General features: G+C 65.6%; 48 protein-coding genes (2 of these 48 cut by a window edge). 27 read left to right on the top strand and 21 right to left on the bottom strand.

The window, feature by feature from the left end; genetic code table 11:
* From AC5P5R_RS05585 to msrB, 4 genes are all read right to left on the bottom strand, one after another.
* Window positions 1-174 carry the 5' portion of an aminotransferase-like domain-containing protein gene (locus AC5P5R_RS05585; protein WP_032966406.1) on the bottom strand. It extends 1,275 nt beyond the left edge of the window, so 174 of the gene's 1,449 nt are visible here — the first part of the coding sequence; its start codon is at window positions 172-174; its stop codon lies beyond the left edge, outside the window.
* Between the two features lie 255 nt (window positions 175-429).
* Window positions 430-1,167 carry a peptide-methionine (S)-S-oxide reductase MsrA gene (msrA, locus tag AC5P5R_RS05580; RefSeq protein ID WP_100438830.1) on the bottom strand — a complete coding sequence of 246 codons (738 nt, stop codon included), beginning with the start codon at window positions 1,165-1,167 and terminating at the stop codon, window positions 430-432.
* A 14-nt stretch (window positions 1,168-1,181) separates the two neighbouring features.
* A complete protein-coding gene (locus tag AC5P5R_RS05575) occupies window positions 1,182-2,948 on the bottom strand; it encodes a cytochrome c biogenesis protein DipZ (protein ID WP_100438831.1) in 1,767 nt (588 codons plus the stop codon).
* A 2-nt stretch (window positions 2,949-2,950) separates the two neighbouring features.
* On the bottom strand, window positions 2,951-3,526 hold the full coding sequence (msrB, locus tag AC5P5R_RS05570) for a peptide-methionine (R)-S-oxide reductase MsrB (protein ID WP_164281763.1): 576 nt from the start codon (window positions 3,524-3,526) through the stop codon (window positions 2,951-2,953).
* A gap of 144 nt (window positions 3,527-3,670) precedes the next feature.
* Between msrB and AC5P5R_RS05565 the strand changes: the two genes are divergently transcribed.
* Both AC5P5R_RS05565 and AC5P5R_RS05560 read left to right on the top strand, forming a co-directional pair.
* Window positions 3,671-4,390, top strand: a complete 720-nt coding sequence (locus tag AC5P5R_RS05565) for a response regulator transcription factor (protein ID WP_005407947.1) — start codon at window positions 3,671-3,673, stop codon at window positions 4,388-4,390.
* Window positions 4,387-5,856 carry a sensor histidine kinase gene (locus AC5P5R_RS05560; RefSeq protein ID WP_100438832.1) on the top strand — a complete coding sequence of 490 codons (1,470 nt, stop codon included), beginning with the start codon at window positions 4,387-4,389 and terminating at the stop codon, window positions 5,854-5,856. Before AC5P5R_RS05565 ends, AC5P5R_RS05560 begins: the two co-directional genes overlap by 4 nt.
* Here the strand turns inward: AC5P5R_RS05560 and AC5P5R_RS05555 are convergent.
* Window positions 5,853-7,199 carry an ATP-binding protein gene (locus AC5P5R_RS05555; protein WP_100438833.1) on the bottom strand — a complete coding sequence of 449 codons (1,347 nt, stop codon included), beginning with the start codon at window positions 7,197-7,199 and terminating at the stop codon, window positions 5,853-5,855. The genes AC5P5R_RS05560 and AC5P5R_RS05555 overlap by 4 nt on opposite strands.
* A complete protein-coding gene (locus AC5P5R_RS05550; protein WP_005407950.1) occupies window positions 7,196-7,885 on the bottom strand; it encodes a winged helix-turn-helix domain-containing protein in 690 nt (229 codons plus the stop codon). Before AC5P5R_RS05550 ends, AC5P5R_RS05555 begins: the two co-directional genes overlap by 4 nt.
* Window positions 7,886-8,235: 350 nt before the next feature.
* Between AC5P5R_RS05550 and asnB the strand changes: the two genes are divergently transcribed.
* On the top strand, window positions 8,236-10,137 hold the full coding sequence (asnB, locus tag AC5P5R_RS05545; protein WP_099529611.1) for an asparagine synthase (glutamine-hydrolyzing): 1,902 nt from the start codon (window positions 8,236-8,238) through the stop codon (window positions 10,135-10,137).
* A 774-nt stretch (window positions 10,138-10,911) separates the two neighbouring features.
* Here asnB and AC5P5R_RS05540 read toward each other — a convergent pair.
* Window positions 10,912-11,259: a phasin family protein gene (locus AC5P5R_RS05540; RefSeq protein ID WP_005407952.1), complete on the bottom strand. Its 348-nt coding sequence runs from the start codon at window positions 11,257-11,259 to the stop codon at window positions 10,912-10,914.
* Window positions 11,260-11,376: 117 nt separating this feature from the next.
* Window positions 11,377-11,739, bottom strand: a complete 363-nt coding sequence (queD, locus tag AC5P5R_RS05535; RefSeq protein WP_005407953.1) for a 6-carboxytetrahydropterin synthase QueD — start codon at window positions 11,737-11,739, stop codon at window positions 11,377-11,379.
* A gap of 192 nt (window positions 11,740-11,931) precedes the next feature.
* On the opposite strand from queD, the gene AC5P5R_RS05530 reads away from it, so the two are divergent.
* Window positions 11,932-14,571 carry a TonB-dependent receptor plug domain-containing protein gene (locus tag AC5P5R_RS05530; RefSeq protein ID WP_049419014.1) on the top strand — a complete coding sequence of 880 codons (2,640 nt, stop codon included), beginning with the start codon at window positions 11,932-11,934 and terminating at the stop codon, window positions 14,569-14,571.
* 74 nt (window positions 14,572-14,645) lie between these two features.
* Window positions 14,646-17,240: a M14 family zinc carboxypeptidase gene (locus tag AC5P5R_RS05525; RefSeq protein WP_164281762.1), complete on the top strand. Its 2,595-nt coding sequence runs from the start codon at window positions 14,646-14,648 to the stop codon at window positions 17,238-17,240.
* A gap of 524 nt (window positions 17,241-17,764) precedes the next feature.
* Here AC5P5R_RS05525 and AC5P5R_RS05520 read toward each other — a convergent pair.
* Complete coding sequence (locus AC5P5R_RS05520) at window positions 17,765-19,177, bottom strand: DEAD/DEAH box helicase (RefSeq protein WP_005407956.1); 1,413 nt, start codon at window positions 19,175-19,177, stop codon at window positions 17,765-17,767.
* Window positions 19,178-20,114: 937 nt separating this feature from the next.
* On the opposite strand from AC5P5R_RS05520, the gene AC5P5R_RS05515 reads away from it, so the two are divergent.
* Window positions 20,115-21,104 carry a fumarylacetoacetate hydrolase family protein gene (locus AC5P5R_RS05515; protein ID WP_062608102.1) on the top strand — a complete coding sequence of 330 codons (990 nt, stop codon included), beginning with the start codon at window positions 20,115-20,117 and terminating at the stop codon, window positions 21,102-21,104.
* A gap of 14 nt (window positions 21,105-21,118) precedes the next feature.
* Window positions 21,119-21,787 carry a maleylacetoacetate isomerase gene (gene maiA, locus AC5P5R_RS05510; protein WP_005412156.1) on the top strand — a complete coding sequence of 223 codons (669 nt, stop codon included), beginning with the start codon at window positions 21,119-21,121 and terminating at the stop codon, window positions 21,785-21,787.
* Window positions 21,788-21,829: 42 nt separating this feature from the next.
* Here maiA and AC5P5R_RS05505 read toward each other — a convergent pair whose 3' ends face one another.
* From AC5P5R_RS05505 to AC5P5R_RS05495, 3 genes are all read right to left on the bottom strand, one after another.
* Entirely contained in the window at window positions 21,830-23,290 is a 1,461-nt protein-coding gene (locus tag AC5P5R_RS05505) for a UdgX family uracil-DNA binding protein (protein ID WP_100438835.1), read from the bottom strand.
* Entirely contained in the window at window positions 23,271-24,554 is a 1,284-nt protein-coding gene (locus AC5P5R_RS05500) for a putative DNA modification/repair radical SAM protein (RefSeq protein ID WP_164281683.1), read from the bottom strand. Before AC5P5R_RS05500 ends, AC5P5R_RS05505 begins: the two co-directional genes overlap by 20 nt.
* Before the next feature lie 130 nt (window positions 24,555-24,684).
* On the bottom strand, window positions 24,685-25,812 hold the full coding sequence (locus AC5P5R_RS05495; protein WP_004141526.1) for a PilT/PilU family type 4a pilus ATPase: 1,128 nt from the start codon (window positions 25,810-25,812) through the stop codon (window positions 24,685-24,687).
* 121 nt (window positions 25,813-25,933) lie between these two features.
* On the opposite strand from AC5P5R_RS05495, the gene AC5P5R_RS05490 reads away from it, so the two are divergent.
* The 11 genes from AC5P5R_RS05490 to AC5P5R_RS05440 all read left to right on the top strand — a co-directional run bounded on the left by AC5P5R_RS05490 (window position 25,934) and on the right by AC5P5R_RS05440 (window position 38,601).
* Entirely contained in the window at window positions 25,934-26,299 is a 366-nt protein-coding gene (locus AC5P5R_RS05490; protein ID WP_005407961.1) for a DUF4398 domain-containing protein, read from the top strand.
* Complete coding sequence (locus tag AC5P5R_RS05485) at window positions 26,296-27,180, top strand: OmpA family protein (RefSeq protein ID WP_005407962.1); 885 nt, start codon at window positions 26,296-26,298, stop codon at window positions 27,178-27,180. The genes AC5P5R_RS05490 and AC5P5R_RS05485 overlap by 4 nt, the downstream gene beginning before the upstream one ends.
* Window positions 27,181-27,504: 324 nt before the next feature.
* Window positions 27,505-27,741, top strand: coding sequence for an HP1242/YdcH family protein (locus AC5P5R_RS05480; RefSeq protein WP_005407964.1), 237 nt, complete (start codon window positions 27,505-27,507; stop codon window positions 27,739-27,741).
* Window positions 27,742-28,041: 300 nt separating this feature from the next.
* Window positions 28,042-29,412, top strand: a complete 1,371-nt coding sequence (locus tag AC5P5R_RS05475; RefSeq protein WP_049397548.1) for a pyridoxal-phosphate dependent enzyme — start codon at window positions 28,042-28,044, stop codon at window positions 29,410-29,412.
* A gap of 123 nt (window positions 29,413-29,535) precedes the next feature.
* The gene (locus tag AC5P5R_RS05470) at window positions 29,536-30,708 is read left to right on the top strand and encodes a cystathionine gamma-synthase (protein WP_100438837.1); all 1,173 of its coding nucleotides are present in this window, start codon (window positions 29,536-29,538) and stop codon (window positions 30,706-30,708) included.
* A gap of 40 nt (window positions 30,709-30,748) precedes the next feature.
* On the top strand, window positions 30,749-31,579 hold the full coding sequence (locus tag AC5P5R_RS05465; RefSeq protein WP_100438838.1) for an ABC transporter permease: 831 nt from the start codon (window positions 30,749-30,751) through the stop codon (window positions 31,577-31,579).
* Window positions 31,569-32,930 (top strand): ABC transporter ATP-binding protein, encoded by a 1,362-nt coding sequence (locus AC5P5R_RS05460; protein WP_157803282.1) that lies wholly within the window; start codon window positions 31,569-31,571, stop codon window positions 32,928-32,930. Before AC5P5R_RS05465 ends, AC5P5R_RS05460 begins: the two co-directional genes overlap by 11 nt.
* 27 nt (window positions 32,931-32,957) lie before the next feature.
* Entirely contained in the window at window positions 32,958-34,091 is a 1,134-nt protein-coding gene (locus AC5P5R_RS05455; RefSeq protein WP_100438839.1) for a class I SAM-dependent methyltransferase, read from the top strand.
* A gap of 35 nt (window positions 34,092-34,126) precedes the next feature.
* A complete protein-coding gene (locus tag AC5P5R_RS05450) occupies window positions 34,127-35,230 on the top strand; it encodes a glycosyltransferase family protein (protein WP_138927653.1) in 1,104 nt (367 codons plus the stop codon).
* Entirely contained in the window at window positions 35,227-37,185 is a 1,959-nt protein-coding gene (locus AC5P5R_RS05445; protein ID WP_100438841.1) for a glycosyltransferase family 4 protein, read from the top strand. Before AC5P5R_RS05450 ends, AC5P5R_RS05445 begins: the two co-directional genes overlap by 4 nt.
* Window positions 37,186-37,269: 84 nt before the next feature.
* Window positions 37,270-38,601 (top strand): glycosyltransferase, encoded by a 1,332-nt coding sequence (locus AC5P5R_RS05440; protein WP_162292029.1) that lies wholly within the window; start codon window positions 37,270-37,272, stop codon window positions 38,599-38,601.
* Between the two features lie 23 nt (window positions 38,602-38,624).
* Here the strand turns inward: AC5P5R_RS05440 and wecB are convergent, their stop codons facing one another.
* The 7 genes from wecB to AC5P5R_RS05405 form a co-directional block, all read right to left on the bottom strand.
* A complete protein-coding gene (gene wecB, locus AC5P5R_RS05435) occupies window positions 38,625-39,767 on the bottom strand; it encodes a non-hydrolyzing UDP-N-acetylglucosamine 2-epimerase (protein WP_315973819.1) in 1,143 nt (380 codons plus the stop codon).
* A 60-nt stretch (window positions 39,768-39,827) separates the two neighbouring features.
* Window positions 39,828-40,766 (bottom strand): electron transfer flavoprotein subunit alpha/FixB family protein, encoded by a 939-nt coding sequence (locus tag AC5P5R_RS05430; protein WP_100438844.1) that lies wholly within the window; start codon window positions 40,764-40,766, stop codon window positions 39,828-39,830.
* Complete coding sequence (locus tag AC5P5R_RS05425; protein WP_100438845.1) at window positions 40,766-41,512, bottom strand: electron transfer flavoprotein subunit beta/FixA family protein; 747 nt, start codon at window positions 41,510-41,512, stop codon at window positions 40,766-40,768. Before AC5P5R_RS05425 ends, AC5P5R_RS05430 begins: the two co-directional genes overlap by 1 nt.
* A 194-nt stretch (window positions 41,513-41,706) precedes the next feature.
* Entirely contained in the window at window positions 41,707-43,395 is a 1,689-nt protein-coding gene (locus AC5P5R_RS05420; protein WP_138927654.1) for a hypothetical protein, read from the bottom strand.
* Window positions 43,396-43,490: 95 nt separating this feature from the next.
* Complete coding sequence (locus tag AC5P5R_RS05415) at window positions 43,491-44,462, bottom strand: NAD-dependent epimerase/dehydratase family protein (protein ID WP_111189303.1); 972 nt, start codon at window positions 44,460-44,462, stop codon at window positions 43,491-43,493.
* Between the two features lie 3 nt (window positions 44,463-44,465).
* The gene (locus AC5P5R_RS05410; RefSeq protein ID WP_100438848.1) at window positions 44,466-44,843 is read right to left on the bottom strand and encodes an SMR family transporter; all 378 of its coding nucleotides are present in this window, start codon (window positions 44,841-44,843) and stop codon (window positions 44,466-44,468) included.
* A gap of 40 nt (window positions 44,844-44,883) precedes the next feature.
* On the bottom strand, window positions 44,884-46,311 hold the full coding sequence (locus AC5P5R_RS05405; RefSeq protein ID WP_100438849.1) for a UbiA family prenyltransferase: 1,428 nt from the start codon (window positions 46,309-46,311) through the stop codon (window positions 44,884-44,886).
* Window positions 46,312-46,476: 165 nt separating this feature from the next.
* On the opposite strand from AC5P5R_RS05405, the gene AC5P5R_RS05400 reads away from it, so the two are divergent.
* From AC5P5R_RS05400 to rfbD, 5 genes are read left to right on the top strand one after another with little or no spacing between them, the layout of a single operon-like run.
* Window positions 46,477-47,808 (top strand): glycosyltransferase family protein, encoded by a 1,332-nt coding sequence (locus AC5P5R_RS05400; RefSeq protein ID WP_164281684.1) that lies wholly within the window; start codon window positions 46,477-46,479, stop codon window positions 47,806-47,808.
* A gap of 50 nt (window positions 47,809-47,858) precedes the next feature.
* The gene (gene rfbB, locus AC5P5R_RS05395; protein ID WP_100438886.1) at window positions 47,859-48,914 is read left to right on the top strand and encodes a dTDP-glucose 4,6-dehydratase; all 1,056 of its coding nucleotides are present in this window, start codon (window positions 47,859-47,861) and stop codon (window positions 48,912-48,914) included.
* Window positions 48,915-48,928: 14 nt separating this feature from the next.
* Entirely contained in the window at window positions 48,929-49,816 is an 888-nt protein-coding gene (gene rfbA / locus AC5P5R_RS05390; protein ID WP_100438851.1) for a glucose-1-phosphate thymidylyltransferase RfbA, read from the top strand.
* Window positions 49,813-50,370 (top strand): dTDP-4-dehydrorhamnose 3,5-epimerase, encoded by a 558-nt coding sequence (rfbC, locus tag AC5P5R_RS05385; RefSeq protein WP_111722868.1) that lies wholly within the window; start codon window positions 49,813-49,815, stop codon window positions 50,368-50,370. The genes rfbA and rfbC overlap by 4 nt, the downstream gene beginning before the upstream one ends.
* Window positions 50,367-51,263, top strand: a complete 897-nt coding sequence (gene rfbD / locus AC5P5R_RS05380) for a dTDP-4-dehydrorhamnose reductase (RefSeq protein WP_164281685.1) — start codon at window positions 50,367-50,369, stop codon at window positions 51,261-51,263. Before rfbC ends, rfbD begins: the two co-directional genes overlap by 4 nt.
* Before the next feature lie 93 nt (window positions 51,264-51,356).
* Here rfbD and AC5P5R_RS05375 read toward each other — a convergent pair whose 3' ends face one another.
* A complete protein-coding gene (locus tag AC5P5R_RS05375; protein ID WP_100438854.1) occupies window positions 51,357-52,760 on the bottom strand; it encodes a mannose-1-phosphate guanylyltransferase/mannose-6-phosphate isomerase in 1,404 nt (467 codons plus the stop codon).
* Between the two features lie 11 nt (window positions 52,761-52,771).
* Window positions 52,772-54,118 carry a phosphohexomutase domain-containing protein gene (locus tag AC5P5R_RS05370; protein ID WP_012479089.1) on the bottom strand — a complete coding sequence of 449 codons (1,347 nt, stop codon included), beginning with the start codon at window positions 54,116-54,118 and terminating at the stop codon, window positions 52,772-52,774.
* Window positions 54,119-54,351: 233 nt separating this feature from the next.
* Here AC5P5R_RS05370 and AC5P5R_RS05365 point away from each other — a divergent pair, with 233 nt between their 5' ends.
* The 4 genes in view from AC5P5R_RS05365 to AC5P5R_RS05350 are tightly spaced (at most 10 nt apart) and all read left to right on the top strand, a layout consistent with a single transcriptional unit that may run on beyond the window.
* A complete protein-coding gene (locus tag AC5P5R_RS05365; RefSeq protein WP_100438855.1) occupies window positions 54,352-55,308 on the top strand; it encodes a UDP-glucuronic acid decarboxylase family protein in 957 nt (318 codons plus the stop codon).
* Window positions 55,309-55,318: 10 nt separating this feature from the next.
* Window positions 55,319-56,263, top strand: a complete 945-nt coding sequence (locus AC5P5R_RS05360) for a glycosyltransferase (protein WP_005412175.1) — start codon at window positions 55,319-55,321, stop codon at window positions 56,261-56,263.
* Window positions 56,241-56,645: a GtrA family protein gene (locus tag AC5P5R_RS05355; RefSeq protein ID WP_100438856.1), complete on the top strand. Its 405-nt coding sequence runs from the start codon at window positions 56,241-56,243 to the stop codon at window positions 56,643-56,645. The genes AC5P5R_RS05360 and AC5P5R_RS05355 overlap by 23 nt, the downstream gene beginning before the upstream one ends.
* A protein-coding gene (locus AC5P5R_RS05350; protein ID WP_005407993.1) for a hypothetical protein crosses the window boundary here: on the top strand, window positions 56,642-57,113 show its 5' portion. It continues 128 nt past the right edge of the window; 472 of the gene's 600 nt are visible here — the first part of the coding sequence; it begins with the start codon at window positions 56,642-56,644; the stop codon falls past the right edge of the window. Before AC5P5R_RS05355 ends, AC5P5R_RS05350 begins: the two co-directional genes overlap by 4 nt.

The raw sequence follows: 57,113 nt of genomic DNA, 5'->3' as shown, positions 1-57,113 counted from the left end.
GCGGTAGGCGGCGATCACCGTGTTCAGGCTGAGCCGGCGCTGCGACGCCATCTGCCGCAGCGAGGGCAGGCGGCTGCCTACCGGAAGCCGGCCGCCATGGATGGCCTCGGCCAGTTCGTCGGACAGCCGTTGGTAGCGGGGGGGGATCATTGCGCTCTGATCATCTGTATCCATCGAGTTTCCCGCCATCTGGTGCTGTACCCATGATGACGGCGAGCCTAGCATGTCGTTGTCGGCCGGGCCTGATCGGGGCACGGCCGGTACTTTCCAAGCGCACGGCTGGATGGCCGTGCGTCTTTTTTTGGTAGTGCCGGCCGCTGGCCGGCATTCCCTGGAACCGCAGGAGCCGGCCAGCGGCCGGCACTACCCGGGTCGTTACCGCATTGGCAGGAGCGTCACCGAGCGCCAGCCGGCCCCACGGAAATGCCGTCAGCGCATCGGCACCAGCACCGCATCGCGCCGGTACAGCCCCGGGAACTGCTTGCCCAAGGCGGCCAGCTTCGGAGCGTCGTAGTAGCGGATGTAGGCGGCCTGCGGGTAGTTGGTCATGTAGTTCTGGTGGTAGCTCTCGGCCGGGTAGAAGCGCTGGCCGCTGACCAGCTGGGTGACGATCGGCGCGCGGAAGCTGCCGGCCTGGCCGAGCTGGGCGATGTAGGCGCGGCTGGCCGCCTGCTGGCGGGCGTCGTCAGTGAAAATCGCCGACCGGTACTGGCTGCCGTGGTCGGGCCCCTGACGGTTGAGCTGGGTCGGGTCGTGCACCACCGAGAAGAACACCTGCATCAACTGCCCATAGCTGACCTGGCGTGGGTCGTAGTCGACCTTCACCGCTTCGGCATGACCGGTCTGACCGCTGCTGACCCGCTCATAGCGGGCATTGGCAGCGCTGCCACCGATGTAGCCGGACACCGCATTACTCACGCCTTTGACATGCTGGAACACGCCCTGCACGCCCCAGAAGCAACCGCCGGCGAACACCACGCTGGCGTGGGTGGCGTCATCGCGGAACGCGGCATCGCCGCTGGGTGCTGGCAGCGCGCCGGTCTGCGCGCTGGCTTCGACCGGTGCCGCGATGGCGCCATGGTCAACGAGCAGCACGCCGGCGATGAGTGCCGTGGCCACCAGTCCGGCAACGCCAGCGGCAATGCCCTGTTCAAAGGAGAATTTCATCGTGTCCTCCCGGTTCAACCGAAGGTGAAGGCATAGGCCTGCACGCCCGCATCGAGGAATTCGATCTCGAAGCGGTGCGGGCTGACCGTGCCGCGTTGGCGCACCAGCTGGTAGAGGCGGTGCTCGTCGACCACGCCGCTGCCATCGGCGCCGACATCAGTGCCGGCATCGGTGGCGGGCAATGGCTTGCCATCCAGCAGGACGCGGAAGCGCACCGGCTTTCCTTCCTGGCCCGGTGCCAGCACCAGGTGCAGGTCGCGCGCATGGAACTGGAAGGCGATGCGGCCACCGGCCTGCTGCAGCTGCGCAGCCTCGTCGGTAACGGTCCAGCGTCCGGACAGGCCCCACTGGTTCAACGCCAGGCTGGCCGGCAACGTGTAGTCGAACGCGGTGTCGCTGCGCTGCCCACCGGGCGAGGCGAACTGCTCGGCACGGGCGTGGCCCAGATAGGTTTCCGGCGAGCGCAGATTGCCCATGTCGGCCTGCGCAGCCACGCCCTTCAGATCGGCGGCGGCCGGATCGGCCGGCGGCGGCAGGTTCGTCTGGCCGGCCTCGGTCAGCAAGCGACGGATCACCTGTTCCGAGCGCGCATAGTTGCCCTCGCCGAACTGGTGGCCGCGGATGTTGCCCTGCGCATCGACGAAGTACTGCGCCGGCCAGTAGCGGTTGTTGAACGCGCGCCAGATCGTGTACTGGTTGTCCAGCGCCACCGGGTACTCAACCTTCAGCTGCTGCACCGCCTTCATGACGTTGCGCGGGTCACGCTCGAAGGCGAACTCCGGCGTGTGCACGCCGACCACTACCAGGCCGTGGTAGCGGTAGCGGCGTTCCCATTCGTGCACGAACGGCATCGCGCGCAGGCAGTTGATGCAGGAGTACGTCCAGAAATCGACCAGTACCACCTTGCCGCGCAACTGCTGGGCCGTCAGCGGTGGGCTGTTGAGCCAGCCGGTGGCACCATCCAGCGCGGGCAGGGTGCCTTCCACTGGCAGCGGTGCATTGGCATTCGCATCGGGGCCCGCCATCATCATCGACGGTGCTGCCGGCTGCGCACCGGGAACGGCATCCAGCAGGCCCTGCTCGATGCGCGCGGTGCTGACCGTAGACAGGCGGGTCAGCAGGCCGGTATCCCAGCCCAGCCCGATCGCCACCACCGCCAGCAGTGCGGCCACGCCCAGTACCTTGCGCAGCACATCGCCGAGGCCGAGCCGCGCCTGCAGCGCGCGGAACACGCGGCCACCTACCCATACCGCCAGCGCCAGTGCGGTAATTGCGCCCAGCGCGTAGGCCAGCAGCAGCGTGCTGGTGCCGGCGCTGGCCCCGTGCAGCGCGGCACCGGTCAGCACCAGGCCGAGGATCGGCCCGGCGCAGGGTGCCCACAGCAGGCCGGTGGCGATGCCGATCAGCAGCGAGGTCCACGCACCGCCACGCCCCGCTGCGTCGGCCGCATCGGCACGCGCGCTCAAGCGGGCACCCACGCGCTGGAACGGCGCCAGCAGATGGTCGGCCAGTCGTGGCCAGAGCAATGCCAGTGCGAACAGCGCCATCAGCAGCAGGGCGATCCAGCGTCCGACCTGGTTGGCCTGTGCCACCCATTGGCTGCCCACCGCAGCCAGGCTGGCGACCACGGTGAAGGTGAGTGCCATGCCCAGCAGCAGCGGCAGCGTGCTGCGCAGGAAGGGGCGGTCGGCACGGGCGAACACGAACGGCAGCACCGGCAGGATGCAGGGACTGAGCAGGGTCAGCGCGCCCCCCAGGTAGGCAAGCAGCAACAGCAGCATCGTCAGGCTCCGGAAGCAGGGGAAGAACCGACCGGCACCCGCCAGCCATCGGCGGTACCGCCCTCAGCGGCACCGGGAACGAACACCATCGCCGCGCCGTTCATGCAGTAGCGAAGTCCGGTTGGGCGAGGCCCGTCGTTGAACACATGACCGAGGTGGCCACCGCAGCGGCGGCAGTGCACCTCCACCCGCAGCATGCCGAAGGTGACGTCGCGGTCTTCGCCGATGGCGTTGTGCAGCGGCGCCCAGAAGCTGGGCCAGCCGGTGCCGCTCTCGAACTTGGTGGAGGAGGAGAACAGCGGCAGCGCACAGCCGGCGCAGGCAAACGTGCCCTGCCGGTGTTCCTTGTTGAGCGGGCTGCTGTACGGGCGCTCGGTCGCCTGCTGGCGCAGCACTGCGTACTGCGCCGGGGTCAGGCGCTGGCGCCAGTCGGCATCGCTGCGCATGACCTCGAACTGTCGCGACGGGCGCGCTTCAGCGGCGGCCGGGGCGGCACGGCTGCAGGCCCCCAGGCCGAGCAGGCCGGCGGCGGTGGCAACACCGCCCAGGCCCAGCAGATCGCGTCGGGTAAGGGACATGGCGGACTCCGGGAAGGGGCGACGGGGCCATGCTGCGCCCGCCCGGGTCAACGAATCCTCACGCAGGATTCAATTTTTCGTGAGGTATCGGCGTCCATCCCGCGCCACAATGCAGCCAGCCTCCCCACTGGCCCCGAGCTGCCGATGTCCACCAAACGCGTGCTGATCGTTGAAGACGATGCCCACATCGCCGACCTGCTGCGCATGCATCTGGGCGATGAGGGCTACGACGTCGCCCATGCCGCCAGCGGCGATGCCGGCCTGCGCCTGCTCGAGCAGGAAGGGCCATGGGATGCGCTGGTGCTGGACGTGATGCTGCCCGGCGTGGACGGCCTGCAGGTGTGCCAGCGTGCACGCGCGATGGCGCGCTATGTGCCGATCATCATCATCAGTGCGCGTGGCAGCGAAACGCAGCGCATCGTCGGCCTGGAACTGGGTGCGGATGATTACCTGGCCAAGCCCTTCTCGATGCCGGAACTGGTGGCCCGCGTGCGTGCGCTGCTGCGCCGGGCCGAGGCGATGGCGCAGAGCGCGCGCATCGATGCCGGCGCGATCGAGCTGGGTGGTCTGCAGCTGGACCCGGTCGCGCGCACCGCGTCGGTGGATGGCAACGCACTGGAGTTGACCCCGCGCGAGTTCGACCTGCTGCTGTTCTTCGCCCGTCATCCGGACCAGGTGTTCGCGCGCATGGAGCTGCTCAACCAGGTCTGGGGCTACCAGCACGATGGCTACGAGCACACGGTCAACACCCACATCAATCGCCTGCGCAGCAAGATCGAGCCGGACCCGGCCAATCCACGGCGGCTGCTGACGGTGTGGGGCCGTGGCTACAAGCTGGTCGATCCTGCCGGGGCGGCGGCATGATCAAGCCGAACCTGTGGCAGAAGCTGGCGGCGGTGATCGCTGCGCTGATGCTGATGTGCTGCATGGCGCTGCTGGCGCTGCAGATGCGCGCCAACACCCGCCACGAGCAGGAAGTGGTGCAGCGGTTGTCGCTGGGCCTGGCCGAGCACATTGCCCAGCGCAGCGAACTGATGGACACCAGCGGCATGCGTGATGCCGCGGTGCGCGCGCTGTTCGGCCAGCTGATGGCGGTCAACCCCAGCGTCGAGGTCTACCTGCTGGACGACCAGGGCCGCATCCTCGGCCACGATGCGCCGACAGGCCATCTGGTGCGCAACCGGGTGGACGTGGCACCGCTGCGCCGGCTGCTGGCCGGTGCGCCGTTGCCGATCCTGGGCGATGACCCGCGCAGCACGGACGGCCGCAAGGTGTTCAGTGCCGCGCCGCTGATCGTGCAGGGTCGCCAGGCCGGTTATGTGTACGTGGTGCTGGTCGGCGAACACCGTCAGATGCTGTCCGACGACCTTGCCGCCGGCAGCCAGTGGAACACCACGCTGTGGTCGGTGATGCTGGTCGGCAGCCTGGGCCTGCTGGCCGGGCTGGTGGCCTTCTACTGGGTGACGCGCCCGCTGCGGCGGCTGACCCGGCGCATCCAGGCCTTCGACATCGACGCACCCACGCCGTTGCCGCCGCCGGAGCCGTTGCGCGCCGGTGAGCGCGACGAGCTGGTGATCCTCGAACACGCACACGCGCAGATGGCGCAGCGGCTGGGCGAGCAGTGGCAGCAGCTGCGCCAGCAGGACCTGCAGCGCCGCGAGCTGGTCGCCAACATCTCGCACGACCTGCGCACGCCGTTGTCATCGCTGCACGGCTATCTGGAAACGCTGGCGCTGAAGGACGCCACGCTGTCGCCGGACGAGCGCCGCCGCTACCTCGGTATCGCGCTGGCGCAGAGCGCCAAGGTTGGCCGGCTGGCGCGTGCGCTGTTCGAGCTGGCGCGGCTGGAACATGGCGAAGTGCGCCTGGAGTGGGAGGTGTTCGCATTGCCGGAGCTGCTGCAGGACGTGCTGCAGAAATTCGAGCTGGCGGCGCAGGCTCGCAACCAGTACCTGCACGCGGACTTCCCGCCCGGCCTGCCGCTGGTGCGCGCCGATCTGGGCCTGGTCGAGCGGGTGCTGACCAACCTGCTCGACAACGCGCTGCGGCATGCGCCCGACGGTGGGCGGATCGAGGTGTGTCTGCGCGCGACGCCGGACAGCGTGGAGGTGAGCGTGGCCGATGATGGACCTGGTGTTGCCCCTGCACTGCGCACGCAGCTGTTCCAGGCACCGGCCGCGCTGGGCGCGCGACGTGGCGAGAACGGCGGGTTGGGCCTGCTGATCGTGCAGCGCATCGTGCAGTTGCACGGCCGTCGCATCGAACTGCGTGACAGCGAGCACGGCGCGTTGTTCGCGTTTGCGTTGCCGCGTGCGGAACCAGCGGCCTAGCAGGCCGCATCGCACTCCACGGCAGCGCCGCTTTCCAACGGCAGGTGCAGTCGGATGCAGGCACCACCCAGCTCCGAATCGGTTACTTCGACCTGGCCGCCATGCTTGTCGGCCACCACCTGCACCAGCGCCAGTCCGAGGCCGAAACCGGGGCTACCCGGATCCAGCCGCACATACGGTTGCAGCACCTGGCCGCGCAGTTCGGCTGCGATGCCGGGGCCATCGTCCTCCACCTGCAGGCACAGCCAGCCGTCGTTGACCGTGCTGGCGATACGGATCTGCCGCCGCGCATAGCGCAGGGCATTGCCGAGCAGGTTGCGCAATGCCAGTTCCAGCATGTGCCGGTTGACGTTGACCAGGCCCGCCGGCGACAGCACCTGCTGTACCGGCATCGGCAGCGGTGCGAACTGGGCCACCACGCCACGTACCAGTGCCGCCAGCTGCAGGCGCTGGCGGGTCAGCTGATGGCAGCGGCCGAGCGCGGCGTACTCGACGCCGGCATCGGTGAGGTGCTGCAGCCGATCGACATCAGTGCGCAGGCCGCCCAAGGCATCACGCTGGATCTCGTCCAGCGCGGTGTCCTCCAGGTCGGCCAGGCCGAAACGCATCCGCGCCAGCGGCGTGCGGACTTCGTGCGCCACCGCCTGCGCCAGCACGCGCTGGCTTTCCAGCAGCTGCTGCAGCTGCTCGGCCATGTGATTGAAGGCATTGGCCAGCGGCCGCACCAGCGCAGTGCCGGCGCGCGGCGCGCGGGTATCCAGCTGGCCGTCGCGCATCTGCCGGGCGGCCTGGGCCAGCTGCGAGACGTCGCGCCACAGGCGGTAGACCATCACGTACATCGGCAGCGCCACGGCCACCATCAGGATCAGCAGCAGGATCGCCACGCCTGACACTTCGCTGTCCTGCCAGCCCTCGTCAGGCAGCGCTTCGTCCAACGGCCCCAGCATCACCGCGTAGTCGCTGTCGCCGATCCGCTGCAGGCTGCGCATGTGCTCCAGGTCGATCTGCACCCGGCCGTTGCTGAAGGGGGGGCGCTGGCTGGCCGGCAGCGCCTTCATCGCCTCTGCCAACGGCACCATGCGCAGGGCATAGGCGAAGTCGGCGTCCAGTTCGCGCGCCAGCGTCGGCCACTGCTCGCGCGGGGTTTCGGCGAAGCGGTGCTGCAGCAGGGCATGGGTGCCGCGCATCTCGGCCAGCAGTCCGGCTTCGGTGCGGTCTTCCAGCAGCGCATCCCAGGCCCACAGGCCCAGCACGATCAGTAGCAGGTGGGCGACCAGGAAGCCGATGCCGTAGCGCAGGAAGTGGAAGGCGTGGCCGCGCATCGCCGAGGGCGTGCGCTTCATCCCCATGCCGAGCGGCTGAACAGGTAGCCGCGGCCACGCACGGTCTTGATCCGCTCCGGTTGTTCAGGGTTGTCGCCCAGCTTGCGGCGCAGGCGCGAGATGCGTGCATCGATCGAACGGTCCAGGCCGTCGAAGGCGATCCCGCGCAGGCCGCGCAGCAGCGCATCGCGGTCCAGGATCTGGCCGGCATTGCTGGCCAGCAGGAACAGCAGGTCGAACTCGGCAGTGGTGAGCTCCAGCAGCGCGCCCTGCAGGTGCACGTTGCGGGTGGACGGGTCGATGCTCAGCTCGCCGAAGCGGAGGCTGCCGTCGCGTGGTTCGACCCGGCGGTGGCGGCGCAGGTGGGCGCGCAGGCGGGCCAGCAGCACCCGTGGTTCGATCGGCTTGCCGATGTAATCATCGGCGCCCAGTTCCAGTCCCAGCACCTGGTCGATGTTGTCGGTGCGGGCGGTCAGCACGCAGATGATGCCGTCATAGTGGGGGCGGATCTGCCGACACACTTCGAAACCATCCTGGTCGGGCAGGCCGACATCGAGCAGGACCAGGGCGGGCTTGTCGGCCAGGATCCGGGCCACCGCACGCTCACCGCTGCGCTCGTGGGCCACCTGGTAGCCATGCCGCTGCAGATAGTCGCTGACCATCGTACCCAGGCGGGCATCGTCTTCGACCAGTACGATATCCAGCATTTTCAAGGCCTCCGTGGACGCACACGTACCGCCACGGCACGAGCGCGGCGATGCTATCCCAGCCTTCGGGCCGCCCGGGTCCCGGGGGCGGGCGCCATTCAGCCGGGGTTGCTGGCGCACGGGCCGGGCCTCAGGCCTGGCAACAACTTGGCGTCCAGCATAGCCTGATGCTGTTACAAAACGTTACCTTCGTGATACGCACGGTGACCATCGCTGACAGCAATGCGACTGACGCAGGGCCGGGGGCGGGCCGAGCATGGAGTCTCCTCCGCTCCGCGTGTCGCTCCCATGTCGCCCGCCGCCGCCTGCCTGCTGAACCCGTCCCGCCGCTGCCGCTGCGGAGGTGCCCGATGAGCGGCGTGGTCGGGGCCTGGCTGCCGCCCGCCGAGGACGAACACCTGCTGCAGCAGCTGGCGCCAATGCTGCGCGCCCTGCAGCAGCGCGGCCGGGGGCGCATCGGCTACTGGACCGACGCCGAGGCCGGCCTGGCGCTGGGCCACTGCCGGGCGCCAACCGATACGCCGTTGCAGCCCCTGAGTTCGGACTGTGGCCGTTACGTGCTGTGCCTGGATGGCCGGTTGTACAACCGGGCCGACCTGCAGTCGCAGCTGCGCGATCTGCCACGCAGCTGCAGCGATGCGCGGCTGCTGCTGCAGGCGATCATCGAATGGGGCGTGGAACGGGCGCTTTCCCGCATCGAGGGCGCGTTCGGTTTCAGCGTATGGGACCGCGAGTCGCGCGAACTGTGGCTGGCCCGCGACCCGGTTGGCGAGCGGCCGCTGTACTACGGCTGGTACCAGGGCCGGTTCCTGTTCGCCTCGGAAATGAAGGCACTCCAGGCCTTTGCCGGTTTCGCCCCGAGCATCGACCAGGATGCGCTGAGCCTGCTGCTGCGCCATGACTACGTGCCGGCACCGCACACCATCTACCGCGGCATCCACAAGCTGGTGGCAGGCACGATGCTGCGCATCGATCTGAATGACCATGCGGCTGGCGGCTCCAGCCAGGCCGCACAGGGTGGTTCACGCTACTGGTGCGCACGCGATGCGATGCAGAGCGCACTGCAGGAACCGCTGCAGCCGGCGCCGAGCCTCGAGCAGGCGACCGACCAGCTGGAAGCTGTGCTGCAGAAGGCCATCGCCGCACGCATGCATTCGCCGCTGGCCTGCGGCGCGTTCCTGTCCGGCGGCACCGATTCCTCGCTGGTGACGGCGATGATGCAGGCACAGTCGACGCTTCCGATCGAAGCGTGGACGGTTGGCTTCGACGATCCCGGCCATGACGAGAGCGATTGGGCCTCGCAGGTCGCGCGGCATCTGGGCGTGCAACACCACCTGCACCGGATGGACGCGCGACAAGGCCTGGATCTGCTGCAGCGGCTGCCGCAGGTCTGGTGCGAACCGTTCGCCGATGCCTCGCAGCTGCCGACCCTGCTGGCCAGTGAACTGCTGGGCGCGCGCAAGCCGGTGGCCCTCACCGGCGACGGTGGCGATGAACTGTTCTTCGGCCACCCCAGCTATGGCCGCGCGCTGCGCAATGCGCGCCTGTGCGGTGGCCTGCCGGACTGGGTGCGTGATCTGGCGCGGCGCAGCGGCAACCGCATGAATGTCGAGCGCGGCCGCCTGGGCGGCTGGCGCGCACTGGTGGCGGAAGTCGCCGCCAACGACGTGGAAGGTCACTACCTGCAGCGCGTGACGCGCTGGCGGCAGCCGGCGCAGGTGGTGCTGGGTGCACGCGAGCCGATGACGATCTTCCAGCAGCAGGACACGGCGCTGCCGGCCGAGGCCCGCATCCAGCTGCTGGATTTCCGCATGGATCTGGCCGAGGGCATCCTCGCCAAGGTTGATCGTGCGGGCATGGCGGCGGGCGTGGAGACGCGCGCGCCGCTGCTGGACATGGAGGTGGTGCGGTTGGCCTGGCGCCTGCCGCAGCACCTGAAGTACCACGATGGGGAGCACAAGCGGATCCTCAAGCATCTGCTGGCACGCTATCTGCCGGAGCCGCTGGTGTATCGCCCCAAGCGCGGCTTCGGACCGCCGATGGCGCGCTGGTTGGCGGGCCCGCTGCGCGACTGGGCGGAGGCACTGCTGGACCCGCAGCTGCTGCGCAACCAGGGCTGCTTCGATGCGGCACGCGTGCGCGGCATCTGGGAAGCGTTCCTGCGGGGTGAGCGCAAGTGGCACACGCACCTGTGGAACGTGTTGATGTTCCAGGCGTGGCACCAGCACTGGCACGGTGGTCGCGGGCGCTGAGCCGTTCCTGCATCGCGTGCGGCGGGTTCAATCTGCGCGGCGCAGGGCGGATGCCCTTGCGTACGAATGTCCTCCGGCGCCGGCCGTTGGCCGTCACCTCCCCCTTTACTTCGTACGCAAGGGCATCCGCATGGCGTTCGGAGTTTGTCGGCGCTTCCATGAAAGGCGGCCGCGTGCTGCGCTTTCCTCACCGCACGCCGAGCCTCGTCGGGGCGGGCAGGGGTTTGGGCAAAGTAAAGGAGGAGGTGACGGCCAACGGCCGGCGCCGGGGGACATTTGCCCAGGCCCCTGCCTGCCCCGACGGGGCCCGTCAGTTCGCGGGGAATCGGGACGAAGACACGCGTGTGGCGGATTCATTCTGCGTGGCGCCGGGCGGATGCCCTTGCGTACGAATGTCCTCCGGCGCCGGCCGTTGGCCGTCACCTCCCCCTTTACTTCGTACGCAAGGGCATCCGCCCGGCGTTCGGAGTTTGTCGGCGCTTCCTTGAAAGGCGGCCGCGCGTGCTGCGCTTTCCTCACCGCACGCCGAGCCTCGTCGGGGCGGGCAGGGGTTTGGGCAAAGTAAAGGAGGAGGTGACGGCCAACGGCCGGCGCCGGGGGACATTTGCCCAGGCCCCTGCCTGTCCCGGCGGGGCCCTTCAGTTCGCGGCGAATCCAGACGAGGAAGCGCTCTTCAATGCAGACGCCAGGCAAAAAAAGACCCGGCAGAGGGAGGGATCTGCCGGGTCCGGATTGCGTGGGGGGAGGGACCCACGCAATGAGCGTTGCGTCGCGTCAGTGGTTGTTCGCGTCCGCCGTTGATTCGTTGTAGCCCTGCACCAGTTCGGACCAGGCCTTGCCGGCCTGCAGGCCGAGACCGACCACGTCCTGCTGGGCCTGGCCCAGCCGCTGCAGGTTGTCCTGCCACAGCTGTGCGCCCTTGTTGAGCATCCCGGCCGTGTCGTCACTACGGGCCAGTTCCCCCAACCAGCCGCCGGTCGCGGTCAGGTTGCGCTCCATCGCCTTCAGCTGCACGCCGAACATGCTTTCCGCGTTCTCCAACGCCAACCGGTTCGCGCGGGTTGCTGCGGCTGCGAGCTGGCGGGTGGCATCACTGAAGCGATCGCTGAAGGCGGCGGCCATGGGGGCATCAGGGAGTGGCTTGATGCATTGCAGCATACGCCGTTGATGCGGCAATGCAACAAAAATAACAAAGGCGCCCCAGGCGCCTTTGAAACACCTTTTAGATCAATGGGTTGATCAGGCCGTCGGGCCGCGGTAGCGGCAGCCGGAGGTGCAGGTTTCGTGCACGGTGATCTCGCTCAGCGCCGGCAGGCTGGGCTTGAGTTCGTTCCAGATCCACACCGCCAGGTTCTCGCTGGTTGGGTTCTCCAGGCCGGGGATGTCATTGAGGTAGTGATGGTCCAGGCGGTCGTAGATCGGCTGGAAGGCCGCCTTCACGTCGCCGAAGTCCATGATCCAGCCGGTCTGCGCCCCCGGCTCGCCCTCGACCTTCAGTTCCACCCGGAACGAGTGGCCATGCAGACGCGCGCACTTGTGCCCCGGCGGCACGTTGGGGAGGCGGTGCGCCGCCTCGAGCATGAAGACTTTGAAGATTTCCATGGCGCGATTGTACGCCGCAGGTGGCCGGCCATCCTGAGCGGATGTTGGGCTTTCGTGAAGTAACTCTTTCCATCCGGATGAAGAGATGATAACTTCTCTTATATCCGTATGAAGAGATGTTATTGACCGGACCCCGGCCAGGCATGGACTACTGCGGAACTACGTCGCCCTTTCCACCTCCCCCACATCGTCATGCCCAAGCACACCCTGCTCGTGGCGGCCCTGGCCGTCGCTCTGGCCGCGCCTTTGTCCGCCGCCGCCGAAACCTCCGCCGATGCCAGTGGCGAAGCCAGTACCCTGGCCGCCGTGCGCGTCACCGGTTCCAACATCAAGCGCACCGATACCGAGGCTTCCAACCCGGTGCAGGTGATCGGCCGCCAGCAGCTGGAACAGACCGGCAAGGCCACCGTGGCCGATGTGCTGCGTTCGATCTCGGCCAACACCGGCAACGCCAGCAACGAAACCACCAACAATGGTTGGGCGTCCGGCTCGGCCGGCATCGGCCTGCGTGGCCTGTCGCAGAAAAACACGCTGGTGCTGCTCAACGGCCGTCGCCTGGCCAACTACGGCTTCCCGGCCGGTGGCCTGTCCGACACCTTCGTCGATCTCAATGCGCTGCCGCTGGTCGCGGTCGAGCGCATTGAGGTGCTCAAGGACGGCGCCTCGGCGGTGTACGGCTCCGACGCCGTGGCCGGCGTGGTCAACATCATCACCCGGCAGAACTTCGAAGGCGCCGAGATCGGCGGCAGCTTCGGCGGTGCCGACCAGGGCGGCCTGCACGAGCAGAACCTGAAGTTCGTCGGCGGCCTGGGTGATCTCGACACCGATGGCTACAACATCCTCTTCAGCCTGCAGGGGTACAACCGCGAGCGCCTGGACCAGGACGAACGCAACCTGACCAGGAGTGGCATCTACACCGACAAGCCGGGTGGCCGCTGGAACGGCTGGTCGGCCAAGGGCGCGCGCTACCTGGTCAACGGCGTCTCGGTGCCGATGCTCGATGCCAACGGTAACTGCCCGACCGGCACCACCCGCGTGGCCAGCGCACCGATCGACGGCCTGGCCGGCGACACCTGCGGCTTCAACCAGGCACCGTTCACCACGCTGATCCCCTCGACCAAGCGCTACCAGGCCTACGCCAACGGTACGTTCCGCCTGAACGACAACGTCGAAGCGTTCGGCGAAGTGCTGTACAGCCAGATCAAGAGTGCCGCGTGGTTCGGCAGCAGCCCGTTCTTCACCCTGGAGAGCGGCCGCTTCGCACTGAACGCGAACAGCGGCCTGGCAGAGCCGGTGTCGTCGCTGCTGCCGGCCAACAATCCGTACAACCCGTACGGCCGCGCGATCCCGATCGAGTACACCTTCTTCGACCTGGGCGGCACGATCAAGACCAACCGTTCCACTGCCTACCGCGGCGTGTTCGGCCTGCGTGGCACCACCGCGTCGTGGGACTGGGAAGTGGCCGCGTTCGGTGCACGCAGCAGCGAGCGCGAGAGCGTGTCCGGTGGCTTCGCCAACCGCTGGGCGCTGGCCGACGCGCTGGCCACGGGCAGCTACAACCTGCTCAACCCGGCGGCCACGCCGCAGTCGGTGCGTGATTCGATCAACATCGCCACGCTGCGCCCGGCCGAATCCAAGCTGCAGGGCATCGATGCGAAGATTTCCGGCCGCCTGGGCCACACCTGGGCCGGCGAGATCGGCTTCGCCGCCGGCGCCGAGTGGCGCCGCGAAAAGCTCGACTCCAACAATCCGTGGCAGATCGATGCCGGCCTGCAGGTGCGCCCGGCCATTGCCGAAGTACACGGCAAGCGCCAGGTCAGTGCCGCCTACGCCGAAGTGAACGTGCCGCTGGCCTCGACGCTGGAGCTGTCCGCCGCCGCGCGCGCTGATCACTACGATGATTTCGGCGATGCGTTCTCGCCGAAGATCGGCCTGCGCTGGCAGCCGCTGGATGTCCTGCTGGTGCGTGCGTCGGCGTCGAAGGGCTTCCGTGCACCGTCGCTGTCGGAAAACTCCAACAGCACCAGCATCGCCTACGGCAGCGTGGTCGACCCGCGTGATCCGGACGTGCCGGGCTCGCGCCAGAACCCCACCTTCTTCACCGTCGGCAACAACGAACTGAAGCCGGAGCGCACCAGGAGCGTCAACTTCGGTGTGGTGCTGTCGCCGTGGGCCAACACCAACCTGAGCGTGGACTACTACCGCATCCAGCTGGACAACCTGGTCGGCACCAACAACACCCAGACCCTGGTCAACGACAACGTGGCCGGCGCCGTGCAGCGCGATGAGCGTGGCAAGCTGCAGGCGGTCTACAACCGCTACCAGAACCTGAGCGAGCTGAAGACCTCGGGCATCGATGTCGAGCTGCGCCAGCGCATCCCGACCGCGGCACTGGGTGACTTCACCGTGTCCTCGGCCTACACCCACGTGCGCGACTACCGTCGCCCGACCGTGGTCGGTGGGCCGCTGGTCGACTACGCCGGCAGCAACCTGGGCGCGACCCTGCCCAAGGACAAGGCCACCACCACGCTGGACTGGAAGTACGGTGATTTCAACGCAGCCGTGACCTGGTACTACACCAGCAGCTACCGCCAGGAGGCCAGCACCGCCGCCAAAGCCGTGCAGCAGCGCGTCGGCAGCTACAGCCAGTACGACCTGTACCTGGCCTACACCGGCATCGACAAGCTGACCGTGTATGCCAAGGTGCAGAACCTGGCCGACAAGACGCCGCCGTACGACGCCTCGTTCCCGGGCATCCGCGCGCCGTACGACTTCAGCCAGTACGACCTGCGTGGCCGCTACTTCACGCTGGGCTTCGATTACCGCTTCTGATCCATCCGCCGCGGCCGGTCACCTGAGGGGACCGGCCGCGCGATCGTCTGCCGTTGTGTTCCAGGGGAGTCACCGTGTCCTTGCATCGCCGTGCCGTTCTTCCGTTGCTGCTTGCCGCCGCCACCGCCCTGTCCTCGCCGCAGCCGGCGCGGGCACAGAGCGCGTACTTCTTTCCGCAGGTCACCGACGCAGCGGCGTTCGATGCAGCGGTGCCGACGCCGGAGCAGTTCCTCGGCTACCCGATCGGCAGCCGTTACACCCGGCACGACCAGCTGGTGGCGTACTTCCAGGAACTGGCGAAACGCTCGGACAAGATCAGCGTGCGCGAGATCGGCCGCAGCTATGAAGGCCGCCCGCTGTTGATCGCCACCGTCACCGCTGCAGGCAATCATGCGCGGCTGGAACAGATCCGCCAGCAGCACGCCACCCTGGCCGATCCGGCGCAGCCGCGCAGCGCCGCCGGTGACAGCCCGGTGGTGGTGTGGCTGGGCTACAGCGTCCACGGCAACGAGACCTCCAGTGCCGAGGCAGCGATGCTGACGGCGTACTACCTGGTGGCCAACCGCAGCGCAGAAACCCAGCAATGGCTGCAGCAGGCAGTGGTGCTGTTCGATCCGGCGCAGAATCCGGATGGTCGTGACCGTGCTGCCAACTGGCACAACGCCTGGGCGTCCGACCCAGCTTCTGCCGACCCCGCCGACAAGGAACACGTCGAGCCGTTCCCGCAGGGTCGTACCAACCACTACTTCACCGATCTCAACCGCGACTGGCTGGCCCTGACCCAGCAGGACTCACGGCCGAAGGTGGAGGTGTTCCACCAGTGGTACCCGAACGTGCAGATCGACTTCCACGAAATGGGCAAGGACAGCACCTACTACTTCGAGCCCTCGCCGAAGAGCATGCACAGCCCGCTGATTCCGGCGGCGTCGTATGAATTCAACAAGACCCTCGCCAAGTACCACGCGCAGGCGCTGGATGCGCTGGGGTCGCTGTACTACACCGGCGAGAATTTCGACAACTTCTCGCCGGTGTACGGTTCCACCTATCCGGACTTCCATGGCGCTGTCGGCGTTACCGTCGAGCAGGCCAGCTCGCGCGGCCGCGTGCAGGAATCGGTGAATGGCCTGCTGACCTTCCCCTTCACCATCCGCAACCAGGTCGCCACCGGGCTGGGCACGGTGCGTGGCGCGGTGACCGAGCGCAGCGGCCTGTTCGACCTGCAGAAGCAGTTCTTCCAGAGCGCGCTGAAGCAGGCTGCGCAGCAGCCTGTGAAAAGCTTCGTGTTCGGCGATGCGCATGACCCGGCCCTGACCCGTCGCCTGCTGGAACTGCTGCTGCTGCACCGGATCGAGGTGCGCGCACTGGACCGTGCCGTCACTGTCGATGGGCAGCGCTTCGATGCCGGCAGCGCCTACGTGGTGCCGGTGCAGCAGGCGCAGTTCCGCCTGGTGCATTCGATCTTTGCCGAGACGCCGCCGATCAAGGGTGATGTGTTCTACGGCAGCACCAGCTATGCGATCGCACCGGCCTACGGTGTGGCCTTCGCGGGCAGCCGCAGCCGCATCGAAGGCGGTGCGCGCGTAACCGCGCTGCCGGCGGAGCAGGGCGCGGTGCTGGGCGGCGAGGCCGGATTCGCCTACGCCATCGACTGGCGCGACTACAACGCCGGGCGCGCGCTGGCCGCGCTGCAGGGCAAGGGCGTGAATGCACGCGCGGCATTCCAGCCGTTCACCACCGCGACCGCGCAGGGTGACGTCAGCTTCGCCGCCGGCAGCCTGGTCATTCCGGTTGCCGGGCAGTCGCTGCAGGGCGCGGCGCTGCTCGAGACAGTGACATCGGCCGCGCGCGAGGCGGGCGTACAGGTCCACGCGCTGTCCAGCGGCCGGAGCCGCGAAGGCATCGACCTCGGCAGTGACGGCGTCAAGGCGCTGCGCAAGCCTGCGGTGGCACTGGTGATGGGCGAGGGCGTGGCCGCCACCGAAATCGGATCGGCGTGGTTCCTGCTCGACCAGCAGCTGCAGTTGCCGGCCAGCAAGCTGGATCCGCAGCAGCTGGGCAAGGTACCGCTGGACCGCTACACCACGATCGTGCTGTCCGGTGGCACCTACACGGGCGTCGATGCCACGGCGGTGGCTGCACTGAAGCGCTGGGTGCAGGCCGGAGGTTCACTGGTGACCTACGGCAGTGCCTCGAAGTGGGCGATCGAGCAGAAGCTGGCCGACGGCGAAAAGCTCGGCAAGGAAGAAGACGCTGCTGACGAAAGCCGCCGTGCGTTCGGCGATCAGCGCGACATTGCCGCGATCGAGCGGATCAGCGGCAACATCCTCAGTGCCGATGTGGATACCAGCCATCCGTTGGCGTTCGGCGTGCCGCGCCGGCAGCTGGCGATCAACAAGGAGAACACGGTGACGCTGCAGCCGAGCGCGAACCCGTTTTCCACGGTGGTGCGCATCGACACGCCGCCGCGGGTGAATGGCTATCTGTCCGAGCGCAATCGCGCGCGGGTGGCAGGCAGTGCGTGGCTGCTGGTGTCGGCGCAGGGGCAGGGCAATGTGGTGCTGTTCGCCGATGACCCGGCGCACCGCAAGTACTGGCACGGAACGGACCGACTGCTGATCAACGCGATCTTCTTCGGGAATCTGGTGAATCCGAGTAAAGCGCGGGGTTGAGGGTTTGCGCGCCTTTGTTGACGCGTGTGGGGGAGGCCGGGCGGGCTGCGCAGGACACGCTGTAAATACGTCCATGTAAGCTCGATCGGCGCATCCATGCGCCTCACGGTCCTGCGCAGCCCGCCCGCCCTCCCCTCGACAGTTTCCTGCGGGCGCGGACGCATCGAACCCCAAGGCGGGAGCAAGGGCAGACGCAAAGCCAGGAATTGCGGCTTCGGCTTTTGATTTTGAATTTGAATTTGATCTTTCTTCTCCCGGCTACCCGGCGGGACAAGAAGGCGCAGGTAATGCTTGAAGCGGATGGGCATGGGGGCAGCGCAGAACCGTTGGCGCCATGGATGGCGCCATCGAGCTTACATGGACGTATTTACAGCGTGTTCTGCGCTGCCCCCATGCCCATTCGCCCTCGGTACTGCCACCGCGTGCTTTATCACCCGGTAGCCCGCAACAAAAAAGGACGGCGCGTCAGCGCCGTCCCTCGATAGCCCCCGCGCAGCGGGAAGCACGCTCCATGTCGGCTGGGATCAGCCGGCGCGACCACCGCCGCCACCCTGGCCACGACCACGGCCGCCACCATTGCCACCACCGCCACGGCGCTGGCCCTGGCCGGCGCCTGCACGCTGCTGGCCATTGCCACCGCCTTCGCGGCGGCCACCGCCGGCCTTCTTCGGGCCTGCGTGCGCGTGGCGCGGCGCATCACCGTGCGGACGGCGCGCATGGCTCTTGCGCGGTGCGCGCTCGCCGGTATCGTGCTCGGCCTTGCCCGGCGCACTGTTGCCCCAGCGGATCGGCGTCTGCAGCTCGAAGCCCGGCACATCGCGGATGTCCATGTCGCGGCCCAGCAGGCGCACGATCGCACGCAGCAGCTTCACTTCATCCTGTGCCACCAGCGAAATCGCCTGGCCGGTCGCGCCGTTGCGGCCGGTACGGCCGATGCGGTGCACGTAGTCCTCGGCCACCATCGGCAGGTCGAAGTTGATCACCTTCGGCAGCTCGTTGATGTCGATGCCGCGCGCAGCGATATCGGTCGCCACCAGCACGGTCACGCGGCCGGCCTTGAAGTCACCCAGTGCACGCAGGCGCTGTCCCTGGCTCTTGTTGCCGTGGATCGCCGCGGTCTTGATGCCCGACTTTTCCAGGAACGAGGCCAGCTTGTCGCTGCCGTGCTTGGTGCGGGCGAACACCAGGGTCTGCTCGCGGCTGTCCTGCGCCAGCAGGTGCAGCAGCAGGTCGCGCTTGCGACCGGCATCGACCGGGTGCACGCGGTGGGTGATGGTTTCGGCCACGGTGTTCTTCGGCGTCACCTGGATCTGTTCCGGGTTGCGCATGAACTCCAGCGCCAGCTGGCGGATGTTGTCCTCGAAGGTGGCCGAGAACAGCAGGGTCTGCCGGTTCTGCTTCGGCAGCTTGGCCAGGATGCGCTTGATCGACGGCAGGAAGCCCATGTCGAGCATGCGGTCGGCTTCGTCCAGCACCAGCAGTTCAATGCCGGACAGGTCGATGCTGCGACGCTCCAGGTGGTCGATCAGGCGGCCCGGGCATGCCACCAGCAGGTCCACGCCACGGCGCAGGATGTCCAGCTGGTTGCCCATGCCGACACCGCCGTAGATGCAGGCGCTGGGAATGCGCAGGTACTTGCTGTAGCCGCGCAGGCTGTCGTGCACCTGGGTGGCCAGTTCGCGGGTCGGTGCCAGGATCAGCGCGCGCGGCTTGCGCGGGCCGCTGCGCACTTCCTGCGAGGCGGTGCCCAGGTGCTGCAGCAGCGGCAGGCCGAAGGCGGCGGTCTTGCCGGTGCCGGTCTGTGCGCCGGCCAGCAGGTCACGACCGGCCAGTGCCAGCGGGATCGCCTGCTGCTGGATCGGGGTCGGGTTTTCGTAGCCCTGCTCGGCAAGCGCACGCAGCAGGAAGGGCGCCAGGCCCAGCGATTCAAAAGACATTGAGTTTGCTCCAAGTACAAGAAACGCCTGTCCGAACGGACAGACGGGGGCAGATCAAACTGATCGGCTGACTCGGAGCGTTCCCGTGAACCGCGCTGCGAGAATTGGGTGCAGCCGGCACGAAGCGCAGGCTGGAATGCGTGACGAACGGCGTCGGAGTGGGGGCGGGCGAAGAGGGCGGACCCTGGTCGCCGGCGATCCCGGAGGGAAACGGACGGCCGCTGCAGACCGTGCAAGTCTAAACGATGTTTGAGACTTCACGCAAAAAGACCTGTTCAGGTAGGGGTTCTCTCTGCAGGGCTGCGCCCTGCACCCGCAGAGGCTGAAGCAACGTCAAAGGCCGGGTTCCTGTGGGAGGCGGGGTGGGTCCGGTGGCAGGGGGCGCTGCAAGTACGTCCATGTAAGCTCGGTCGCCGCTTGCTCGTGTGCGCAGTCCTGCGCACACGGCAAGACCGGGGTTGGGCGTCCTGCCCAACCCGCCCGAGGCATGCCTCGGGCCCATGCGGCTCACGCCCCTGCCACCGGACCCACCCCGCCTTCGACAGTTTCCTGCGATCTGTCAGATCTCATTCGATTTATCTCGATATCTGATGGATTTCGACGATGAATGACGTGGATGTTCGATCCGTCATCGGGAACCTGTCGGGGGTGGGGAGGTGTGGGTGGGCAGGACCGTTGGCGCCATGGATGGCGCCATCGAGCCCCCAGGGATGGGTTTACGGCGTGTCCTGCCCACCCACACCGCCCCGCCCAACCAGCAGAAAGCCAGAGCCGCTTTTGACGTTGCCGTTGCTGTTGCATTGAGCATGTGCAGGGCTGCAAGCCCTGCCGAACCCCCCACTACGGTAGGGTGGGCCGATGCCGCGCTGCAGCTTGGCGTCGCCGCAGATTTGATTACACTTGAAACTTGTTTGCCCACGACTCCGGACACCCACCCATGAAGCTTGGTTCTTTGAAGGAAGGCGGCCGCGACGGCATCCTGATCGTCGTCTCGCGTGACCTGCGCCACGGCGTGCGCGCCACCGGCATTGCCGCCACCCTGCAGCAGGCTCTGGAAGATTGGAGCCACATCGCGCCGCGCCTGAACGCCCTGTACGAATCGCTCAATGCCGGCGACGCCGACGGCGTGTTCGACCTCGACCCGCAGGCCCTGGCCGCGCCGATGCCGCGCGCCTATGAATTCGTCGACGGCAGTGCCTACCTGCCGCACGTCGAGCGCGTGCGCCGCGCCCGTGGCGCCGAGGTGCCGGAGAGCTTCTACACCGATCCGCTGATGTACCAGGCCACCAGTGCCGGCTTCTACGGCCCGCGCGATGCGGTCAAGGTGGTCAGCGAGGAGTACGGTATCGACCTGGAAGCGGAGATCGTGGTGATCACCGACGACGTGCCGATGGCGGCCACCCCGGAACAGGCTGCGGGCCACATCCAGCTGGTCGGCCTGGTCAACGATGTGTCGCTACGCAACCTGATTCCGGGCGAGCTGGCCAAGGGCTTCGGCTTCCTGCAGTCCAAGCCGCGCTCGGCGCTGTCGCCGGTGTTCGTCACCCCCGACGAACTGGGCGCTGCGTGGCAGGACAGCAAGGTGCACCTGCCGCTGCTGACCCACATCAACGGCAAGTGGTTCGGTGCACCGGAAGCGGGCGTGGACATGCAGTTCAATTTCGCCCAGTTGGTCGCGCATGCGGCCAAGACCCGTCCGTTGGGCGCCGGGACCATCGTCGGCTCGGGCACCATCGCCAATGAAGACACCAGCAAGGGTGCCTCGTGCTTCGCCGAGCAGCGCGTGGTCGAAACCCTGCGCGACGGCAAGCCGAGCACGCCCTTCATGTCGTTCGGCGACGTGGTCCGCATCGAGATGCTCGATGCCGCCGGTAACAGCATCTTCGGTGCGATCGAGCAGCGCATCGAACAGGCCGCCAAGCCCTGAGCATGGAGGCGGCCATGGAGATTCCGGTCGACGACGGCATCGTGCTGTACACCTACTGGCGATCCAGCGCCGCCTACCGCGTGCGCATCGGTCTGGAGCTGAAGGGCTTGGCCTGGGAGGCGCGGCCGGTGCATCTGGTGCGCGACGGCGGCGAACAACACCTGGACGCCTATCGCAGGCTCAATCCGCAGCAGCTGGTGCCGACGCTGCTGCACGAAGGGCATGCGCTGACGCAGTCGCTGGCGATCGTCGAGTACCTGGACGAGCGCTTCCCGCAGGTGCCGCTGCTGCCGGCCGATGCCGCCGGCCGTGCGCGGGTGCGGGCACTGGCCCAGCTGGTGGCCTGCGACATCCACCCGATCAACAACCTGCGGGTGATGCAGTACCTGGAGCGCAGTCTGCAGCTGCCGGCCGATGCACGCACGCAGTGGACGCTGCACTGGATTGCCGAGGGCTTTGCGGCGATGGAAGCGCTGTTGGCCAACAGCCGTGACACCGGCACCTTCTGCCACGGTGACCGCCCCGGGCTGGCCGACCTCTGCCTGCTGCCGCAGCTGTACAACGCCCATCGTTTCGGCCTGGACCTTGCGCCGTACCCGACCCTTCGCCGCATCGAGGCCGCCTGCCAGGCGCTGGACGCCTTCGACCGCGCGCGCCCGGAAAACCAGCCCGACGCAGCCTGAAAGTAGAGGGACGGGGGGGCAAGTCGCAAGTGCATTCACGACTTAATCCCCTCCGTCCCCTTTTTGCAGCAGTTGCGCGAGATCATCGCGGAACAGTGCATAGGCCCGTTCGCGGCGCGCGCCATCGCCTTGCCGCAGCACCCACGCCGGGTGCACGGTGGCGTAGCCGCGGGTGCCTTCCTCCAGCGTGTGCCAGCGTCCACGGTCGCGCGACAGATTGAAATCACGGCCAAATACCGAGGCTGCCGCGGTTGCGCCCAGGCAGACGATGAGCTGCGGCCGCACGCGCGCGATCTCGCCCATCAGCCACGGCCGGCAGGCCTGGATGTGGCGGCTTTCCGGCCGCTTGTGCAGCCTTACCTTGCCGCGCCGCTCATGGTGGAAGTGCTTCACCGCGTTGGTCAGGTACAGCGTGGCGCGATCGATTCCCAGCTCGGCCAATGCGCGGTCCAGCAACTGGCCGGCAGGGCCGGCGAACGGCTGGCCGCGCAGATCCTCGGTATCGCCAGGCTGCTCGCCGATCACCATCACCCGCGCATCGGCCGGCCCCTGGCCGAACACCGTCTGCGTGGCGGTCTCCCACAGCGGGCACTGGCGGCAGGCGCTGGCCTGTTGTCGCAGCGTCTGCAGGGTGGCGGTATCTGGGCGCGCTGCCGCAGCGTCCCCACGCATGGGAATCCTGCGCTGGGGTGCCTGCGCGGGCCGGTCATGCATTTCCTGCACGCGATCGCCCGCATCGCGCACCAGGCGCGGCAGCAGCTGCGCCTCGGGCAGGTGGCGCCAGTATCTGGCCGGCATCTCCTGCATCATCATCCGGGTGTTGAGCCGGGCCGGATTGAAGATGCTGGCGTAATAGGTCTGCCACAGGGCCTCGCGCGCATCTTCGGCCGGGGCGTCCTCGCGGCGTGCGCCGGGGCCGAAGGCCAGCGCCTGTCCATCCCAGGCGACGCTGCGCGAAGGAGTGAGGATGGCCCAGCGCATGCCGGTGAAGCGGCGTGCGAAGAACGGCGCGACCCGGTCGACGATGTGGTGCTGTGGCTCGAACCAGGCGATGAACGCATCAGGTTGGCCAGGCACCTCGCGGAAGCGCACGAATGCCTTCATCTTGTGCGTGTCACGGCGGACGGCCTGGGCCAATGTCATCGCACGCAGCACATCGGCATCGGCGGGATTGGTCAGCACCGTGCGTTCGCCATGGGTGATCCGCCACAGCAGCCGGTACAGCAGTGACAGGCGCTGCGGTTCGCCATGGCACAGGCAGGTGTCGGCCAGTTCCAGGAATTCGCGCGGGACGCCGGGAACGCTTGCCTGTGCCGCCACCGGTGCCTGCTGCACCGGCGGCGCATCCAGCAGCGAAGCCTCGCCGCCTTCGAGCCAGTCCAATTGCTCGGGCCGCACGCCCCGCAGCAGCGCATCACGCGCGCCGTCGCGCCAGGCCTGCAGCGACCACGGCGGATCCACCCGCTGCGACCAGCGCGGCGCGTCAGGCTGCCGGCGGTGCATCGAACAGTGATCCCTGGCGCGGCGGCGGGGCCAGTTGTGCTCGCAGTGCGGCCGGGTCATCCAGTGCCTTGCGCGGGTGATGGTCGGCCAACAGCACAAACGGTAGCAGATTGCTCATCGGCGCCTTCAGGCGGGCGATGTCCGCCACGCGCAGGCGCCCGTGCCGGCGCGCCATCAGCACGCGCTCTGCATTGCGCACGCCCAGGCCGGGCACCCGCAGCAGCATTTCCTTCGGTGCACGATTCAGATCGACCGGGAAGCGTTCGGGATGGCGGATCGCCCAGGCCATCTTCGGATCGATATCCAGATCGAGCATTCCGCCCTGGGTGGTGTCGGTGATCTCGTCCACGCCGTAGCCATAGAAGCGCAACAGCCAGTCGGCCTGGTACAGCCGGTGCTCGCGTTGCAGGGGTGGGGGCTGCAGCGGCAGCTGCCGGCTGGCATCGGGAATCGGGCTGAACGCGGAGTAGTAGACCCGGCGCATCCGGTAACTGCCGTACAGGCTGTCGGCGCTGGCCAGGATCTGCTGGTCGTTGGCCCCATCCGCGCCGACGATCATCTGCGTGCTCTGCCCGGCCGGGGCGAAACGGGGAGGGCGCGGGCGTGCGTTGCGGCTGGCCGTCGGCGCCACTGCTGCGGGGGCCTTGCGCGCCTCCTTGGCTTCCTCGATGCGCCAACGCAGTTCGCCCATCGCGCCGCGTATCGAATGCACCGTCTTCTCCGGCGCCAAGGCGCTCAGCCCGGCTTCGGTCGGCAGTTCGACGTTGATCGACAGGCGGTCGGCGTAACGCCCGGCGCTGGCCAGCAGTTCCGGCGAGGCCTCGGGAATGGTCTTGAGGTGGATGTAGCCGGCGTAGCTGTGTTCTTCGCGCAGTTGCCGGGCCACCTCCACCATCTGCTCCATGGTGTAGTCCGCATTGCGGATGATGCCGCTGGAGAGGAACAGGCCCTCGATGTAGTTGCGCTTGTAGAAGTCCAGGGTAAGCGTGACCACCTCGTCGACGCTGAAGCGCGCGCGTGGCACATTGCTGGACACGCGATTGACGCAATAGGCGCAGTCGTAGACGCAGAAGTTGGTCAGCAGGATCTTCAGCAGCGATACGCAGCGGCCATCGGGCGTATAGCTGTGGCAGATGCCCATGCCCTCGGTGCTGCCGATACCGCCGCTGGCGCGCGAATCGCGCTTGCCCGAGCCGCTGGAGGCGCAGGAGGCGTCGTATTTGGCGGCATCGGCCAGAATGGCCAGCTTGCGGATGGTTTCCATTGAGGAAACCTACGGATGAGGGGTCTCATTGGATGAGACGGCCCCTGAATTCTTCAGGAAAAGGGGACGGAGGGGATTGAGTCGTAAGTGCATATACGACTTGATCCCCTCCGTCCCCTTTTTCGTGCGGTCAGAAGCCGTGGGTGATGCTGGGTGCGCCGGCCGAGAAATCCGCGTACGGGTCATGCTCGCCGCTGCTGCCTTCGGACAGGCGGAACTTCAGCGCCAGGCCATCGCGCGAGTCGGCCGCGCGCAGCGCTTCCTCCTGCTCGATGGTGCCGGCCTTGGCCAGCCGGAACAGGCACTGGTCGAAACTCTCCATGCCCTCTTCCAGCGATGCTTCCATCGCCGCCTTGATTTCGTGCACCTGGCCGCGACGCAGCAGGTCGCGGATCATCGGCGTGTTGAGCAGCACTTCGGTGGCCGGCAGGCGACGGCCTTCCTTGTTCTTCACCAGGCGCTGGCTGATCACCGCACGCAGGTTCAGCGCCAGGTTCATCAGCACGTTCTTATGCGCGCTTTCCGGGAAGAAGTTGAGGATGCGCTCGATGGTCTGGTCGGCGTTGTTGGAGTGCAGGGTGGCCAGGCACAGGTGGCCGGTTTCGGCGAAGGCGATCGCCGCTTCCATCGTCTCTGCGTCCAGGATCTCGCCGATCAGGATCACGTCCGGCGCCTCACGCATGGCGTTCTTCAGCGCGTTGTGGAAGGCATGGGTATCCAGCCCGACCTCGCGCTGGTTGACGATCGACATCTTGTGCTTGTGCAGGTACTCGATCGGGTCTTCGATGGTGAGGATGTGACCGGTGGTGGTGCTGTTGCGGTGGTCGATCATCGACGCCAGCGAGGTGGACTTGCCGGAACCGGTGGACCCCACCACCAGTACCAGCCCGCGCGGGGTCATGATGACGTCCTTCAGCACCTGCGGCAGGTTCAGCTCCTCGATGCTCGGAATCCGGCTGCGGATGGCACGGATGACCATGCCCACTTCGCCGCGCTGCTTGAACACATTGACGCGGAAGCGACCGGCATCGGGCAGGGCGATGGCCATGTTGAGTTCCAGCTCGCGCTCGAACTGCGGCACCTGGCCTTCGTCCATCAGCGAGTAGGCGATCTTCTTGACCATGCCCGGCGGCAGGCCGGTGTTGCCCAGCGGATAGAGCTTCCCCTCGATCTTGATGTAGACCGGTGCCCCGGTGGTCAGAAACATGTCCGAAGCGTTCTTTTCGGTCATCAGCTTCAGGAAGTAGCCGATATCCATTGCGAATTTTCCCCAACGAAACGGCCGACGCCCGTTGCCAGCACGGTGTCGGCTTGACGACAATGGCCGTGAACCGACAACCGGTACGGCCTCCCCAATGAAACGACTTAGCTTCGCACGAATGCGCCACAGCCTGTATGTGATGGCGTTTGCATTCGCACTGTCTGCCCCCGCCTGGGCGCAGGATGGCGCGATGGAACTGGCCCAGGCCCGGCAGGCGGTCGACAAGGCCACCCAGGCCGATGCCGACCAGTACGCCCCGGACCTGATCGGGCTGGCCCGGCAGGGGCTGGAGCAGGCCCAGCGCGCCGCCGGCGACCGCCGCGAGCGCAAGAATGCCCCGGCCATGGCCCTGCGTGCCGCCGCCGATGCCGACCTGGCCCGCGTGCGCAGCGAGGAAGCCACCGTGACCGCCCAGCTGCAGCTGCGCCGCAACGAGGTCAACCAGCTGCAACGCCAGCTGTCGACCGGGGAGGATCGCCGGTGAAGCCGATGACTGCCGCAACCCTGGCCGCGCTGCTGGCGCTGCCGACCCTGGCCGTGGCCGCCGACAACCCGATGGTGGCGCAGCTGAGCCAGCGCCTGATGGCCATCCAGGCCAACCCGGATACCGCTGAGCTGGGCGCCTTCGAGCGCATGCAGGCCCAGCAGGCCATCGCCACCCTGGACAAGGCCAAGCGCCGCGACCAGGAGCTGGCCACCTACCTGGCCGAGCGCCGGGTGGAGATCGCCGAGACGGCCGTGCGTACCGCGCTGGCCGCCCGCGAGGTCGACCGCCTGGAGCGGACCCGCAGCGACCTGCTGATCGAGGCCAGCCGCCGCGACGCCGCCCGCGCCCGCCAGGAGGCCGAGCAGCTGCGCATGCAGGCACAGATGCAGGCCGAGGAGGCTGAACGCCTGCGCCAGGCCGCCGAGGCCGAGACCCTGGCCCGCCAGGACGCCGAGAACGCCCTGACCAGCGTCGCCGGCAAGCAGCAGCAGCGCCTCAGCGCCGCCCAGCAGAACGCCGCCAAGCTCGCCCGCGAGGAAGCCGAGCTGGTGTCCGGTCAGAAGCTGCCGGGCTCGAAGTTCGATGGCCGCGGCGAGGTCTTCACCTTCCGTGGCGATGCGTTTGCCGCCGGCGCCTCCAGCCTGTCCGGCGGCGCCCGCAACCAGGCCAAGGCGTTGGCCGAATACCTGAACATCGGCAAGAAGGGCCGCCTGCGCATCGAGGCTTACGACAGTGCCAACGGCGTAGGCCAGAAGCGTGCCGAGGCCCTGCGCGATGCCCTGGTTGCGGCGGGTGTCGCGAGCAACCGGATCCAGCTTGCCGGCAAGAAGGCGGCCTCCACCCAGGCACGTTCAGCCGAAGTCATCATCGCCCCGTAATTGCTTGATATTGTTTGTTTTTCGTTGTGATGAGCATTCAGCCTGAACCCCGCCCCGGCGGGGTTCGGTCTTTTTGACGCAGGGGTCTTGTACCCCGCCTTGAGCAGGCGTAGGGTCAATCGTCCGGGACGCAATGCCGCGGACCGGACGATGGGAGGGCCGGGCCGATGCAAGCAGGGCGCGAACCGCAGCAGATCGACGTGCGCAGGCCAGTGCCGCAGGTCGTTGCAGGCGTCCAGGTGGCCATCGACCGGCACTCCTCCATGAACAACGCCCCGTGCCTCGCGGCCGGGGCGTTCGTGTATCTGTCGAAGGAGGTCCATCATGTTTGAAGATCAGCCCCAGAGCGAGATCGACGCACGTCGCGCGCGTGATCCGGAGTTCAGGGCACTCCATGACCAGCACCGCAAGTTGAACAAGAAGTGCATGGACGCGGAGTTGGGTGTACTCCCGATCGATGATGTCACCCTGGGTCGCATGAAGCGCGAGAAGCTGCTGGCCAAGCAACGACTTCTGCGAATGTACGAAACACCGCTCCCAACGACGTCCCCCACGCTTTGACGCACCCCGTCACGCCCGGAACGGCGTGACCCGGCAATCGATGGCCCCGCCGGGCGCTCCTGCCCCGGCATCGCGGCACCGCCGATGAGGCGGCCGCGCCAAGGCACCACAGGCGGTGGTGCCTTGGCCTGCAGGCACAACTCACCGATGCGGGCGGTACCGGTCTCCTCGTCGATCCGGGGCCGTCCGCATCTCTTTCTGCGGGCTTGTGGGCCGTCGCCGCGCCGACCTGACATTCATCGCCATCCGACGGATAATCACCGGTCCGGCCCTCTGCGGCGCGAACCGAAAGTCCTCCGAATGCCCATTCATTCTTCCGTCCTCGAACTCATCGGCCAGACCCCGATCGTCAAGGCCCAGCGCCTGGACACCGGCGTCTGCGAGCTCTACCTGAAGCTCGAAAGCGCCAACCCGGGCGGATCGATCAAGGATCGCATCGGCCTGTCGATGATCGAGGCGGCGGAGAAGCGTGGCGACCTGAAGCCGGGTGCGACCCTGGTGGAAGGTACCGCCGGCAACACCGGCCTGGGCCTGGCCCTGGTCGCGCAGCAGAAGGGCTACAAGCTGATCCTGGTCGTTCCCGACAAGATGAGCCGCGAGAAGATCTTCAACCTGAAGGCGATGGGCGCCGAAGTACGCTTGACCCGCTCGGACGTGGCCAAGGGCCATCCGGAGTACTACCAGGACCTGGCCAAGACCATCGCCGAGCAGACCCCGGGCGCCTACTTCATCAACCAGTTCGGCAACCCGGACAACCCGGCCGCGCATGAATTCGGCACCGGCCCGGAAATCCTGGAGCAGATGGGCGGCGACCTCGACGCCATCGTGTTCGGCTGCGGCAGCTCCGGCACCATGACCGGCCTGTCGCGCGCCTTCGCCAAGCTGTCGCCGAAGACCGAGCTGGTGCTGGCCGATCCGGTCGGCTCGATCCTGGCCGAGTACATCAACGACGGCAATCTGAACGACAAGTCGGGCAGCTGGCTGGTGGAGGGCATCGGCGAGGACTTCCTGCCGTCGATCTCCGACTTCAGCCGCGTGAAGAAGGCCTATGCCATCAGCGATGCCGAGAGCTTCCACACCGCGCGCGAACTGCTGGGCAAGGAAGGCATCCTGGGCGGTTCGTCCACCGGCACGCTGCTGGCCGCCGGCCTGAAGTACTGCAAGGAGCAGACCACGCCGAAGAAGGTGCTGGTGCTGGTGCCGGATACCGGCAACAAGTACCTGTCGAAGATGTACAACGACTACTGGATGCTGGACAACGGCTTCCTGCAGCGCCCGCAGCACGGCGACCTGCGCGACCTGATCCTGCGCCCGTACGGCCAGCGCGACACCGTGGTGATCGGCCCGAACGACCTGCTCACCACCGCCTACCAGCGCATGAAGCTGTACGACGTGTCGCAGCTGCCGGTGATGGACGGTGACCAGCTGGTCGGCATCGTCGACGAAAGCGACGTGCTGCTGCACGTCTATGGTGACGAAGCGCGCTTCCGCGACACCGTCGCCACGGCGATGGTCAGCAAGCTGGACCGGCTGGACGTGAAGTCACCGATCGAGGCGCTGCTGCCGGTGTTCGACCGCGGCCAGGTGGCGATCGTGATGGACGGCAACGCTTTCCTGGGCCTGATCACCCGTATCGACCTGCTGAACTATCTGCGCCGTCGCGTGCAGTAAGCCGTTGATCGCAGACGTTCGCTGCTGAATCCCGGTTTATCCGCGTCAAAGGTCGTTAAGGCCGCGCTGGTAGACTTCCGCACCTTCGATGGCGCCGCGTGTCGGCGCCCCTCAGGAAAGAACATGTCCAACGCTACTTCCCAGGATCGCGCCCTGGCCCTGGCCACGCTGGCCATCCACGGCGGCCAATCGCCCGACCCCAGCACCGGCGCGGTGATGCCGCCGATCTACGCCACCTCGACCTATGCGCAGTCCAGCCCGGGCGAGCACCAGGGCTTCGAGTACTCGCGTACCCACAACCCGACCCGCTTCGCCTACGAGCGCTGCGTGGCGTCGCTGGAAGGTGGCACCCGCGGCTTCGCCTTTGCCTCGGGCATGGCGGCCAGCTCGACCGTGATCGAGCTGCTGGACGCTGGCAGCCACGTGGTGGCGATGGATGACATCTACGGTGGCAGCTTCCGCCTGTTCGAGCGCGTGCGCCGCCGCACCGCCGGGCTGGATTTCAGCTTCGTCGACCTGACCGACCTGGCTGCGTTTGAAGCGTCCATCACGTCGAAGACGAAGATGGTGTGGATCGAGACCCCGACCAACCCGATGCTGAAGATCGTGGACATCGCCGCGGTCGCCGCCATCGCCAAGCGCCATGGCCTGATCGTGGTGGTCGACAACACCTTCGCCTCGCCGATGCTGCAGCGTCCGCTGGAACTGGGCGCGGACCTGGTGCTGCATTCGGCCACCAAGTACCTCAACGGCCACTCGGACATGGTCGGTGGCATGGTGGTGGTTGGCGACAACGCCGAACTGGCCGAGCAGATGGCCTTCCTGCAGAACTCGGTGGGTGGCGTGCAGGGCCCGTTCGACAGCTTCCTGGCCCTGCGTGGCCTGAAGACCCTGCCGCTGCGCATGAAGGCGCACTGCGCCAACGCGCTGGCGCTGGCCCAGTGGCTGGAAAAGCACCCGGCGGTGGAGAAGGTGATCTACCCGGGCCTGCCCTCGCACCCGCAGCATGAGCTGGCCGGCAAGCAGATGGCTGGTTACGGCGGCATCGTCTCGATCGTGCTGAAGGGCGGGTTCGAGGCGGCCAAGCGCTTCTGCGAGAAGACCGAGCTGTTCACCCTGGCCGAGTCGCTGGGCGGCGTGGAAAGCCTGGTCAACCACCCGGCGGTGATGACGCACGCGTCGATCCCGGTTGCGCGCCGTGAGCAGCTGGGCATCAGCGATGCGCTGGTGCGGCTGAGCGTGGGTGTTGAGGATCTGGGGGATCTGCAGGTGGATCTGGAGCGGGCGCTGGGTTGATGCAAGATATCTCCTTGACTATGCAGATCGGGTGCCGCTGATGAGTGGGCGTATTGGAAAGCTGCTGCATACGCTTGTGCTGGGTCCGTGGGCCCAGCTATGGCGGAACAAGACGTTCACCCTTTCGCTGGTAAGGCGCGAAATTGAAGGGCGTTACCGCGGGGCCTATGGCGGCCTGCTGTGGTACATCATCAATAACCTGATGTTGCTGACCATCTACAGCTTCGTGTTCGGGACGATCTTCAAGGCACGCTGGAACATCCCCGGTGCGGAGGGCAATTTCTCGGTGCCGCTGTTCCTGGGCATGATCATGTTCAACGTGTTTGCCGAGTGCATTTCGCGGGCGCCGATCTCGATCACTGGCAATGCGAACTATGTAAAGCGGGTGGTGTTCCCGCTGGAAGTGCTGCCGGTCGTCAACATGGGGGCCGCGCTGTTCAACTTCATGGTGGGTGTGGTGGTACTGGCGTGCCTGGCGTTCGTGCTCGGCGCACACATCCATTGGCAGATCGTCTGGCTTCCCGTCCTGCTGATTCCGGTAGTGCTGCTGGTACTGGGGCTGTCCTGGTTCCTGGCGGCCATTGGCGTGTATGTGCGTGACGTAACCCATATCGTCGGCTTCGTGGTCATCAGCACGATGTTCATGTCGCCGATCTTCTTCCCGGGCAGCGCTTTCCCGGAGAAGTTCAAGTCGTGGATGCTGGCCAATCCGATGACCTTCCCGATCGAGGCGGGCCGGGCAGCCGCGCTGCAAGGGCAGGCCCCCGACCTGTTGATCCTGGGCATCATGAGCCTGGTCGGGCTGGTCGTGGCGCATCTGGGGTACACGTTGTTCCAGGCCACCAGAAAGGGGTTTGCCGATGTCCTTTGACAGTGTCTTCGAGCACGATCCCGCGCACGAGATCAAGCGCATCATCCCGCCGGAAGAAGTGGTCATTGCCGCGCACGATCTGGGCAAGGCCTACGCGATGTACGCCAAGCCCTCGGATCGCCTGAAGGAAATGTTCATGCCGCCGCTCAGGCGCGTGCTGGGCATGAATGAGGTGGCTTATCACCGCGAGTTCTGGGCGCTGCGTGGCCTTTCCTTCGAGGTCGGCAAGGGCGAGACCGTCGGCATCATCGGCCGTAATGGTTCGGGCAAGTCGACCCTGCTCCAGCTCATCTGCGGCACCCTGCAGCCCACCGAGGGCTCGGTGCGGACCAAGGGGCGGGTTGCCGCGCTGCTGGAGCTGGGCGCGGGTTTCAATCCCGAGTTCACCGGGCGCGAGAACCTGTTGCTGAATGGGCAGGTGCTGGGCTTGACCCGGAGTGAGATCGATCAGCGATTCGACGAGATCGTCGGATTCGCCGACATCGGGGAGTTCCTTGACCAGCCGGTCAAGACGTACTCCAGTGGCATGTACGTCCGCCTGGGCTTCTCGGTTGCCATCCATACCAGCCCTGAACTGTTGATCATCGACGAAGCACTTGCCGTGGGTGATGCGAAGTTCAATGCCAAGTGCATGGCACGCATCAAGAAGCTCCGCGAGTCCGGTCTTTCGATTCTGTTCGTCTCCCACGATGTTGGCGCGGTGCGCTCGCTGTGTGATCGCAGCATCTGGCTGGACAAGGGGCGCCCGCGCATGTCCGGCTCGGTGTTCGCGGTCACCGCGCAGTACATGCAGAACCTGTTCGAGGAGGATTCGGCACGCCTGGAACACGAGCGCGAAGAGGCGGTGGCCAACGCGACCCAGGAAATCGCCGATGACAAGGCGCAGGAACAGCTGCGCGCGCGCAAGCCGGTCAACCACTGGGGCAGCCATGTCGGCTCCATCCTTGCGGTGGAAACCGAAGCGGTCGATGGCCAGCGTCGCAACATGTTCTTCACCGGCGAGAAGCTGTGCATCCGCATCAAGGCCAGGATTCCGCCATCGGCGAATCGGGAGTGCCTCAGCATGGCGTTCTCGCTAAAGGACATGGCCGGCAGCGATTTGGTGGTGGGTACCACATGGGATTCGCCGCGGCTGCGCCTCGATACGCAGGGCGATACCGTGGAAGTTGCATTCACGCTTGACTGCAACCTGCGCGAAGGTGACTACGTGCTGGTTGCAGCGCTGGAAGACCGTTCCTCCGACAGCATCCAGTACTTCGAGTACATCGAAGGTGCGCAGTATTTGAAGATATTCATGAAGGAGTTCCGCTACGGTACCTTCATTGTGCCCATCGAGAAGAAGGTGCTTTGATTTCATGAAGATCACGGGAAATCCGCTATGACAAGCATCGACATCAACGGGCAGGACTACTGGGAATCGCGTTTCCAGCAGGACTGGATCCAGAACGAAGGTCAGAAGCAGAGCCAGTTCTTCGGGATGGTTGCCTGCCGCCTGTTGCCGGCCTGGTTCGTGGATGACGTGAAGCACAACGGCCTGGGTCTGTGCGACTGGGGTTGTGCGATGGGTGACGGCACGCAGGTGATCAAGTCCGAGTTGGGACTTGATCAGGTGGCCGGCCTGGATTTCTCTGCGTCCGCCATCGAGCAGGCACGCCGCAACTATCCACAGATCGCATTCGCCACTGACGATCTCCTGGCGGAAGGGGTGGACCTCGGCTACGACGTGATCTTCTCCTCCAATACGCTCGAGCATTTCCACGAACCGTGGGACGCGGCAGCCAAGCTGACCGCTCATGCCCGCGAGTATTTCGTCATGCTGGTTCCGTTCCAGGAGTCGCTTGAAGAGCGCCACGAGGAACACTTCTACAGTTTCCACTGGCACAACCTGCAGCGCGATCTTCCCAATGGCTTCCGCCTGGTCCACGTGGGCGTCATCGATGTCGGGCTGCTGCCGGATCCGCAGTACAGTGGCAAACAGCTGCTGGCGATCTATGCATCCGAATCGGCGGCGCAGCGTGTCATGCCTGGGCTGGTGGAGCAGGGGCTGGATCTGCTGGGGTGCTATGGCCATGTGCATGATCGTCTTGCGTCTGTTGCGATAGAGCTGGAGGCCACCATCCGGCAGCGCAACGAACTGGGCGCGAAGCTGGATGATGCGCTGCGGCAAGGTGACGCGATCCGGGCGGATGTGGAGCGCCTCGCGGCCGAGCAGGCACGCCAGCTGAACCTCATCGCGGGCCTGGAGCAGGGGCGCAGTGAACTCCGCGATCGGGTGCTGGAGGTGGAGACGCAGCTGAGCAACGCACAGACCGCGGAGCATCAGGCCACATTGCGCGCGGAGGCGGGTGAACGCCGGCATTCCGAGGCTGAGCGCCGGCACACCGAGGCAGAGAAGGCGTTGCAGAACCTGCAGAAGGAGAACGAGGAGATTGCTCGTCGCCTAGAGCAGGTTTACGCCTCCCACTCCTGGCGCCTTACCGCACCCTTCCGTTCAATCCGTCGCCTTTTCTGACGCCGATAAGAAGTAAATCAAAGGAATTTCAGTAGATGGCCAAGAAGCGCCAATTGACCATAGTCTCGCCGTATCCCGCAAATGATCGTTACATGGACGGCTGGATGAGCCGTATCAAGACCATTGACGGCGTGTTCGAAGACTATCCGCGCACCTACATTGACTTCCAGGAATGGTACCCGGCTGCGCAGGAGCCGGAAGTGGTGTACGCGGACGAGCTGATCAAGGCGTATCGGGTCAATCCCCATTCCAAGGCCCATTCCGACTTCGTGGCACGCATCTTCGATGCGGCGGATTTCGTCTACATCCACACGATGCATCAGTGCGAGTACATGCTTCCGCACTTTGACGCGTCCAAGATGTACGTGGACATCCACGGCGTGGTTCCGGAGGAAGAACTGATGCTCGGTTCGCCCGAGCGTTCGCGGATCTTCGCAGAGGTCGAACGGCAGATCATCTCCAAGCTCAAGCATGCTTCGGTTGTGACGCTGGCCATGAAGGAGCACTTCCTGGCCAAGTACCCTGACGCTGCAAACGTCGATTTCATCCACGTTCCGGTCTTCGACTTCGGCTCGCTTGGCCAGTCGGTGCAGCGCGTGGCTGCGTCGCGCATCGCGCGGCGGCAGAACGGGCGGCCGACCGCTGTCTATGCCGGTGGTGCCCAGGTCTGGCAGCGGGTGGACGAGATGGCCGACATCATGGCCGCCGCACCGTTCTGCAATTACGAGATCTACTCCCACGATGTGGAAGCATTTGCCCCGAAGCTTTCCAGCCGCGGCATCCCGGTGGAGGTTTTCAAGGGCTACGCCAGTAAGGAAAAGCTGGAGCAGGTCTATCGGTACTCGAACTTTGGATTCGCCCTGCGTGAAGCCTGTACGGTGAATCGCGTGGCGTCGCCGACAAAGCTGTGTGACTACTTCGCGCATGGCGTGCTTCCTGTGGTTGATTTCCACCTGATCGGCGATTTCGACGCCTATGGTTACGCCTATGTCGATCATGCCGATTTCCGGGAGGGCTACATTCCCGACCTGCAGACGCAGGACTGGATGATCGACAGGAACCTTGGATGCCTGGAGACGATGTATTCAGATTTTAGGAAGGGAATCACGGCAGTCAAGGATCTGGTGGAAACGGTATGAATCCAATCATCGGCAACAATCAGGCAGCGCATCTGGTCGACATTTCCACAATGCTCGATGCCGTGCTCGGCTGGGCGTCCGACAAAGTGGGCGGCCCGGTTGAGGGCTACAGCACGGATCTGCTCGGCAGTGACCTGACCCGCCTGGCTGCGCATTCGGCACGCCGTATCGGTTGGGCCCCTTCCCGTGAGCCGGGTCGCCTGGATATCGCGCTGATCGACGGTACCGAGCCGGGGGCCTCGCAGGACAACGGCGCAACGCCTGCGGCCGAAAACCGCCTGCATGTGTTCTTTGCCTTCCCGGGCATGTCCGGCCACAAGTCGGACGAATTGCTGGCCGGCTACTCGCAGCTGTTCAAGGCCGAGATGGTTGCGGCGACCTGCCTGGAGGCACCTGAAGGTGCCGCGATGGTGCTGGCAGTGATCACCTCGTCGCGTGCGGTGTCGTCCGCGGAATCCTGGTGGGAGTTCGCAGACGCACTCAACACCTTCGGCTCGTTCAAGCTTTCCGACATGTCGCGCAAGCTGCAGTCGGCCTCGGCCGGCCTGAAGCACGCCGCCCTGCTGGCCGACGAAATGGTCAACGAAATCGCGACGCTGGCAGTCGAGCGTACCCGTGACCGGCATTCGCTGTGGCGCATCGCCCGCAATCTGCGCCAGGAAGTGCTGGAGCATCGATTCCGCAAGCTGGAACGACCGGTGGTTACGCCGCGCGAGGGTTACTTCCGCAGTGCTGCCGGCCGACTGCTCAAGAATGCAGGCATGATCCAGGCCAACGCGCATGCCGACAGCAGCGTGCTGCAGTCGCTGGCGGTAAGCGCGGTGCGCACCCGATGCGCATTGCTTGTTGCCGAGGACCATACCTTCGGTGGGCTTGAGCAATGGGTCTGTGATTTCGCACGGCACCTGCGTACCAAGAATTTCGTGCCTTACCTGATTGTGCTGGGATCGCCTTCACTCAACAGCCGCATCGCGCAGCAGTTCCCCGGCGAGCTGGTGTACCTGGATGGGCAATCGGCGCTGCTGGGCGAGACGGTCACGCGCGGGCGCTTCGAGTCGCTGGTGGTCAGCCATGCCTACGATGGCCTGCACACGATCGAACCCGGTTGCAAGGTCGTCGAGGTGCTGCACAACATCTATTTCTGGCAGCTGCAGGATCCGGCGCTCGAGCGCGAGCGTGCTCGCGTCGACGAGTACATTGCCGTTTCGAGCGAAGTGGCCGACTACGCGTGCGTGTACCAGAAGCTGGCGCGTTCGAAGGTGACAACGGTGCCGCACGGCCTGAACGTCGTTGACCTGTATCGTCCGCCGGCAGACTACCTGCGCAGGGCGCGCGGAAAGCGCGATGCGTTCAGGATTCTGTTCGTGGGCAATCTCTATCCGCAGAAGAACGTGATTTGCCTGCTGGAGGCATTTGCCAGGCTCAGGCAGGAGGCGCCGCAGGCGACGCTGCGCATCGCAGGTGCGCTGGCTGAATCGGGGAACGCTGCCAAGGTCGAGGAGACCATTCGCCGGCTGGACCTTGCCGGTTCGGTGGAACTGCTGGGCTCGCTCAAGCGCCGCGAACTGAGCCGTGAGTATTCCCATGCACATCTGTTCGTGCTCCCCTCCCTGTTCGAAGGCTATGGGTTGGTGAACCTGGAGGCAGCCCACTTCGGCCTACCGATGGTACTGTCCAATACCGGCTGCGCAGCCGAACTGTCTGCGGGAACACCGGCTTGCCGGGTTGCCCCCATCGCGGTCACGCACGACAAGCTCAGCCACAAGGAAGTCGCGGAACGCAGCCGCGCGCCGGCCGAGAAGGATGTGTCGGCCTTGTACGGTGAGTTGTCGCATGTCATGCGGAATTACCCAGAGCTGATGGAAGCGGGATTGGCGATGATCGAAGCGCCTCCCTTCAGCACGCTGCAGCAGTCGGGCGATGCGATGCTGGACGTCGTTACGCGGGCGTCCTGAGCAGGTTACGGGTTGGAGCAGGAACAGGACTGCGATCGCATGGGTAGCGTCGGTCAAACCATGACGAACGGTGGCATGCAGGCCATGCGCATCCTGATCTGCGCGCACGACTTCCAGCCCAACCCGTCACCCCAATCACTGCGGGTGACCCAGCTGGCCAGCGGACTGGCCAGTCTTGGGCATGATGTCCATGTCCTGACCCGGGCATGTGGTGCCGGCATGCGACGGATGGAGGACCCACCCGGTCTGCAGGTGCATCGGACCTCGCCGCAGGGCGTCGAGGCTCTGATTGATGTGACGTCGCGCGTACTGGGCCATCTGCGCCGTCTGCGGCGCCAGGACGCGGTTGCGGGAACGCGCCCGTCCCCACAGGTGGCTTCACAGGCCGCGCCGACGGCTGGGACGGCGGCGTTGAACCGGAAGGGGCGCGCGATCGCATGGCTGCGCTCGTTCCTGGATGCGCGGGTTTTCCCGGATGGCCGCTCGCGTTGGATCGGCGGTGCCCTGCGTCATGGCCGGCAACTGATCAGCCAGTGGTCGCCGCAGGTGATCATCGGATCACATGAGCCTGTGGCAGGGCTGTTGTTGGCTTCTGCGCTCTCGCGCGAGTCCGGCATTCCTTTCGTTGCCGAACTTGGTGATCCCGTGCTGACGTCCTATACCCCCGAACGCTGGAGGGCGGCGTCGCTCGAGCTTGAAAGGCGGGTTTGCCACGAGGCGGCCGCTATTGTCGTTACTTCCGAGGCCACCGCGGCCCTGATGCAGGAGCGGCATGGTCCCGGGATCGCGCCGCTCAGCGTGATTCCGCAGGGATTCGCCAGGGTGGAACCGCCGCTGCCCGAGGTTGTCAGGTCGGCCGGCGGGTTGCAGCTGGTCTACACGGGGCGCTTCTATCCGTTCCGCGACCCCATGCCGCTGGTCCGCGCGGTGCTGGCATCGCCCGGCTGCACGCTCACCATCGCTGGCCCTGGTCTGCCACCAGAACTGGCGAAAGCGTGCGCGGAGCATCCGCAGGTCCTGCGATTTGCCGGAAGCCTGGATCATTCCCAGGCCATCGAACTGCAGCGCAGTGCGGATGTCCTGGTCAACATCGGCAACGCAGGCATGACCCAGATCCCGGGCAAGCTGCTGGAATACCTGGGTTCGGGCCGGCCGGTACTGCATCTGCAGCCGGATGCCGCCGATCCGGCGGCCGCCATCATCGGCAGGGAGCGTTGCGGGTTTCTGGCCGCCAATGAGGTTGCTGCGATCAGCGCACTTCTGCACGAACTACTGCAGCGCAAGCAGCAAGGGCGGCTGGATGAAGGCCTGCGCCTGGGGCAGGATGCTTTCGCCGAGTATCGTTGGGATCGCCTGGCTGAGCGCCTGGCCGCGGTCTGTCGTGATGCGGCGATGGCGGGTCAACGACAAGCCTAGCTTGCCGTTGCCCGCGCATCGGGTCAGGCCGGCATCGCCTCGCCCTGGATCAAGGCAGCGATGCGTGCAGCGGCCTTGCCATCACCATACGGATTATGGGCATGTGCCATTGACTGGTAGGCGGCTTCGTCGTCGAGCAGGCGGGTGGCCTCAGCCACGATCCTGCCAGCATCGGTGCCAACCAGCAGTACGGTGCCTGCGCCCACCGCTTCAGGGCGCTCGGTGGTATCGCGCATTACCAGCACCGGCTTGCCCAGTGACGGGGCTTCTTCCTGCACGCCACCGGAGTCGGTGATGATCAACGTCGCCTGGGTCATCAGGTAGACGAACGGCAGGTAATCCTGCGGCTCGATCAGGACCACGCCCGGGGCATCGGCGAGGATCCGGTTGACCGGTCCCTGCACGTTGGGGTTGAGGTGGACCGGATAGACGATCTGCGTATCGCCGCGCGCGGCCAGGGCCTTCAGTGCTTCGCAGATGCTCTCGAAGCCGCTGCCGAAGTTTTCACGGCGATGGCCGGTCACCAGTACCAGCCGCTTGGAAGCATCAAGGAACGGGAAACGGGCCCGCATCGATTCAATCAGCGCGGTGTCGTGCTTCAGCTTGTCGGCGACGTTGAGCAGGGCATCAATCACGGTGTTGCCGGTGACGTGGATGTCATCGCTAGACGTACCTTCAGCCAGCAGGTTGTCGCGCGAGCGGGTGGTCGGCGCGAAGTGCAGGCGGGTCAGCGGCCCGGTCAGGCGGCGGTTGGCCTCTTCAGGCCACGGCGCGTAAATGTCACCGGTGCGCAGTCCTGCTTCCACATGGCCGACGGCCACGCGGTTGTAGAACGCGGCCAGCGCACTGGCCAGCGTGGTGCTGGTATCGCCATGCACCAGCACCAGGTCCGGCTTGTGCTCGGCGATGACGGCGGTCATGCCGGTCAGGATCTTGGCGAACAGGCCTGCCAGCGTCTGGCCAGGTTCCATCACATTGAGGTCGACATCCGGCGTGATACCGAACAGGTCCATGACCTGGTCGAGCATCTGTCGATGCTGCGCGGTAACCGCAACGATCGTCTCGATCTCAGGCCGGGCCTTCAGGGCTTCCACCACCGGGGCCATCTTGATGGCTTCCGGACGGGTGCCGAAGACAACCATTACCTTCTTGTAGGGAGTACTCACGATTGCCTGCTTGAATTCAAAGGGACTGTGCCGCTGGCCGGAGCCAGCGGCAGGTACACGTCAGAGCGCCGCTTCCAGCTCCGGCAGGATTGCAAACAGATCACCCACCAGACCGATATCGGCAATCTCGAAGATCGGCGCATCGCCGTCCTTGTTGATGGCCACGATGGTGCCGGCATCCTTGATGCCGGTCAGGTGCTGGATCGCGCCGCTGATACCCACGGCCACGTACAGTTCCGGCGCGATGATCTTACCGGTCTGGCCAACCTGCAGGTCGCTGGGCACATAGCCGGCATCAACCGCGGCACGCGAAGCGCCGACGGCGGCACCGAGCTTGTCGGCCAGCTGGAAGATAACCTTGAAGTTCTCTTCCGAACCGACACCACGACCACCGGAGACCACGCGCTTGGCGCTCTGCAGGTCCGGGCGGTCGCTGGCACCGGCGGCCAGGCCGATGAAGCGGGTATGGGTCGGCAGGGCAGCATCGACGCTGGCCGCTTCAATGGCGGCACTGCCGCCCTGGGCGGCTTCCGGCCACGACGCGGCGCGCACGGTGGCGACCACGATCTGGTCAGCCGGGGCTTCTACAGTGATGATTGCGTTGCCAGCGTAGATCGGGCGCTTGAAGGTGTGGCTGCCTTCGACGGTCATCAGGTCGGAGACCTGGTTGACGCCTAGCAGCGCGGCAACGCACGGCATCAGGTCCTTGCCGAAGGTGGTCGACGGTCCGAACACGTGGGTGTAGCCCTTGGCCAGCTGCGCGATCTGCGGCGCGAGCACCTGGGCGATGGCCTGCGCGTTGGCGGCATTGGCCACGGTCAGGACCTTGGCGACGCCAGCGATCTTCGCGGCCTCGGCGGCGACCGCAGCCGGATCGGCGGCCAGCACCACCACATCGATGCTGGCACCGCTGATGGCGACAGCGGCGCTGATGGTCTTGGCGGTGGCGGCGTTGAGCTTGCCGTCGTGGTGCTCGGCGATGACGAGAATCTTGCTCATTACAGCAACCCCTTCTGCTTGAGTGCAGCAACCAGTTCGGCCGCGTCCTTGACCATCACGCCCTTGCTGCGCTTGGACGGCGCGGCGTAGTGGGTGGTCTTGAAGGTATCGGCGGCTTCAACGCCGAGGTCGGCCAGCTGCAGCGTTTCCAGCGGCTTGGCCTTGGCCTTCATGATGTCCGGCAGCTTGATGAAGCGCGGTTCGTTCAGGCGCAGGTCGGTGGTGACCACGGCCGGCAGGTCCACTTCCAGCGTTTCCAGGCCGGCGTCGACTTCGCGGGTCACCGTGGCCTTGCCGCCGGCGATCTCGAGCTTGCTGGCGAAGGTCGCCTGCGGGCGGCCCCACAGCGTGGCCAGCATCTGGCCGGTCTGGTTGGCGTCGTCGTCGATGGCCTGCTTGCCGAGGATCACCAGGTCCGGCTGTTCCTTCTCGATCAGCTTGAGCAGGGTGCGTGCGGCGGTCAGCGGCTGGATGGCCTGGTCGGTGACGACGTGGATGGCGCGATTGGCGCCCATGGCCAGGCCGTTGCGCAGGTGCGCCTGGGCATCGGCGGGGGCAATGGTGGCAACCACGACTTCGCTGGCGATGCCCTTGTCGCGCAGGCGCAGGGCTTCTTCCAGGGCGATTTCATCGAAGGGGTTGGGGGACAGCTTGACGCCGTCGGTGACCACGCCGGAACCGTCCGGCTTGACCTGAATGCGGACGTTGTAGTCCACCACGCGCTTGTACGCGACGAGGATTTTCATCTGGTACGGGGTCCTTCACTAAACAGGGAGAACATCCGGTCCTGGAACAGCAACCGGTTCGGGGGTGGGACCCCGATTCTAGCTGGCTTGGGGTGACCATGCGAATGCGTATGGTGGCGCCCGCCCGGCAGGTGTTCGATTCGATCAGCGCCAAGGGTTCCATGTACCTGGCGCCGGGTCGTCCAGACCGCTGTTTATCTGCAGAGCTTGGAGAAGCCGATCCAGTCGCCGATCTGCTGCGGACCTTCACATGCCGTGTTGTCCATTCCAGAGACCTGATACTCGACATCCTTTATGCCGAGGACGTGCTGCGTGTGATAAAGGGTGGAGAAACCAAAGAACTGCGGAGCCGCGACAATGACGTGCTCGCCCTGCTGGTATTGCGCACTGATGGCCCGGTTGGCCTGCATTGCGGGACGAAGGGCGAAATCACTGGTGTACTGCGCCACGCCGGCAAAGACCAGGACGGCGTTAACCACCATCACCAGGCTGGCAAGCGAAGATGCAACGCGGACTCCCCTGATCGTAGATCCTGAACAGACGAGCAGTACAAGTATCAGGGCGAGGTACAGGAACGGGACATAGCGAGCCCACCAGGGCGCTGCATGCGCGATGGCCATGACCACCAGATACGCTACGGCGGCCAGCAGGTACCAGTGATTGATACACTGGCGGCGATTGCGCCGTTCCAGCACCAGTGCAAGAACAATTGCCACTGCGGCGATCATCAGGGCAAGTGAGAACAAGGGGCCGAATCCGGCGAATCGCGGATCCGGTGCACCCGATTGTTTGATCTCGTCCATGGCGAAGGTGCCTGGAATCTTCATGCCCGGGAACGTAGTGGCGTTTGACGTGTGGGCGAGCAGTGATTCTGCAAGTGTCCGGATCCGCGGCTTCTCAAGCACCGATGCCTCGGCCTGTCCACGCAGAACGATATCCGTACCCGTAACCGGGTAGCCGATATCCAGGTCCGAGGCGATGTGGTTGAGGTAGGGGTGGGACAGTGCAATGGCTCCCAGCAGGGACCAGGTCGCAATCTCTTTCAGGCCCGGTCGGCGTACCACCAGGAATGGAAGCGCAAGCATCGCTGCGTACAGGGCACCGGTGAACTTCACGCCGGCAAGAATGATCAGGCTGCACCAGACGATCACGTTGACGGCAGGACTTCGATCGCGATCAAGGATGCAAAGCGTTGTGAGCGCAATGACCGAATACGTGCAGCCATCCACATAGTTTGTGGGCAGCTGACCGACGATTGGCTGGCATGCCACCGCAAGCAGCGCGAGAACTTCCACCTGCCAGCGGTTCGGCAGGTACTGCCTGAAGACAGTGCGCGCATATACGAACAGGGCGATCGCAAGAAGCAGGTTCAATGCCTTGCCGGACTCCCATCCAAATCCGTAGTCCATCAAGGCTGCACTGAACAGCCAGGACAGGTTCGGGTAGTGGCTGACCCACATGGCGTTCGGATTGCCGTCCCATACGCTGGACGAATAGTAGATCTCGCTTCGCGTAGCGGCCCAGTCGGAAAACTCAGGGAAAAGCCACGGATTCCAGCCATCGTGCAGCGCGACAATGGCGACCTTGTGGTACATGTTGCCGTCCCATGTCGAGTCCGGCACGATGTTCAAAAGCAGTGCGGACAGGGAAAGGACCAGCAATGCCTTGACCGCAGGGGCGGCCCAGGCCAGACCAATGCGGGGTGCAAGAACAAGGACCGCCAGGATGGGCAGTATGTAGGTAGCTGCCTTTACGCCGCTGTAGGCGGCGAGCGCTTTCGAAACGGCCAGCAGGACAACCAGTCCAACAGCACAGGCGACGAACCTGCGCGCAGCCTGGCCGTCGGGCAGGAGGGCATCGGAAGAAGAGGGACGACTTTCCATGTGCATTGGATGTGGGTTGATTCAGTAGGTCAGCGAGACCGGGCAAGACAGGTCATGTCGAAGAATCCAGGGCCGGGGCCGAAGTATTTTCGGGATCAGCGGGACTTGCTGTAGTGCTCGTAGGCCGCCACCAGCATGTCTTCGTCATTCTTGGTCGGCGCCCACTGCAGCGTGGATTCGGTCGGTGCGATATCGACCACGTAGTTGATGTCGGCGATCTGGTACTGCTCGCGGTGCAGCAGCGGCTTGCCCAGCTTCTCCAACAGCGAGAGCGTCAGCTTGAGCGGACCGGCAGGCACCGGAATGACCATGGAATGCGAACCAATGCGCCGGATCGTGTTGCGCAGCAGCTCGCGCACCACCGGAGCCGGGCCCGAGCCCAGGCTCAGAGCGACGGCGGGCAGATCGTGCGCCACCGACAGCTGGATGGCGTTGACGACATCTTCCACGGCGATCATCTGGTAGCGGTTTCGGCCGCTGCCGATGGTCGGGATGGGGAGATTCAGGTCCATCAGCTTGAACAGCTTGGTCAGGATGCCGAATCGACCCGGGCCGACGATCATTCTCGGGCGAAGGATGGTGATCCTGAAACCGCGGCCACGGGCCTGTTCGCACAGCTGTTCGGACGCCGCCTTGCTGCGCCCGTAGGGCCCCAGCGGATTCTTGGCGTGATCCGGCGGGACCGGCAGCTTCTGCGGCAGGCCGTAGACCATGTCCGTGCTGGTATAGACCAGCCGTGGCGTCGCCAGCTGCGACATCCATTCGAGCACGTTGGCGGTGCCGCCAACATTGACTTCGGCGAACCACGCATCCTGGTTGTGGTGTGGCACGTCGTTGTGGAACTGGCGCGCCGCCAGGTGATAGACGATATCGCCCTCGGCCAGGGCCACCTGCTGCAGCGCACCGGGGACCACGATGTCGATGCAGTGATAGTCCACTCGTCCCGAGAACTCGGTGGGAAGGACGGCGATGTCGATGATCGTAACCTGCTGGTTCTGCGACAGCAGCGAACGCACCAGGTAGGTGCCGGTGAAACCACTGCCACCAATGACGATGTGACGGGCCATTGTTCAACCTCCCTTCGCGACGAGAACGACACCGACGCAGATCAGTGCGACCCCCGCGAGCTTCATGATGCTCACCGGTTCGCGGAACCAGAAATAGGCGGCAGCAACGACGATGACGTAGCCGACACTCAGGAACGGGTAAGCGAAGCTCACCTGGACCTTGGACAGCACGTACATCCACAGCACGATGCTGACCGCGTAGCAGGACAGGCCCGCGAACACCCAGGGATTGAAGACCACGCGAACGCCACTGGCGAGCAGCGGCAGGAAGCCGTCCGAGGTCACCAGCGCGACCTGGGGCATGCCCTGGCGCAGGAACAGCTGGGCACTGGCGTTCAGAGCGACGGAAAACAGGATCAGCGGAATGAAGGCGGTATACATGTGATTCCAGGGATTCTGGCAGGAAGGGAGTAGCCGGCGGCTACCACTGGAATGTTGCGCAGCCGACGATGGCCAGCGCGAGCAGGGCGATTGCCTGGCTCACGCGGTCGCGCGCAGCGAACACGATCGGATCGTCGTGCATGTTGCCGCGGTGGGCGATGATCCAGGCACGGCTGATCCAGTACAGCAGAACCGGGCACAGCAGCCACAGGATCTTCGGCTGCTGATAGAGGGCCAGGCTCTCCGGGCTGTTGATGTACAGCGCGAACACCAGTACGCCGATGTAGCCGGCGGCGGCGCCGAACGACTGGATCAGCGGCAGATCGCCGACGGCGTAGCCACGGCCGCTGGCCTTGGTCTTGCCGGCCGATATCACTGCCTCCAGCTCGGTATAGCGCTTGAGCAGGGCCAGACTCAGGAAGATGAACATCGAGAAGGCGAGCAGCCAGAACGACAGTTCCACATCGATCGCGACAGCACCACCGATGATGCGCACCGTGTACAGGGCCGCAAGCACGACAACGTCGATCATGACCATGCGCTTGAGTACGAACGAATAGGCCAGGGTCATGACGTAGTAGCCGACCAGCACCAGCGCGAAGGCCGGGCTGGTCCACAGGGCCAGCGCGAACCCGACCAGGGTCAGCAACGGCGCTGCCAGCAGGCCGTGCAGCAGCGGCAGGTTACCGGCGGCGAACGGGCGCTTGCGCTTGCGCGCATGCTGCCGGTCCGGGGCCAGGTCCAGCAGGTCATTGAGCAGGTACACACCCGATGCGCACAGTCCGAACGCAATGAATGCGGTGGCCGCATCCAGCACTGCGGGTAGATCAAAGAAGCGATGGGCGGTCAGCAGCGGAACCAGGACCAGCAGGTTCTTGGCCCACTGATAGATGCGCAGTGCCTTGATCCAGGTGCGGAGGCCACCGCCACGGGCCGGCCAATGGGCATGCACCGCAGTCTGCCGGGCCGCGCTGGCGGCGAGCCCGGCGCCGGCGTTGACCACGTAGGCGCCTCCGGCATGTTTCCAGACCTGCAGGTCTACGCTGGCATTGCCCATGTAGTCGTAATGGCCCGCGCCGAAGCGTGCATTGAGCGCGTCGGCCTTGTGATGGCCGGCAAGGTTGCGCTGGCCATCGCTGGCCATGACTTCATCGAATACACCCAGATGGGCGGCGATAGCGTTGACCAGGCCGCTGTCCGACGCTGAGCAGAGCACGCGGGGCCTCTGTTCTGTCGTCTTCAGCAGCTCCAGCACGCGTTCGTCGTAGGGCAGGAACTCAACCGGCAGCGTGACCCGCGAGGCAATCTCCCGCTTCAGTGCGGCCTTGCCGCGCAGCAGCCACAGCGGCAGCAGGAATACGTACAAGGGATTGCTGGCCAGCAGGGTCAGCAGGGATTCGTACAGCAGATCCGATCGCAGCAGGGTGCCATCCAGGTCTACGCAGAGCGCGTGATCAGTTTCTTGCATTCGTTGCCTGCCGGGTTCCGTGTATGCTTCAGGGTTGGTGAGGTCCACCTGAATCCGGAGCGAAGTATAGCCGCTGGTGTCGTATTCGACATGATCGCGCTACGGCGAATGCTGGTCAGCACCGCCTTTTCATTGCCACGTTGCGGTCTTTGACCCGATTCCCAAATGCCCTCGCACCCCCGTTCGTCTGCGCTTACCGGCCTGCTGTTGATCTGCGTCGCAGGCATCCTGCTGCGGGTCGCATTCGTAGCCTCGGTGCCGATTCCCCCTGTTTCCGACTTTGCGCGCTACGTCGAAGTGGCAACCAACCTGGCGAACGGGCAGGGCCTCCAGGTCGCTGGCACTCCCTTCATTGGCCAGCCGCCGCTCTATCCGGCGGCGCTGGGTGCATGGTTCTCGGCTTTTGGTGCCCATGTGGCGGCTGGCAAGGCGCTGAATCTCCTGCTCGGATCGGCGACGCTGCTGCTGTGGGCCTTCGCAAGTTCGCGAAGTGGCATGCGCCGATCCTGGCAATTTGCCAGTCTTGCACTGCTCGCCTTTCATCCGGCCTTGATTGCCTACACCGGGGGGCTGGGCACGGAAACGCTGGCCGTGTTCCTTGCGGTATTGGCCTTTGCCCTGGCTTGCCTGCCGATGTGGATGCCTGTGTCCGGTATTCTGGGCGTTGTGCTGGCCCTGATCGCATTGAACCGGCCGCAACTGCTGCCGTTGCCCATTGGCGTTGTCTTCTGCTTGCTGCTGGGCAGGTTCGATCTGCCCCGGGTGCGCAGTTGCCTGGTGATGTTGCTCGCATTTGGCGCAGTCCTGTTGCCTTGGACGCTGCGCAACGAAGCACTGTTTGATCATGCGATTCCTGTCAGTGCCAATAGCGGCTATACCCTGTTGGTCAACAACAATGCTGATAACCAGACAGGCGGTTGGATGCCGTTGAGTCGAGTGCCGTTGTCGGCTCAGGACCTGAAGCGCTTCCAGCAGGAAGCTGATCTGGCCCCCGCCTTCCTCGCCGGAGGGGATGAGGATGCCAAGTTCCTTCAGTGGACTCCCGCTGCCGATGGCGTAGCCAGGTCGATTGCTCTGGACTGGATGAGTGAGCATCCGCAATCGGTCCTGCGCTTGGCCGCGATGAGGATAAAGGCCAGCATGGATCCGGCCACCCTCCTGTACTGGCCGTTCATCGACGTCGAGGGAGCTCCCGCCTGGCTCGGATGGGTCGTTGGGTTGCTTGATGTACTGCTTGTCCTGCTAGCCGCCATGGGAGCGGTCAGGGCCGGGCTTCAGCTGCGACAGCTGTCTTTGGCGACGCTGTTGGCGCTTGGCATGCTGGGGCTGGGATGGCTGTCGATCGCCGTGTTCGAGGGGCAGGGTCGATACCTGATTCCCATGCTGCCTGCAATGCTCTGGCTGCTTGCGGCACCGTACCGCGATTACAGGAATGTCTGCCGGACAGCGACAGGTCATCCTTCCGTTGACACAGGAAAGGTATCCTCTACGTCCTGAAAGCGCTGCCGGGTCCGGACGCGCGCGTCCCCTGAACTGGAGAGTGGATGGTGCCTACCTGGCTCGTCACCGGCGGTGCCGGTTTCATTGGCGGCAATTTCGTCCTTGAGGCGGTTGCCCGAGGCGTGAAGATCGTCAACCTCGATATCCTGTCCTACGCCGGCAACCTGAAGACCCTGTCTAGCCTGGACGGTCATCCCGGCCATGTGTTCGTGCAGGGGGATATCGGTGACCGCGCGCTGGTCGCCCGGCTGCTGGCCGAGCACCAGCCGGACGCCGTGCTGAACTTCGCTGCGGAGAGCCATGTCGACCGTTCCATCGACGGTCCGGGCGCGTTCATCCAGACCAACGTAGTCGGCACGCTGGGCCTGCTGGAAGCGGTGCGCGACCACTGGAAGGCGCTGCCGCCCGCGCAGGCAGCGGCGTTCCGCTTCCTGCACGTGTCCACCGACGAGGTATATGGCAGCCTGGGTGAGAGCGGCTCGTTCAGCGAAACCACCCAGTACGCCCCGAATTCGCCGTACTCGGCGTCGAAGGCGGCTTCGGACCACTTGGTCCGCGCCTTCCACCACACCTACGGGCTGCCGGTGCTGACCACCCATTGCTCCAACAACTACGGCCCGTACCACTTCCCCGAGAAGCTGATCCCGCTGGTGATCGCCAAGGCGCTGGCCGGCGAACCGCTGCCGGTGTATGGCGATGGCAAGCAGGTGCGTGACTGGCTGTTCGTGTCCGACCACTGTGAAGCGATCCGCACCGTGCTGGCCAAGGGCCAGGTCGGCGAGACCTACAACGTGGGCGGCAACTCGGAAAAGCAGAACATCGAAGTGGTACAGGCCATCTGCGCACTGCTGGACCAGCGCCGCCCGCGCGCGGATGGCCAGCCGCGAAGCAGCCAGATCACCTACGTCACCGACCGCCCCGGACATGACCGCCGCTATGCGATCGATGCCTCCAAGCTGAAGAACGAACTGGGCTGGGAGCCGGCCTATACCTTCGAGCAGGGCATCAGCCGCACCGTGGACTGGTACCTGGACAACCAGGCGTGGGTCAACAGCGTGCTTGATGGCAGCTATCGCCTGCAGCGCATCGGCACCGCCGCCTGAGGCCAGGAGACGACATGACCCAGCGCAAGGGCATCATCCTCGCCGGTGGCTCCGGCACCCGGCTGTACCCGATTACCCAGGGTGTCAGCAAGCAGCTGCTGCCGGTGTATGACAAGCCGATGATCTACTACCCGCTCAGCGTGCTGATGCTGGCGGGCATCCGTGAAGTGCTCATCATCAATACCCCGCACGAGCAGACGCTGTTCCGGCAGCTGCTGGGCGACGGTTCGCAGTGGGGCATGGACATCCAGTACGCCGTGCAGCCCAGCCCCGATGGCCTGGCCCAGGCCTATCTGATCGGTCGCGATTTCGTTGCTGGCAAGCCGAGCTGCCTGGTGCTGGGGGACAACATCTTCCACGGCCATGGGCTGAGCGAAATGCTGCGCCGCGCCGACGCACGTGACCAGGGGGCCACGGTGTTTGGCTACTGGGTCAACGACCCCGAGCGCTATGGCGTGGCCGAGTTCGACGCCAGTGGCAAGGTGGTCGGGCTTGTCGAGAAGCCGCTCAACCCGCGCTCGAACTACGCGGTGACCGGCCTGTACTTCTACGATGCGCATGCCTGTGACTACGCCGCCGAGCTGAAGCCCTCGGCCCGCGGCGAGCTGGAGATCACCGATCTCAACCGCAGGTATCTGGAGCAGGGCCTGCTGCACCTCGAGCCACTGGGCCGCGGTTATGCCTGGCTCGATACCGGCACCCACCAGTCGCTGCTGGAAGCCTCCAACTTCATCGAGACCATCCAGACCCGGCAGGGCCTGCAGGTCTGCTGCCCGGAAGAAATCGCATTCGGCCAGGGTTGGATCACCGCCGAACAGCTGGAAGCACTGGCCGCGCCGCTGATCAAGAATGGCTACGGCCAGTATCTGCACAAGCTCGCATTGCGTGGAGTTGTTCCGTGAAAGTGATTGAAACCAGGTTGCCCGGCTGCGTGGTGATCGAGCCGGCGGTGTTCGGCGATGCCCGCGGCTATTTCTTCGAAACCTGGAACGCCGAGCGCTTTGCCGCACTGGGCCTGCCGGATCGCTTCGTGCAGAGCAACGTCTCGACCTCGGCCAAGGGTGTCCTGCGCGGGCTGCATTACCAGTGGCCGCGCCCGCAGGGCAAGCTGGTCAGCGTGCTGGAAGGCGAGGTCTATGACGTGGCCGTCGACATCCGTCGCGGCTCGCCGACCTTCGGCCAGTGGGAAGCGGTGGTGCTGAGCGCGGAGAACAAGAAGCAGTTCTGGATTCCGGAAGGCTTCGCCCACGGCTTTGCCGTACTGTCCGAGCGCGCGGTGTTCAGCTATCTGTGCACCGAGGTCTACCTGAAGGACTTCGATGCCGGCGTGCGCTGGAGCGATGCCGATATCGCCGTGGACTGGCCGATCAGTGTGCCGACGTTGTCGGCCAAGGACGAGAATGCCCCCTTCCTGAAGGACATCGCCGAAGACCGCCTGCCGGTCTACGTGCCATGACCGTTCTGGTCTTCGGTGGCAACGGCCAGGTCGGCCAGGAGCTGCTGCGCGCGCTGGCACCGCTGGGCAAGGTGGTCGCGACCACCCGCAGCGGTGCTCTGCCGGATGGCAGCGCCTGCGAAACCGCCGATTTCGGCCAGCCTGAAAGCCTGCCGGCCCTGCTGGACCGGCTGCAGCCGTCGATCGTGGTCAACGCCGCGGCCTACACGGCCGTCGATCGTGCCGAACAGGAGGTCGACGCGGCCTTTGCGGCCAATGCGCAGGCGCCGGGGATGATCGCGCGCTGGTGTGCCGCGCATGGCGTGCCATTCGTGCATTACTCCACCGACTACGTGTTCGATGGCCAAGGCAGCGCGCCCTACCGCGAGGACGAACCGACCGCACCGCTGGGTGTATATGGCACCAGCAAGCGCGATGGCGAGGAGGCCGTACGCGCGGCCGGTGGTCGCCACCTGATCTTCCGCACGGCCTGGGTCTATGCCTCGCATGGCGCGAACTTCCTGCGCACCATGCTGCGCGTGGGCGCCGAGCACGATGTGTTGCGGGTGGTGGCCGACCAGATCGGTACGCCCACGCCGGCCGCGCTGATTGCCGATGTGACCGCGCAGGCATTGCAGCACCCGGGCCGTCTGTCCGGCACCTGGCATCTGACCGCCAGTGGCCAGACCAGCTGGCACGGCTTTGCCGAGGCGATCTTCGCCGATGCGTTGGCCACTGGCGCGCTGGTCAAGGTGCCGACCGTCGAGGCGATTTCCAGTTCGGGGTATCCGACCCCGGCCAAGCGCCCAGCCTGGTCGGTGCTGGACAACCGCAAACTGCAGCAGGATTTCGGCATCGTGCTGCCGGCATGGCAGGACGGCCTGAAGCGGGTGATGGCAGAGATTGCCCGATAAGGGTAGCGCCGGGCCACGCCCGGCGGATGCTTGCAAGCCGCTGCGCTCGCCGGCCATGGGCCGGCGCTACCGTGGGGCGCAGGCGTTGATGCCTCAACTGCGCCCGTACGTATCCTCGAACCGCACGATGTCATCCTCGCCCAGGTAGCTGCCCGACTGCACTTCGATCAGTTCCAGTGGCAGCTTGCCGGGATTGCGCAGGCGATGCGTCACGCCCAGCGGGATGTAGGTGCTCTGGTTCTCGCTGAGCAGGATCACCTCGTTGCCGCGGGTCACCTCGGCGGTGCCGCTGACCACGATCCAGTGTTCGGCGCGGTGGTGATGCATCTGCAGGCTGAGCGTGCCGCCGGGCTTGACCGTGATCCGCTTGACCTGGAAGCGCTCACCGTTGTCGATCGAGTCGTAGGCTCCCCAGGGGCGGTACACCTTGCGGTGCCAGGTCGCCTCGCTGCGGCCTTCGGCCTTCAGCTTGGCCACCACGGTCTTGACCTCCTGCATGCGGTCAGCCTTGCCGACCAGCACCGCATCGTCGGTCTCGACCACGATCACATCATCCAGCCCGACCAGTGCGACCAGGCGCTGGGCATAGGCATAGGTGTTGCGGCAATCGATGGCGATCACATCACCCTGGTGGGCATTGCCGTCGCCATCCTGCTGCGAGACATCGCGCAGTGCGGTCCACGAGCCGACATCGTTCCAGCCGGCATCGAGCGGGATCACCACCGCGTCGGCGGTCTTTTCCATCACCGCGTAGTCGATCGAGTCCGAGGGCACGGCGGTGAAGGCATCCTTGTCCAGGCGGGTGAAGTCCGCATCGCGGCGAGCCTGCTGCCAGGCCTGGCGGCTGCCGGCCAGCATCGCCGGCTGGAAGCACTCCAGTTCCTGCAGGTAGCGCGAGGCCTTGAACAGGAACATGCCGCTGTTCCAGTAGTACTGGCCACTGGCGACGTAACCCGTGGCGGTCTCCAGGTCGGGCTTTTCGACGAAGCGTTCGACGGCACGCAGGCCCTGGCCGTCGGCAGCCTTGATGTAGCCGTAGCCGGTTTCCGGGCCGGTCGGCACGATGCCGAAGGTGACCAGCTTGCCGGCCTCGGCGGCGCTTGCTGCGGCCTGCACTGCACTGCGGAAGGCCGCTTCATCAGTGATTACATGGTCGGAGGGCAGCACCAGCAGCAGCGCGTCGGCACCGTCACGGGTGGCCTCCAGCGCGGCCACGGCAATCGCCGGTGCAGTGTTGCGGCCCACTGGTTCCAGGATGATCGCGGCCGGCTCGGCCCCGACCTGCTGCAGCTGCTCGGCAGCGACGAAACGGTGCTCTTCGTTGGCGATCACCAGCGGGCCACGCGCCGCAAGCGGGGCGACGCGCTGCCAGGTGGCCTGCAGCATCGTCAGCTCGCCCGCCAGCGGCAGGAACTGCTTCGGGTACGCCTCGCGCGAAAGCGGCCACAGGCGGGTGCCGGATCCACCGGACAGGATGACGGGCTGGATGCTGCTCATGCGGGCCTCGGTTACTGCTGGATCAGACGGGAGATTTCGTCGGTACGCGCCTGCATCAGTGCGGCGTCACCACGCGCTTCGACGTTCAGGCGCAGCAGCGGCTCGGTGTTGGAACTGCGCAGGTTGAAGCGCCAGTTGCCGAAGTCGGCACTGATGCCATCGGTGTGGTCCAGCGCGGGCGACTGCGCGGCGAAGTGTTCCATCACGCGCGCAACGGCGGCCTTGGCATCGGCCACCTTGAAGTTGATCTCGCCGCTGCACGGGTAGGCTGCCATGCGGTCTTCCACCCAGTCGGCCAGCGAACGGCCGCTCTCGGAAACCAGCTGGGCGATCAGCAGCCACGGAATCATGCCCGAGTCGGCATAGGCGAACTCGCGGAAATAGTGGTGTGCGCTCATCTCGCCGCCGTACACCGCGTCTTCGGCACGCATCTTTTCCTTGATGAAGGCATGGCCGCTCTTGCACTGCACCGCGACACCGCCGGCCTGCTCGACCATGTCCACCGTGTTCCAGACCAGGCGTGGGTCATGCACGATCTTGCCGCCGGGATGGCGCGCCAGGATCGCCTTGGCCAGCAGGCCGACCAGGTAGTAGCCCTCGATGAAGCGGCCGCTGTGGTCGAAGAAGAAGCAACGGTCGAAGTCACCGTCCCAGGCGATGCCGAAGTCGGCACCGTGTTCGCGCACCGCGTCGGCGGTGGCGGCGCGGTTCTCCGGCAGCAGCGGGTTGGGAATGCCGTTAGGGAAGCTGCCGTCCGGCTCGTGGCAGATGCGGATGAACTCGAACGGCAGGTGCGGTGCCAGCAGGTCGACGATGGCGCCGGCGCCGCCATTGCCGGCATTGACCACCAGCTTCAGCGGCTTCAGTTTGCTGGCATCGACGTAGCTCAGCAGATGCTGGATGTAGGCGTGCTTGTCATGCTGGGCGGTCTGCCCGGCACGCGGCGGCTGGGCCTCGGAGGTATCGGCGGCGACCGCGTCGGAAATCGCGAACAGGCCGGTATCCGAACTGATCGGCCGCGCGTTCTCCTTCACCAGCTTCATGCCGTTGTAGTCCATCGGGTTGTGGCTGGCGGTCACCATCACGCCGCCGGCCGCGCCGAGGTGATCGGTCTGGAAGTAGACCTCTTCGGTGCCGCACAGGCCGATGTCGATCACCTCACGGCCGGTCCCACGCAGGCCTGCGGCCAGCGCATCCTGCAGTGCCGGACTGGTAAGGCGCACATCATGTCCGAGGACCACCGGGCCTGGAGCGAGCTGTGCGGCCAGGGCGACGCCGATGCGGCGGGCCAGGTCCTCGTTCAGTTCTTCCGGCACACGGCCGCGGATATCGTAGGCCTTGAAAGCGGGCAGGGGCATCGAAGCAGTCCATCCGGATAGAGAAGCCTGATTATAGCGGGAGGGTCTGCAAACGGCCGGTGAGCCAGGGGCGCCCGGCCAGCAGCGTTGACTTGGGAGGGGGCCGGCCGATTCCCCGTCAATGGACCATGGCCAGCAGGCAGTTCGCATACAATTGCGCGCTGACGACCGAGGACATGGCCCGCGTGGCCATCGCCGATTGGCCTGCTGTTCCAGAAGGATCGAGGTTTGCTTTGAAATTCACTCACGATCAGAAACGCGTGCTGGTGACCGGTGGCGCGGGCTTCCTCGGGTCGCATCTGTGCGATCGGCTCATCGCGGGCGGCCATGACGTCCTCTGCGTGGACAACTTCTACACCGGCAGCAAGGCGAACGTGGATGGGCTGCTGGGCCACCCACGGTTCGAGCTCATGCGCCATGACGTGACGTTCCCGCTCTATGTGGAAGTGGACCGGATCTTCAACCTGGCCTGCCCGGCGTCACCGATCCACTACCAGCAGGACCCGGTGCAGACCACCAAGACCAGCGTGCATGGCGCGATCAACATGCTCGGCCTGGCCAAGCGCCTGCGCGCGCGCATCCTGCAGGCCAGCACCAGCGAGGTGTATGGCGATCCGGAAATCCACCCGCAGGTGGAAGGCTACTGGGGCCGGGTCAACCCGATCGGCATCCGCAGCTGCTATGACGAGGGCAAGCGTTGCGCCGAAACGCTGTTCTTCGACTACTGGCGCCAGCATCAGCTGGAAATCAAGGTCATGCGCATCTTCAACACGTATGGCCCGCGCATGCATCCCAATGACGGCCGGGTGGTCAGCAACTTCATCGTGCAGGCGCTGAAGGGCGAGCCGATCACCATCTATGGCGATGGCAGCCAGACGCGCAGCTTCTGCTATGTCGATGACCTGATCGAAGGCATGTTGCGGCTGATGGACTCGCCGGCTGACCTCACTGGTCCGATCAATATCGGCAATCCGTCCGAGTACACCATGCTGGAACTGGCCGAGACCGTGCTCCGTCTGGTCGGCGGCGCGTCGAAGATCGAGTTCCGCCCGCTGCCCTCGGATGATCCACGCCAACGCCAGCCGGATATCAGCCTGGCCAAAGCAGATCTGGGCTGGGAGCCCAAGATCGGCCTGGAGGACGGCCTGAAGGAGACCATCGCCTACTTCCGCCATCGCTTGCAGGCCTGAGGTGGCGACGATGCGAAAGATCGTGGTGATGCCGGTCTACGAGGACCTGGAAGCCTCCTCGAAGTTGTTCGTAGAGCTCGCCCGCACCCAGGGTCCGGACACCTATGTGGTGGCCGTGGACGACGGCTCGGTGCGGCAGCCACTGCCGATCAGCGCCATTGAGGCTTCGGGGCTGGAGGGCGTGGTGATCCGCCTGCGTCGCAATGTCGGGCATCAGCGTGCGATCGCCATCGGCCTGGGCTATGTGGCCGAGCACTTCGATGGCAATGACATTGTCGTGGTGATGGATTCCGATGGCGAGGATACGCCGGAGAGCATCACCGAGCTGGTGGCTGGCCTGGATTCGGCCGATGTCGACGTGGTGGTGGCCAGCCGTCGCAGCCGGGTCGAATCGCTGAAGTTCAAGTCGTTCTACATCGTCTACAAGCTGCTGTTCTCGCTGCTCAGCGGGCGCCAGATCAGCTTCGGCAACTTCATGGCGGCGAAGATGCCGGCGGTGCGCCGGTTGGCATCGATGCAGGAGCTGTGGATCCACGTTGCCGCCTGCGTGCTGGGCTCGAAGCTGCGCGTGCAGACCTGTGCGCTGGATCGTGGTCCGCGCTATGCCGGCCGCAGCAAGATGAACTTCGTCGGCCTGGCCCTGCACGGATTCCGTGCACTGATGGTGTTTGCCGAGGATGTACTGGTACGCGTGGGCATCGCCTGCACCATGGTGGCGGCACTGTCGATCATCGGCGGGATCGTTGCCACCGGGCTGAAGATGCTGGGCTTTGCATCGCAGGGCTGGTTCTCGCTGGCATTCGGCATCCTGGTGCTGGTGTTCCTGCAGACCGCGGCACTGACGCTGATCATCCTGATGTTGTCGGGGATGATGCGCGGCGGTGGCGTCATGAGCGTGGGCAGCTATCGCGAATTCGTTGACGAGGTCCTGCATGCCGGCCGTCGCAGTGGCTAAGGATGCGCTGGGCGGACAGGCCGTCCGCTACGTGATCAATGGCCTGGTCGCCACCGCGGTGCACTATGGAGTGCTGCACTTCAACATCGAGGTGCTGCACGTCCCGCTGGCCGCGATGGCCAACGCGATTGCAGCGGTCTTTGGCATCACTGTGTCGTTCCTCGGCAGCCGCTACTTCGTTTTCCATGGCAGGCAGGGCAGCCTGGCGCGGCAGGGCTCGCTGTTCCTGCTGATCTACGCCGCGATCGCCGTCCTGCATGCGCTGGTGATGTACGTCTGGGCCGATCGATGGGGCCTGGACTACCGCGCAGGGTTCGTGCTGGCGACCGGAATGCAGATGGCCGTCAGCTTCGTCGCCAACAAGTTCCTGGTGTTCAAATGAACAAATATCTGCGTGCCGCGCTGGCAACCCTTGCATTCATTGCCGCCCTGCTGCTGGTCTACTACGTCCACATGCGCCAGTTCCGCGTGAACGTGGTGCTGTATGCCAGCATCCTCGACGCGGTGATCGCAGTGGTGGTGGTGTTTGCGGGCCTGTATGCATTGAAGTGGTTCAGGGATTTCAGCCGCCTCGAGCTGATCCAGCTGGCCGCCATCTGGTTGCTGGGAGGCTACGTGTTCGCGATCTCGGTCCCGACCGTCATCGACCGCTCGCTGTCCTTCTACATCCTGGAGAAACTGCAACAGCGTGGCGGTGGGATACGCGAAGACGCGTTCCGCCAGGTGTTCACTGAAGAGTACGTCCGCGAGCATCACCTGGTGGAAGTGCGCCTGACCGAGCAGCTGCAGTCCGGAACCGTGCAGATCCATGATGGTTGTGTGCGGTTGACCGCGCGCGGCGAGCGCCTCG

The organism is Stenotrophomonas sp. YJH_SMC_19 (assembly GCF_059367915.1).
The sequence above is the reverse complement of the archived record's forward strand: the minus strand, read 5'-3'. Positions and strand labels throughout refer to the sequence as shown.

What these genes read in the sequence shown, in the direction of transcription:
- msrA (WP_100438830.1), bottom strand. Translation starts at nt 1,167, where the DNA reads ATGAAATTCTCCTTTGAACAGGGCATTGCCGCTGGCGTTGCCGGACTG.
- AC5P5R_RS05575 (WP_100438831.1), bottom strand. Translation starts at nt 2,948, where the DNA reads ATGCTGCTGTTGCTGCTTGCCTACCTGGGGGGCGCGCTGACCCTGCTC.
- msrB (WP_164281763.1), bottom strand. Translation starts at nt 3,526, where the DNA reads ATGTCCCTTACCCGACGCGATCTGCTGGGCCTGGGCGGTGTTGCCACC.
- AC5P5R_RS05565 (WP_005407947.1), top strand. Translation starts at nt 3,671, where the DNA reads ATGTCCACCAAACGCGTGCTGATCGTTGAAGACGATGCCCACATCGCC.
- AC5P5R_RS05560 (WP_100438832.1), top strand. Translation starts at nt 4,387, where the DNA reads ATGATCAAGCCGAACCTGTGGCAGAAGCTGGCGGCGGTGATCGCTGCG.
- AC5P5R_RS05555 (WP_100438833.1), bottom strand. Translation starts at nt 7,199, where the DNA reads ATGAAGCGCACGCCCTCGGCGATGCGCGGCCACGCCTTCCACTTCCTG.
- AC5P5R_RS05550 (WP_005407950.1), bottom strand. Translation starts at nt 7,885, where the DNA reads ATGCTGGATATCGTACTGGTCGAAGACGATGCCCGCCTGGGTACGATG.
- asnB (WP_099529611.1), top strand. Translation starts at nt 8,236, where the DNA reads ATGAGCGGCGTGGTCGGGGCCTGGCTGCCGCCCGCCGAGGACGAACAC.
- AC5P5R_RS05540 (WP_005407952.1), bottom strand. Translation starts at nt 11,259, where the DNA reads ATGGCCGCCGCCTTCAGCGATCGCTTCAGTGATGCCACCCGCCAGCTC.
- queD (WP_005407953.1), bottom strand. Translation starts at nt 11,739, where the DNA reads ATGGAAATCTTCAAAGTCTTCATGCTCGAGGCGGCGCACCGCCTCCCC.
- AC5P5R_RS05530 (WP_049419014.1), top strand. Translation starts at nt 11,932, where the DNA reads ATGCCCAAGCACACCCTGCTCGTGGCGGCCCTGGCCGTCGCTCTGGCC.
- AC5P5R_RS05520 (WP_005407956.1), bottom strand. Translation starts at nt 19,177, where the DNA reads ATGTCTTTTGAATCGCTGGGCCTGGCGCCCTTCCTGCTGCGTGCGCTT.
- AC5P5R_RS05515 (WP_062608102.1), top strand. Translation starts at nt 20,115, where the DNA reads ATGAAGCTTGGTTCTTTGAAGGAAGGCGGCCGCGACGGCATCCTGATC.
- maiA (WP_005412156.1), top strand. Translation starts at nt 21,119, where the DNA reads ATGGAGATTCCGGTCGACGACGGCATCGTGCTGTACACCTACTGGCGA.
- AC5P5R_RS05505 (WP_100438835.1), bottom strand. Translation starts at nt 23,290, where the DNA reads ATGCACCGCCGGCAGCCTGACGCGCCGCGCTGGTCGCAGCGGGTGGAT.
- AC5P5R_RS05500 (WP_164281683.1), bottom strand. Translation starts at nt 24,554, where the DNA reads ATGGAAACCATCCGCAAGCTGGCCATTCTGGCCGATGCCGCCAAATAC.
- AC5P5R_RS05495 (WP_004141526.1), bottom strand. Translation starts at nt 25,812, where the DNA reads ATGGATATCGGCTACTTCCTGAAGCTGATGACCGAAAAGAACGCTTCG.
- AC5P5R_RS05490 (WP_005407961.1), top strand. Translation starts at nt 25,934, where the DNA reads ATGCGCCACAGCCTGTATGTGATGGCGTTTGCATTCGCACTGTCTGCC.
- AC5P5R_RS05480 (WP_005407964.1), top strand. Translation starts at nt 27,505, where the DNA reads ATGTTTGAAGATCAGCCCCAGAGCGAGATCGACGCACGTCGCGCGCGT.
- AC5P5R_RS05475 (WP_049397548.1), top strand. Translation starts at nt 28,042, where the DNA reads ATGCCCATTCATTCTTCCGTCCTCGAACTCATCGGCCAGACCCCGATC.
- AC5P5R_RS05470 (WP_100438837.1), top strand. Translation starts at nt 29,536, where the DNA reads ATGTCCAACGCTACTTCCCAGGATCGCGCCCTGGCCCTGGCCACGCTG.
- AC5P5R_RS05465 (WP_100438838.1), top strand. Translation starts at nt 30,749, where the DNA reads ATGAGTGGGCGTATTGGAAAGCTGCTGCATACGCTTGTGCTGGGTCCG.
- AC5P5R_RS05460 (WP_157803282.1), top strand. Translation starts at nt 31,569, where the DNA reads ATGTCCTTTGACAGTGTCTTCGAGCACGATCCCGCGCACGAGATCAAG.
- AC5P5R_RS05455 (WP_100438839.1), top strand. Translation starts at nt 32,958, where the DNA reads ATGACAAGCATCGACATCAACGGGCAGGACTACTGGGAATCGCGTTTC.
- AC5P5R_RS05450 (WP_138927653.1), top strand. Translation starts at nt 34,127, where the DNA reads ATGGCCAAGAAGCGCCAATTGACCATAGTCTCGCCGTATCCCGCAAAT.
- AC5P5R_RS05445 (WP_100438841.1), top strand. Translation starts at nt 35,227, where the DNA reads ATGAATCCAATCATCGGCAACAATCAGGCAGCGCATCTGGTCGACATT.
- AC5P5R_RS05440 (WP_162292029.1), top strand. Translation starts at nt 37,270, where the DNA reads ATGCGCATCCTGATCTGCGCGCACGACTTCCAGCCCAACCCGTCACCC.
- AC5P5R_RS05430 (WP_100438844.1), bottom strand. Translation starts at nt 40,766, where the DNA reads ATGAGCAAGATTCTCGTCATCGCCGAGCACCACGACGGCAAGCTCAAC.
- AC5P5R_RS05425 (WP_100438845.1), bottom strand. Translation starts at nt 41,512, where the DNA reads ATGAAAATCCTCGTCGCGTACAAGCGCGTGGTGGACTACAACGTCCGC.
- AC5P5R_RS05420 (WP_138927654.1), bottom strand. Translation starts at nt 43,395, where the DNA reads ATGGAAAGTCGTCCCTCTTCTTCCGATGCCCTCCTGCCCGACGGCCAG.
- AC5P5R_RS05415 (WP_111189303.1), bottom strand. Translation starts at nt 44,462, where the DNA reads ATGGCCCGTCACATCGTCATTGGTGGCAGTGGTTTCACCGGCACCTAC.
- AC5P5R_RS05410 (WP_100438848.1), bottom strand. Translation starts at nt 44,843, where the DNA reads ATGTATACCGCCTTCATTCCGCTGATCCTGTTTTCCGTCGCTCTGAAC.
- AC5P5R_RS05405 (WP_100438849.1), bottom strand. Translation starts at nt 46,311, where the DNA reads ATGCAAGAAACTGATCACGCGCTCTGCGTAGACCTGGATGGCACCCTG.
- AC5P5R_RS05400 (WP_164281684.1), top strand. Translation starts at nt 46,477, where the DNA reads ATGCCCTCGCACCCCCGTTCGTCTGCGCTTACCGGCCTGCTGTTGATC.
- rfbA (WP_100438851.1), top strand. Translation starts at nt 48,929, where the DNA reads ATGACCCAGCGCAAGGGCATCATCCTCGCCGGTGGCTCCGGCACCCGG.
- rfbD (WP_164281685.1), top strand. Translation starts at nt 50,367, where the DNA reads ATGACCGTTCTGGTCTTCGGTGGCAACGGCCAGGTCGGCCAGGAGCTG.
- AC5P5R_RS05375 (WP_100438854.1), bottom strand. Translation starts at nt 52,760, where the DNA reads ATGAGCAGCATCCAGCCCGTCATCCTGTCCGGTGGATCCGGCACCCGC.
- AC5P5R_RS05370 (WP_012479089.1), bottom strand. Translation starts at nt 54,118, where the DNA reads ATGCCCCTGCCCGCTTTCAAGGCCTACGATATCCGCGGCCGTGTGCCG.
- AC5P5R_RS05360 (WP_005412175.1), top strand. Translation starts at nt 55,319, where the DNA reads ATGCGAAAGATCGTGGTGATGCCGGTCTACGAGGACCTGGAAGCCTCC.
- AC5P5R_RS05355 (WP_100438856.1), top strand. Translation starts at nt 56,241, where the DNA reads ATGCCGGCCGTCGCAGTGGCTAAGGATGCGCTGGGCGGACAGGCCGTC.